The 57,671-nt window shown below is 58.2% G+C and carries 42 protein-coding genes and 1 tRNA gene (1 of these 43 running past the window's edge); 33 read left to right on the top strand and 10 right to left on the bottom strand.

Annotated elements, in window-relative coordinates; translation table 11 throughout:
• The 10 genes from ACZCED_RS12695 to ACZCED_RS12650 all read left to right on the top strand — a co-directional run.
• Positions 1 to 1,523, top strand: partial view of an LPS-assembly protein LptD gene (locus tag ACZCED_RS12695; RefSeq protein ID WP_462967486.1) — the 3' portion only. 796 nt of this gene lie to the left of the window's left edge; 1,523 of the gene's 2,319 nt are visible here — the last part of the coding sequence; its start codon lies off the left edge, out of view; its stop codon occupies positions 1,521 to 1,523.
• 131 nt (positions 1,524 to 1,654) lie between these two features.
• Positions 1,655 to 2,182 carry a transcription termination/antitermination protein NusG gene (nusG, locus tag ACZCED_RS12690; protein WP_462967487.1) on the top strand — a complete coding sequence of 176 codons (528 nt, stop codon included), beginning with the start codon at positions 1,655 to 1,657 and terminating at the stop codon, positions 2,180 to 2,182.
• A gap of 80 nt (positions 2,183 to 2,262) precedes the next feature.
• The gene (locus ACZCED_RS12685) at positions 2,263 to 2,538 is read left to right on the top strand and encodes an HU family DNA-binding protein (protein WP_462967488.1); all 276 of its coding nucleotides are present in this window, start codon (positions 2,263 to 2,265) and stop codon (positions 2,536 to 2,538) included.
• A gap of 99 nt (positions 2,539 to 2,637) precedes the next feature.
• Complete coding sequence (gene holB, locus ACZCED_RS12680) at positions 2,638 to 3,678, top strand: DNA polymerase III subunit delta' (RefSeq protein WP_464860922.1); 1,041 nt, start codon at positions 2,638 to 2,640, stop codon at positions 3,676 to 3,678.
• Positions 3,679 to 3,688: 10 nt separating this feature from the next.
• The gene (locus ACZCED_RS12675) at positions 3,689 to 4,495 is read left to right on the top strand and encodes a PSP1 domain-containing protein (RefSeq protein ID WP_462967490.1); all 807 of its coding nucleotides are present in this window, start codon (positions 3,689 to 3,691) and stop codon (positions 4,493 to 4,495) included.
• 4 nt (positions 4,496 to 4,499) lie between these two features.
• Positions 4,500 to 6,422 carry a methionine--tRNA ligase gene (gene metG / locus ACZCED_RS12670; RefSeq protein ID WP_462967491.1) on the top strand — a complete coding sequence of 641 codons (1,923 nt, stop codon included), beginning with the start codon at positions 4,500 to 4,502 and terminating at the stop codon, positions 6,420 to 6,422.
• A gap of 96 nt (positions 6,423 to 6,518) precedes the next feature.
• Positions 6,519 to 7,841, top strand: a complete 1,323-nt coding sequence (locus ACZCED_RS12665) for a penicillin-binding transpeptidase domain-containing protein (protein ID WP_464860921.1) — start codon at positions 6,519 to 6,521, stop codon at positions 7,839 to 7,841.
• A 139-nt stretch (positions 7,842 to 7,980) separates the two neighbouring features.
• Entirely contained in the window at positions 7,981 to 9,174 is a 1,194-nt protein-coding gene (locus ACZCED_RS12660) for a DegT/DnrJ/EryC1/StrS family aminotransferase (protein ID WP_464860920.1), read from the top strand.
• A gap of 22 nt (positions 9,175 to 9,196) precedes the next feature.
• Positions 9,197 to 10,276, top strand: a complete 1,080-nt coding sequence (locus ACZCED_RS12655; protein ID WP_462967494.1) for an iron-containing alcohol dehydrogenase family protein — start codon at positions 9,197 to 9,199, stop codon at positions 10,274 to 10,276.
• Positions 10,277 to 10,292: 16 nt separating this feature from the next.
• A complete protein-coding gene (locus ACZCED_RS12650) occupies positions 10,293 to 14,060 on the top strand; it encodes an SIS domain-containing protein (protein WP_464860919.1) in 3,768 nt (1,255 codons plus the stop codon).
• A gap of 174 nt (positions 14,061 to 14,234) precedes the next feature.
• Here the strand turns inward: ACZCED_RS12650 and ACZCED_RS12645 are convergent, their stop codons facing one another.
• The 4 genes from ACZCED_RS12645 to aroB all read right to left on the bottom strand — a co-directional run bounded on the left by ACZCED_RS12645 (position 14,235) and on the right by aroB (position 18,810).
• Positions 14,235 to 15,704 (bottom strand): leucyl aminopeptidase, encoded by a 1,470-nt coding sequence (locus tag ACZCED_RS12645; RefSeq protein ID WP_462967496.1) that lies wholly within the window; start codon positions 15,702 to 15,704, stop codon positions 14,235 to 14,237.
• A gap of 231 nt (positions 15,705 to 15,935) precedes the next feature.
• A complete protein-coding gene (locus tag ACZCED_RS12640) occupies positions 15,936 to 16,460 on the bottom strand; it encodes a peptidylprolyl isomerase (protein ID WP_462967497.1) in 525 nt (174 codons plus the stop codon).
• A 189-nt stretch (positions 16,461 to 16,649) separates the two neighbouring features.
• On the bottom strand, positions 16,650 to 17,762 hold the full coding sequence (locus ACZCED_RS12635) for a tRNA-queuosine alpha-mannosyltransferase domain-containing protein (RefSeq protein ID WP_462967498.1): 1,113 nt from the start codon (positions 17,760 to 17,762) through the stop codon (positions 16,650 to 16,652).
• Positions 17,763 to 17,775: 13 nt separating this feature from the next.
• Complete coding sequence (aroB, locus tag ACZCED_RS12630) at positions 17,776 to 18,810, bottom strand: 3-dehydroquinate synthase (protein ID WP_462967499.1); 1,035 nt, start codon at positions 18,808 to 18,810, stop codon at positions 17,776 to 17,778.
• 300 nt (positions 18,811 to 19,110) lie between these two features.
• Between aroB and ACZCED_RS12625 the strand changes: the two genes are divergently transcribed.
• The 4 genes from ACZCED_RS12625 to ACZCED_RS12610 all read left to right on the top strand — a co-directional run bounded on the left by ACZCED_RS12625 (position 19,111) and on the right by ACZCED_RS12610 (position 20,514).
• A complete protein-coding gene (locus ACZCED_RS12625) occupies positions 19,111 to 19,380 on the top strand; it encodes a Smr/MutS family protein (RefSeq protein WP_462967500.1) in 270 nt (89 codons plus the stop codon).
• Position 19,381: 1 nt separating this feature from the next.
• Positions 19,382 to 19,774: a response regulator gene (locus ACZCED_RS12620; RefSeq protein ID WP_462967501.1), complete on the top strand. Its 393-nt coding sequence runs from the start codon at positions 19,382 to 19,384 to the stop codon at positions 19,772 to 19,774.
• A gap of 96 nt (positions 19,775 to 19,870) precedes the next feature.
• On the top strand, positions 19,871 to 20,332 hold the full coding sequence (locus tag ACZCED_RS12615; protein ID WP_462967502.1) for a putative molybdenum carrier protein: 462 nt from the start codon (positions 19,871 to 19,873) through the stop codon (positions 20,330 to 20,332).
• Positions 20,329 to 20,514, top strand: a complete 186-nt coding sequence (locus ACZCED_RS12610; RefSeq protein ID WP_462967503.1) for a hypothetical protein — start codon at positions 20,329 to 20,331, stop codon at positions 20,512 to 20,514. Before ACZCED_RS12615 ends, ACZCED_RS12610 begins: the two co-directional genes overlap by 4 nt.
• Before the next feature lie 58 nt (positions 20,515 to 20,572).
• Here the strand turns inward: ACZCED_RS12610 and ACZCED_RS12605 are convergent.
• Positions 20,573 to 20,648, bottom strand: a tRNA-Ala gene (locus ACZCED_RS12605).
• Positions 20,649 to 21,024: 376 nt separating this feature from the next.
• Here ACZCED_RS12605 and ACZCED_RS12600 point away from each other — a divergent pair.
• The 3 genes from ACZCED_RS12600 (at position 21,025) to ACZCED_RS12590 (ending at position 27,500) form a co-directional block, all read left to right on the top strand.
• Positions 21,025 to 22,917, top strand: a complete 1,893-nt coding sequence (locus ACZCED_RS12600) for a peptidylprolyl isomerase (RefSeq protein WP_462967504.1) — start codon at positions 21,025 to 21,027, stop codon at positions 22,915 to 22,917.
• Between the two features lie 785 nt (positions 22,918 to 23,702).
• Positions 23,703 to 24,173 (top strand): hypothetical protein, encoded by a 471-nt coding sequence (locus tag ACZCED_RS12595; RefSeq protein ID WP_462967505.1) that lies wholly within the window; start codon positions 23,703 to 23,705, stop codon positions 24,171 to 24,173.
• A 381-nt stretch (positions 24,174 to 24,554) separates the two neighbouring features.
• The gene (locus ACZCED_RS12590; RefSeq protein WP_462967506.1) at positions 24,555 to 27,500 is read left to right on the top strand and encodes a M16 family metallopeptidase; all 2,946 of its coding nucleotides are present in this window, start codon (positions 24,555 to 24,557) and stop codon (positions 27,498 to 27,500) included.
• A 238-nt stretch (positions 27,501 to 27,738) separates the two neighbouring features.
• Here the strand turns inward: ACZCED_RS12590 and ACZCED_RS12585 are convergent, their stop codons facing one another.
• The 4 genes from ACZCED_RS12585 to ACZCED_RS12570 all read right to left on the bottom strand — a co-directional run bounded on the left by ACZCED_RS12585 (position 27,739) and on the right by ACZCED_RS12570 (position 32,569).
• On the bottom strand, positions 27,739 to 28,860 hold the full coding sequence (locus tag ACZCED_RS12585; protein WP_462971987.1) for a DUF4340 domain-containing protein: 1,122 nt from the start codon (positions 28,858 to 28,860) through the stop codon (positions 27,739 to 27,741).
• Between the two features lie 3 nt (positions 28,861 to 28,863).
• Positions 28,864 to 30,744, bottom strand: coding sequence for a GldG family protein (locus ACZCED_RS12580; RefSeq protein ID WP_462971988.1), 1,881 nt, complete (start codon positions 30,742 to 30,744; stop codon positions 28,864 to 28,866).
• A 16-nt stretch (positions 30,745 to 30,760) separates the two neighbouring features.
• Complete coding sequence (locus ACZCED_RS12575) at positions 30,761 to 31,513, bottom strand: ABC transporter permease (protein WP_462971989.1); 753 nt, start codon at positions 31,511 to 31,513, stop codon at positions 30,761 to 30,763.
• Between the two features lie 117 nt (positions 31,514 to 31,630).
• Positions 31,631 to 32,569: an ABC transporter ATP-binding protein gene (locus tag ACZCED_RS12570; protein ID WP_462971990.1), complete on the bottom strand. Its 939-nt coding sequence runs from the start codon at positions 32,567 to 32,569 to the stop codon at positions 31,631 to 31,633.
• A 780-nt stretch (positions 32,570 to 33,349) separates the two neighbouring features.
• Here ACZCED_RS12570 and qrcA point away from each other — a divergent pair.
• The 12 genes from qrcA (at position 33,350) to ACZCED_RS12510 (ending at position 47,613) form a co-directional block, all read left to right on the top strand.
• On the top strand, positions 33,350 to 34,039 hold the full coding sequence (qrcA, locus tag ACZCED_RS12565) for a menaquinone reductase multiheme cytochrome c subunit QrcA (protein WP_464860918.1): 690 nt from the start codon (positions 33,350 to 33,352) through the stop codon (positions 34,037 to 34,039).
• Positions 34,040 to 34,099: 60 nt separating this feature from the next.
• Positions 34,100 to 36,268 carry a menaquinone reductase molybdopterin-binding-like subunit QrcB gene (gene qrcB, locus ACZCED_RS12560; protein ID WP_464860917.1) on the top strand — a complete coding sequence of 723 codons (2,169 nt, stop codon included), beginning with the start codon at positions 34,100 to 34,102 and terminating at the stop codon, positions 36,266 to 36,268.
• Between the two features lie 21 nt (positions 36,269 to 36,289).
• Complete coding sequence (gene qrcC, locus ACZCED_RS12555) at positions 36,290 to 37,117, top strand: menaquinone reductase iron-sulfur cluster-binding subunit QrcC (protein WP_462971993.1); 828 nt, start codon at positions 36,290 to 36,292, stop codon at positions 37,115 to 37,117.
• A 68-nt stretch (positions 37,118 to 37,185) separates the two neighbouring features.
• Positions 37,186 to 38,490, top strand: a complete 1,305-nt coding sequence (gene qrcD / locus ACZCED_RS12550) for a menaquinone reductase integral membrane subunit QrcD (RefSeq protein WP_464860916.1) — start codon at positions 37,186 to 37,188, stop codon at positions 38,488 to 38,490.
• Between the two features lie 20 nt (positions 38,491 to 38,510).
• On the top strand, positions 38,511 to 38,672 hold the full coding sequence (locus ACZCED_RS12545; RefSeq protein ID WP_462971994.1) for a hypothetical protein: 162 nt from the start codon (positions 38,511 to 38,513) through the stop codon (positions 38,670 to 38,672).
• A 207-nt stretch (positions 38,673 to 38,879) separates the two neighbouring features.
• Entirely contained in the window at positions 38,880 to 41,228 is a 2,349-nt protein-coding gene (locus tag ACZCED_RS12540) for a GAF domain-containing protein (RefSeq protein WP_464860915.1), read from the top strand.
• Positions 41,229 to 41,516: 288 nt separating this feature from the next.
• The gene (locus ACZCED_RS12535) at positions 41,517 to 41,672 is read left to right on the top strand and encodes a hypothetical protein (RefSeq protein WP_462971996.1); all 156 of its coding nucleotides are present in this window, start codon (positions 41,517 to 41,519) and stop codon (positions 41,670 to 41,672) included.
• Between the two features lie 165 nt (positions 41,673 to 41,837).
• Positions 41,838 to 43,256, top strand: coding sequence for a hypothetical protein (locus ACZCED_RS12530; RefSeq protein WP_464860914.1), 1,419 nt, complete (start codon positions 41,838 to 41,840; stop codon positions 43,254 to 43,256).
• An 84-nt stretch (positions 43,257 to 43,340) separates the two neighbouring features.
• Complete coding sequence (locus tag ACZCED_RS12525; protein WP_464860913.1) at positions 43,341 to 43,823, top strand: hypothetical protein; 483 nt, start codon at positions 43,341 to 43,343, stop codon at positions 43,821 to 43,823.
• 164 nt (positions 43,824 to 43,987) lie between these two features.
• Positions 43,988 to 44,812: a 4Fe-4S binding protein gene (locus ACZCED_RS12520; RefSeq protein WP_462971999.1), complete on the top strand. Its 825-nt coding sequence runs from the start codon at positions 43,988 to 43,990 to the stop codon at positions 44,810 to 44,812.
• Between the two features lie 145 nt (positions 44,813 to 44,957).
• Positions 44,958 to 45,848: an acyltransferase gene (locus ACZCED_RS12515; RefSeq protein ID WP_462972000.1), complete on the top strand. Its 891-nt coding sequence runs from the start codon at positions 44,958 to 44,960 to the stop codon at positions 45,846 to 45,848.
• A gap of 154 nt (positions 45,849 to 46,002) precedes the next feature.
• Positions 46,003 to 47,613, top strand: a complete 1,611-nt coding sequence (locus ACZCED_RS12510) for a fumarate hydratase (RefSeq protein WP_462972001.1) — start codon at positions 46,003 to 46,005, stop codon at positions 47,611 to 47,613.
• A 141-nt stretch (positions 47,614 to 47,754) separates the two neighbouring features.
• Here ACZCED_RS12510 and ACZCED_RS12505 read toward each other — a convergent pair whose 3' ends face one another.
• Positions 47,755 to 48,465: a FadR/GntR family transcriptional regulator gene (locus tag ACZCED_RS12505; protein ID WP_462972002.1), complete on the bottom strand. Its 711-nt coding sequence runs from the start codon at positions 48,463 to 48,465 to the stop codon at positions 47,755 to 47,757.
• Positions 48,466 to 49,052: 587 nt separating this feature from the next.
• On the opposite strand from ACZCED_RS12505, the gene ACZCED_RS12500 reads away from it, so the two are divergent.
• The 4 genes from ACZCED_RS12500 to nifJ form a co-directional block, all read left to right on the top strand.
• A complete protein-coding gene (locus tag ACZCED_RS12500; RefSeq protein WP_464860912.1) occupies positions 49,053 to 51,203 on the top strand; it encodes an acetate--CoA ligase family protein in 2,151 nt (716 codons plus the stop codon).
• Between the two features lie 118 nt (positions 51,204 to 51,321).
• On the top strand, positions 51,322 to 53,208 hold the full coding sequence (locus ACZCED_RS12495) for a GNAT family N-acetyltransferase (protein ID WP_464860911.1): 1,887 nt from the start codon (positions 51,322 to 51,324) through the stop codon (positions 53,206 to 53,208).
• A gap of 16 nt (positions 53,209 to 53,224) precedes the next feature.
• Positions 53,225 to 54,436 (top strand): MFS transporter, encoded by a 1,212-nt coding sequence (locus ACZCED_RS12490; protein WP_464860910.1) that lies wholly within the window; start codon positions 53,225 to 53,227, stop codon positions 54,434 to 54,436.
• A gap of 190 nt (positions 54,437 to 54,626) precedes the next feature.
• Positions 54,627 to 57,671, top strand: a 3,045-nt coding sequence (gene nifJ, locus ACZCED_RS12485; RefSeq protein WP_464860909.1) for a pyruvate:ferredoxin (flavodoxin) oxidoreductase, incomplete at its 3' end; no start/stop codon positions are given.

Genomic DNA, 57,671 nt, shown 5'->3' with positions numbered 1-57,671 from the left:
TGGAATACCGCTATGCCCTGGCCGACGATTCATATGGAACCATCAAGGCTGACGGCCTGAAGGACCGGCAGATCGATGATGGCACCCCCGAAGCAACCCAAAGATGGGGCTACGCCGGCGATGCCTATGATCGACCCAACACGGACCGCTATTGGCTGCGGGGCAAAGTGGATCAGGAACTGCCCTGGGATGCCAAGGCCAAGCTGGATCTGGATATCGTCAGCGATCAGGATTACCTCACCGAGTTCAAGGATGGCCGCAGCGGGTATGATGAAACTCGGGATTATTTCTTGGAGGCCTTCGGCAGGGATCTGGACACCTACGATGAAACCACGCGCACCAACCGACTGAACGTTAACCGGACCTGGGCGCGCTACACCCTCAACGGCGACCTGCGGTGGAACGACAATGTGACCAACCGACGCTGGGAAGCGTCCGACGAGACCCTTCAACAGCTCCCGGTCATCGAATTCAACAGCACCAAACAGCAGGCTTTCGATACCGGCGTCTACTGGAACCTGGATTCCGAATATACCTATTTTTACAGCGAGGACGGCGAAAGGGGCCATCGGTCCGACATCTATCCCAGGGCCTATCTGCCGCTCAGGTGGAAAAATTACCTGTCGGTGGAGCCGTCGGCCGGCTGGCGACAGACCGCCTGGGTAATGGACCGCCAGGAGGACGACAGCTTGGACCGCTCCACCTATCGGCAGATCTACGATGCGCGGCTGGACCTATCTACGGAATTTTCACGAATCATGGGATCTCCGGTGGCGGCGATTGACCGCATCCGCCACAGCATCAAACCGCGCGTTGTCTATGAATACATCCCGGATCAGGACCAGTCGGACCTGCCGGATTTCGACACGGAAATAGACCGCATCGACGAGGCCAACGCGGTCACCTACTCCCTCACCAACACCTTTACGGCAAGAACGACTCGGGCGGCCCGTTCCGGCGCAACGGCCGGCAAGGGTTCCGTCCCCAAGACAGGTACCGTGCCGACGGAGCGGATGCCGGCGGATCCGCCGGCGCCGGCGCCTTTCGACTACCATCGCTTTTGCCGCTTCTATCTGGAGCAGACCTATGACATCGCCGCGGCCAGGGACGATCAGGCCGAACCCTTTTCAGACATCTATGGTGAACTGGAACTCAATCTCGGCCGGTATCTGTCGGTCGACTCCGACGCCAGCTACAACACCTACGACACCCATTTTTCATCCCACAATGTGGGCGCCGCCATCGTCGACCACCGGGGGGACCGACTGTGGCTGGAGCACCGGTACGACAAAAGCGTCAATGAATCCATCCGTGGAACCCTGGCGGTCAGACTGACCAACCGCCTCACCGCCAGGGGCGAATACGAGCGCAATCTGCTCGACGAAACGGACATCATCAAGGGCGCCGGTTTCCTCTACACCGCCCAGTGCTGGTCCTTCGACTTTTTCTATGCCGTGGAGGGCGAGGACCATAAATTTTCATTCTTCATCAATCTGATGGGCATCGGCGGATTCGGGGAATGACCCGTGTGAATGCCATTTGCCTTTTGGCAATAGGGATGATACACGAATCCCCTTTCGATGGACTTGCGGACGAACCGGCGGCGTGCCGCCGATCGATTCAATCATTTGAATAACCAACGGAACCGCTCCCCATGGCTGGAGACAAACTGACGCGCGCCTGGTATGCGCTTCACACGAAAAGCCGCTTCGAGAACGTGGTCAACGACGGTCTGGCCAAGAAGACACTGGATGTCTTCCTGCCCAAGATTACCGTAAAAAGCCGGCGGCGGGACCGGCACAAGATGATCCGCGTGCCCCTGTTCCCCGGCTATCTCTTTGTCAAGACCGATCTGAACCCGCATGAGCACATCGAAATATTGAAGACAACGGGGGCGGTGCAGCTTATCGGCAGCACCCGCGGGCCGGTGCCGATTGCCGATGCAACGATCGAATCACTCAAGATCATGGTTTCGACCGAAGGAGAAGTGATCACCGGAACGCGGTTCAAGAAAGGGGATCGGGTAATGGTGGTCAACGGGCCCTTTGCCGGTGTGACGGGGATTTTTTCAAGCTACCGCGGAGACGGCCGTGTCATCGTCAACATCGAGGCCCTGGGCCAGTTCGCCGCCGTCAACGTCGATGCCGCCGATGTGGAGAAACTGCCGGACATATTATCATAACTACTTGACTTTCTATTAAGTTCTATTTTATAGAGTCACTTTCAATCCCGTATACACTACCGATCGTTGAAGGAGGGTACATGAACAAACTGGAACTCATCTCCGCTTTGAAGACCAAGGCCGACATATCCAAATCCGAAGCGGCAAAAGTGGTCCAGATCTTTTTTGACAGCATGGCCGACGCCATGGCCGATGGAGAACGCGTCGAAATTCGCGGGTTGTGCAGCTTCTTCGTGAAAGAGTACAAGAGCTATACGGGAAGAAACCCTAAAACCGGTGAGAAAGTCACCATCAAACCCAAGAAGCTTCCTTTTTTCAAAGCCGGAAAAGAGCTCAAGGAACGGGTGGATCGTTAGACAGCATGCCAACCCTGCGCCTGACGGCCGTAGTCCTCGTCAGCGATTCCAGGCCGAATCAGGTGCCGGTCCGATTCAACCTCCCGGGATCCGAAAAAAATGACGACGGCACCCGTATTTAACGCCATCGTTGGCCAAAAGCACGCCACCCGGTTGCTAAAAACGTTCATTCGCAACGGGACACTGCCTCATGCGCTGCTCTTTACCGGGGATGAGGGGGTTGGAAAAAAAACTACGGCCACGGCATTTGCCATGGCCTGCAACTGCCTGAAGCTAAAATCGGCGATTCGCCACCACCGCTCCCCCCTGGATGTCATTGATGCCTGCGGTGATTGCGGCCCCTGCAGAAAGATTGCCGGGAACCACCATCCAGATATCATCCGCGTCGCCCCCCAGTCGTCGGTTATCAGAATCGCCCAGATCAGGACGCTGCTTCAAACCCTGACACTGAAGCCCAATGAGGCTGACCGGCGGGTGGTCATCCTGTCCGACGCGCAGGCCATGAATCCGGAAGCGGGAAACGCGCTGCTGAAGGTTCTGGAAGAGCCCCCGGACCGGACCTTGCTGGTGCTGACGGCACGCCAGACATCCGACCTGCTGCCCACGATCGTCTCACGATGCCAGCACATCCGGTTTGCCCCCCTTGGCGCAGCAGACATAAAACGGCTGCTCGCAGCGACTGGAGGCATGAAACCGGAAACGGCAGAGGCGGTCGCCGCCCTCTGCGGCGGCAGCTACACCCGCGCTGTTCAATTGATCGACAGCCGATGGCTCAACCGCCGGGACTGGATCATTCAGGTCATGGGAAGCCAAATGGCCGATAACGGGACATTGGGTATTCGGGCCTGGCTGGCATGGTCCGAGATGCTGGCCAAAAAAAAGGATCGTATTGAAGAATCGCTGGAAATCATTACAATGTGGCTGCGGGATATGCTGGTCTTTTCGACCGACCCGCAACGGGTATTGAACCAGGATCGGCTGGAAGCGCTTTCAACGGCCGCTAAACAGGCCCGCCAGACGCAGTTGCTCCAGCAGATCGATGCGGTGGATCGCGCGTTGACGGCACTGCGGTCCAACACGAACGCAAGATTGACGCTGGACGCCATGGTCCTGCAGATGGCAGGCGCCTGTATCAGATAAAAGAGACACCATGAAAAAAAAAGTGGGAATCCGGTTCAAAACCGGTGGCAAGATTTACGATTTCAATTGCGGGGCCTTTGTCCTCAAGGTGGGCGATCAGGTGATCGTGGAATCGGAAAAAGGCCTGGGCCTGGGAACGGTGGAGACGCCGCCCGAACTGGTGGACGAGACCGGCAAACCCGGCAAACCGCTGAAAAATGTATTTCGCAAAGCCAATGAGAAGGACTTGAGCCAGGTCGAACAAAACATGGCCTTGGAGCGGGAAGCCCATGCGTTCTGCATGAAAAGCATCAAAGAACTTGGGCTGAAGATGAACCTGTTTTCCGTGGAGAGCACTTTCGACGCCAGCCGGCTCACCTTCTTTTTCACGGCCGATGCGCGGGTGGATTTCAGGCAGCTGGTCAAAATACTGGTCAACCAGTTCAAGGTCCGCATCGAGATGCGGCAGGTGGGCATACGCAACCAGGCCAAGATGTGCGGCGGCCTTGGACGCTGCGGGCGGGCCTTCTGCTGCTCGTCGTTCATGGAAAAGTTCGAACCGGTATCCATCCGCATGGCCAAACAGCAGGGGCTCTCCCTGAATCCCACCAAAATTTCGGGTCAGTGCGGCAGGCTCATGTGCTGTCTGACCTTTGAAAATGAGACATACCGGAAGCTCAAACAAGGCTTCCCCAAAATTGGGAAGGTCGTGACCACCAAAAACGGCCAGGGGAAAGTAACCCGCCACAACGTGATCTGCAACCGCCTGACGGTGCGGCTGGAAGAGGGCGGTGATGTAGAAATCAGCCTTGATGACATTGTCAACGACAGGAGATGAACCCATGGCATCGCCGTTTTATATCACCACGCCCATTTACTATGTGAACGCCCGGCCCCACCTGGGCCATGCCTACACCACCATTGCAGCGGATGTGGTCAGGCGCTTTCACGCCATGTCCAGCGACCAGACCTATTTTCTCACCGGCACGGATGAACATGGTGACAAAATCGTCCGCGCCGCCAAGAAAGAAAAGCGGACCCCGCGGGAATATGTGGATCAGATCAGCGGCCTTTTCAGAAAACTGTGGCCCGAGCTCAACATTTCCAACGATTACTTTATCCGCACCACGGACCCGGCCCACATGGCCGTCGTGGAAACCATCCTCCAGCGCATCTACGATGGCGGCGATATCTATTTCAGTGAATACGAGGGACTTTACTGCTTTGGGTGCGAGCGGTTCTACACCGAGCGGGAGCTCGTCGACGGCCGTTGCCCGGACCACCAGACAACCCCGGAAACCATCAAGGAATCCAACTATTTTTTCAAGATGAGCCGGTACCAGCAATGGTTGATCGACCACATCAATCAGCATCCCGACTTTATCCGTCCCGAACGGTACCGTAACGAAGTGCTGGCCTTTTTACGCGAACCCCTGGAAGACTTGTGCATCTCGCGGCCCAAATCGCGCATCAAGTGGGGCATCAACCTGCCGTTCGACGCCGACTACGTCACCTACGTGTGGTTTGACGCCCTGCTCAACTACGTATCGGCGCTGGGCTACCCGGATGGCGACCTGTACAAAACCTATTGGCCCGTGGCGCAGCACATCGTGGCCAAAGACATCCTCAAACCCCACGGTATCTATTGGCCGATCATGCTCAAAGCGGCCGGAATACCCGTTTACCAGCATCTGAATGTTCACGGCTACTGGAACGTGGACCAGAGCAAGATGTCCAAAAGCATCGGCAATGTGGTGGAACCGCTCGAGATGAAAGATGTCTATGGTCTGGACGCCTTCCGTTTCTTTCTCATGCGGGACATGGCGTTCGGCCTGGATTCCAACTTCAGCGAAGAGGCGCTGGTCCAACGAATCAACGCCGATCTTGCCAATGACCTGGGCAATCTCTTTTCCCGGGTGCTCTCCATGGCCCATAAGTATTTCGGCGGGGTGGTCCCCGAACCGGACCCGGATGTGGAAAAGGAAATGGACCTCGGGTTGGAAAGCAATTCCCGGGTGGCCATCGATGCCTATACGGCCAGCATGGATGAGTTTGCCTTTCACAAGGGTCTGGCAGCCGTATGGGAGTTCATCACCCACATGAATAAGTATGTGGACGTCACCGCACCGTGGGTGCTGGCCAAGAACAAGGCCACCCGGAAAGAGCTGGAGACGGTCATCTACAACCTGCTGGAAGGGCTTCGCATCATCTCCGGCCTGATCTATCCGGTGATGCCCGACACTGCCGCCAGCATGCAAAAGCACTTGGGACTCAGCGGCGATGACGACTTTTACAAGCTGGACCGGCTCACCACATGGAAAGGGTTGAAACCCGGCGTGAAACTGAGAAAATCCATCTCCCTGTTCCCCCGCATCGACCTGGAGAAAAAGCAACTGCAACCCGTGGAAAAGACCGCAACCCTGATTAAGGACAAACCCATCAAACCTGAAATCACCATCGAAGATTTTGCCAAGATCGACCTGCGTGTGGCCACCGTCGTGTCTGCCCAGGCGGTTCCCCGGGCCAAAAAGCTGCTTCAACTGGAAGTGGACCTGGGCGAAACGCGAACCATCGTCTCCGGCATCGCCGGCAGTTACTCTCCCGATGAGCTGGTGGGCAAACAGGTTATCGTCGTGGCCAACCTCAAACCAGCCAAACTCATGGGCGTGTTGTCCAAAGGCATGCTCATTGCTGCAACGGACGAAAACGGGGTCACCGTGGCGACACTGGATCATCCGGTCACGCCCGGAACGCCGTTAAGCTGACCGTTTCCGGGAGATTGAGTTTCGCAAATGAGCCGTTTCTTCAAACGTGAATCACATTCGTCGCCCCAGCCCAGCTGGAGAGCCTATCAGGAAAGCATGAGGCGCCAGTACTTTCCCACCAGGCGCTCCCGGCCGGACCGCAGCAGGCCGTGGCTGGCCGTGGGGCTGTTGGTTCTGTCACTTGCAGGGATCGGCTGGGTGTTCACCGCCGGTGTCAACACCCAGACGGATGCGGCTGTTGCCGATCCACCCCCTCCCCGGAAGACGGAAAACGCCCCGGACCTGATCGAAAAAGCAGATGTCCATATCCTGCTGGGCAAGACCCGTCTGATCAACCTGGAGGTCGATCCGATAAAGGTGGATTTTGACGGCCGTCCCTACCAGGTCAGCACCAGCCTGGATCTGGGACTTCAGCAGTATCTGCTCGAGCGCATGGATCGGGTCAATTCCCGATATATCGGCATCGTGGCCATGCAACCGGACACGGGCCGAATTTTGGCCATGGCGGGATTCAACAAGATCAACCCCGACCAGGACCCATGCCGCATGGCCGAATACCCGGCGGCCAGCCTCTTCAAGATCGTGACGGCGGCGGCAGCAGTTGAAGAAAAGGGCTACACGGCCGGTTCCCGGTTCAAATTCAACGGCTACAAGCACACCCTTTACAAGCGTCAGCTGACGGATAAGACCAACCGTTACACCAATTCCATCTCCCTGCGGGATTCCTTCGCCCAGTCCGTCAATCCGGTGTTCGGGAAGATCGGCGCCCTGGTCCTTAACCGGGAAATCCTTGAAGCTTACGGGGATGCATTTGCTTTCAACCGGCAGGTGGATTTCGAGCTCAACCTGCCCACCAGCCGGCTGGCGGTAACGGACGAGTCCTACCACCGGGCGGAAATTGCCAGCGGGTTCAACCGCCAGACCACACTCTCGCCCCTGCATGCGGCAGTGATCGTATCGGCGGTGGTCAACGGCGGCAATCCGGTCGAACCCACCCTGGTCGACCGGATCACCAGCGATGACGGCAAGCCCGTTTATCGCTCCGCGCCTCAATTTCTGACGGCAGCGGTATCCCCGCAAACTGCCGATGTGCTGGACCAGCTCATGACCGCCACCGTGACCTCGGGCACCGCCAGAAAAATATTTCGCGGATACAAGCGCAATAAGGTCTTGTCGCGCCTGAAGCTGGGCGGCAAAACCGGTTCCATCTACAACCGGGCCCACGATGCCCGCTTCGACTGGTTCGTGGGATTCGCCACGGAAAAGAAGGGGCCCGAAAAAATGGTAGTTGCGGTGATGGTGGCCCATGAAGAATATATCGGCATTCGGGCCGGACAATATGCCCGCATGGCCATCGAACACTATTTCAAGGACTATTTTGCCAAAAAAGTGCAGGCGGAAAAGGATTCCAGCGGCTAGCATCCAAACCGGACAAACCACAAAATAAATCTCAAACAAGATACAAACCAACCGTGGTTTGTTATTTTGATTTTTAGTTATTGTGATTGATTTGTCGTTTGGCTTCTGGTTGTTGGTGATCCGCTAAAAGGAGGCATGTATGCCCGGTTTTGAGATATTCGGCGACGAAGAGCGCAAACAGGTCAACGATGTGCTGGAAACAGGGGTCCTGTTCCGCTACGGATTCGATGGGGCCCGCAAGGGTCACTGGAAAGCCCGAACCTTCGAAGCGGAACTGGCCCGACGGGTAGGCGTGGAATACGCCCATTTGTGCGCCAGCGGCACGGCGGCGCTCTCCACGGCCATGGCCGCCTGCGGCGTTGGCGCCGGTGACGAGGTGATCGTCCCCCCGTTCACCTTCGTGGCCACCATCGAGGCGGTACTCATGGCCGGGGCGGTGCCGGTTTTTGCCGATATCGACGAGACGCTGTGTCTCTCGCCGGAAGGGCTGGCGGCGGTCCTGACACCGGCCACCAGAGCCGTCGTTCCCGTACACATGTGCGGGGCCATGGCTCGCATCGACGAAATCAAATCGATCTGCGACCAAAAGGGGCTGACGCTCCTGGAAGACGCCTGCCAGAGTTTGGGAGCCTCCTATAAGGGCAAAGCCCTGGGCAGCTTCGGCAGGGCCGGTTGTTTTTCCTTCGATCCGGTGAAGACGATCACCTGCGGGGAAGGCGGCGCAATGGTCACCAACGACAGGGAGGTCTATGTCGCCGCCGATGCCTATGGGGACCACGGCCATGACCATATCGGCAACGACCGGGGAGCCGAAGACCACCTGATCATCGGCGCCAACTATCGGATCAGTGAACTCAACGCCGCTGTCGGGGTGGCCCAACTCGCCAAACTGGACTGGATCCTGGACGTCCAGCGGCGCAACAAAGCCGCCATCAAATCGGCCATGGAAGCCATCCCCGGGATCGGCTTCCGACAGCTGCCGGACCCTGACGGGGACTCGGCAACCTTTCTCTCTTTTTTCATGCCCGACCTGAACGGCGCCCGGCAGGCGGTCAAGGCACTGGCCGAAGCTGGCGTGGATGGCTGTTTTCACTGGTATGACAACAACTGGCACTACATCCGGAAATGGGATCATTTCCAGAAAATGAGGGTCGCGGCCCGTCTGCCTGTCCAGACGCTGGCCAATTGCCCGGACTACAGCACCCTTGCCATGCCCGGGTCCGACGCCATCATGCAGCGGGCCATTTCCATGCAGATCAAGCTGGGATGGACGCCGGAACAGCTGGACCAGCGCATCCAGGCTACAGTGACGGCGTTGAAGACAATTCTATAGCACCCAACAAAAGGAAAATATCATGTTTCGCAACTTTAAAATGGTTTCCAAGGTGGTCTTTGGCCGGGGCTGCGCATCACAGCTGGGGGATATCCTGAACGCACAGCGCCGGAGCAGCAAGGCGGTGATGGTCTTTCTGGTGGACGACGTCTTTAAAGGCGGCACGCTGGAGAGCCGCCTTCCCCTTCATGCCGACGATCTGATGGTCTGGGTCAACGTGGACGATGAACCCAAAACCAGCTACGTGGACCAGCTCACCACGCAGGTTAAAAAGCATATGGTCGGCAAACAGGATCGCCACCCCTCGGGGGTGATCGGCATCGGTGGCGGCAGCACCATGGATCTGGCCAAGGCGGTGTCCCTCATGCTCACCAACGCGGGCTCGTCTGCCGACTACCAGGGATGGGACCTGATAAAAAATCCGGCCGTCTACCACGCCGCCGTGCCGACCCTTTCCGGCACGGGCGCCGAAGTCTCCCGCACCACGGTGCTCACCGGCCCCAAGAAAAAGCTGGGCATCAACTCCGATCACACCGTCTTCGACCAGATCGTTCTGGACCCCGAATTAATCGCCGGCGCCCCCAACCCGCAGCGATTCTATACCGGAATGGATTGCTACATCCACTGCGTGGAGTCCCTGGAGGGCACCTATCTGAACAGTTTCTCCCAGGCCTATGGAGAAAAGGCCATGGATCTATGCCGCGAGGTGTTCCTTGCCGACCCCGAAGATGCGGACGACAAACTGATGATGGCCTCGTTCTGCGGCGGCATGAGCATCGCCTATTCTCAGGTGGGCGTCTGTCATGCCCTCTCCTACGGCCTGTCCTTCGTCTTTGGGCTGCACCACGGCATCGGCAACTCGGTGGTCTTTGACTACCTTGAAGACTTTTACCCCCAAGGGGTCCGGGAATTCCGGCAGATGATGGACCGCTTGGGAATCGATCTGCCGCGCAACCTGACGGCCGGGATCACCGATGCCCAGATGAATTCCATGGTCGACGTGGCCCTGGTGCTTGAACCCTTGTGGGAAAATGCATTGGGCAAAGATTGGAAAACCATCATGACCCGCGAGAAAATCCAGGAACTCTACCTGAAAATGTAAGCGACCGAGGAGGATCATGAATCGAAACCGTATCGCCGCTGTGTCCATGCGAACCATCCGGTACGTATTGGCTCTGGAACGAAAAATCCGCGGTCAGGTGTCACGATTGCCTGCCGTCCATTGGGGGCGCCACCCATCGGCATTGGCCGGACCGGCGGTGATTCTGTTCCCCTGTTCGCCCAACCGGCTGTGCTGCGGCTTGGCCGGCATCATCGCGGTCAAGGGACGCACCGGTCGGTCAGCGGTGATGGATCTGTCTGCATTGACCCGACTCATAGACAGCGCCGATGCCGCCGGATTGGACACCCAACCCCAACAGGCAGAATCAATCTCCGACGGTTATCTGGGCGGCCAGGAAACCCTGGACACGCTGCTGTCGGAAATCCGCTCGCTCAAGCGAGAGGCCCCGTTCCTGGAACTGTTCAAGGATCCGAAGGCGCAGAAGGCGTTGAACGATCTATCCGCCCGGCTGTCAGCGCTTCTGAAACGGGAACAGTCTCTTCTATCCACGCAGGTGGGCAGCCTGGAACCCGGTGCGGTGGAAATCATCTCCACGCGTATCGAAGCCCTCAAGGACATGCGCTGGTGCCTGGACGTGGAACTGGCCGGCAACATCGCGCGCATCCGGTCCCTGATGCCCGGCACCGCCGAGCCCGGGCCCGACAGCCGCATCGCCGTCCTGCGACAGATCAACGCCGTGCTCAACAGCATCGACCGGCTCGAAGTCCGGGGAAGGGATTCGGCGGGAATTTCGCTGTTGTTCATCATGCCGGCCGAGGCGTATGAAGCCCTGGCTGCCGCATTGGATCAAAAGGGCCTCACCGCGGAATTCGAACGCCGCATGGATCGCGACGTGCTGAAAAACACCAGCATCAGCCTGAACCGCTCAGCCGCCCACGACGGCCAGCCGATCGTTGCCCTGACGGCAGTCTACAAAATCGCCGCCGAAATCGGCAGCCTGGGAGACAATATCCGCTTCCTGCGCCAGCAGATTCAGCAGGATGAGATCCTGCAGCTGATCGCCGCCGCACCCCACCGCTTTCACACGGTATCGTCCCACACACGCTGGGCATCGGTGGGCGCGATCACCGAACCCAACTGCCACCCGGTGGACAACACCGTGACCGGCGCCACCTTGAAGGACCGTCCCATCATCCACGCCTGCCTCAACGGCGATATCGACAACTATCTGGAGCTCAAAGCGTCGATGGAGGCATCCGGACGCACCATTCCCGAGCCGATCACCACGGATACCAAGATCATTCCCCTGCAGATCGAGCATTACCTGCAAACCGGCGTCGACGTGGCCGAGGCATTCCGCCTGGCGGTGAGCGACTTCCAGGGATCCCACGCCATATCCATGCACACCGACCTGGCCCCGGGAAAATTCTTCCTGGCCCAAAAGGGCAGCGGCCAGGCTGTTTTTGTCGGTCTGGCCGAGGACCACTACATGCCGGCATCCGAGGTGTACGGCTTCATCGAGGAGACATCCAACTTCTTGAAAATGAACGGCGAGCAGGTGGTGGACGGCAAGAAGGGCAAAACCCAGGGTCAGATCTTCATCCTGGATCAGCGATCCCCCGGCGGGGTGGCCGGCATCACGGCCATGTACTACGACGGCACGCCCATCCGGCTCACCGGCGAGGACGTCAAGCACACCGAAATCACCTCGCGGGATATCGACCGGCAGGACTTTCCCCACTACTTCTTGAAGGAGATCTCCGAAGCGCCTCAATCGGTGGAACGCACCCTGCTCAATCGCTGGAAGATTGCCGACGACGGCAACGGCCGCCATTACGTCATCCATCTCGACCAGCGGTCCTTTCCCCGTTCGCTGGAAGCGGCCCTGGCAGAAGATCGGATCCGGCGGATCTTTTTCGTGGGACAGGGCACTGCGGGTGTGGCCGCCCAGGCCTGTGCCGACATCCTGAAATCCTATCTGGCCGATCCCGCCATCCAGCTGCGCGCCCTCAAGGCCTCGGAACTCAGCGGCTTCGAATTGAACGAAGCGGACGGCGCCGCCAGCATGGCCGACGCCCTGGTGGTGGCCATCAGCCAGTCGGGAACCACCACCGACACCAACCGCACCGTGGACATGGTCAAGGCCCGGGGGGCCCATACCCTGGCCATCGTGAACCGCCGCGATTCGGACATCACGTTCAAGGTGGACGGGGTATTGTATACATCCAGCGGCCGGGATATCGAAATGAGCGTGGCCTCCACCAAGGCCTTTTACTCCCAGATCGTCGCCGGAGCCCTGCTGGGCCTGAAAATTGCCGGCATCAAGGCACGCCGGTCCACCGAGTTTCTCTCGGACCAGATCGCCGAATTGCTGCGAATCCCCGATCACATGCGCACGGTTCTGGCCATGGGAGAAGCGATCCAGGCATCGGCCCGGCGCCTGGCGGCCACTAAGACATACTGGGCCGCCGTGGGCAGCGGCCCCAACAAATCATCGGCGGACGAGATCCGCATCAAGCTCAGCGAACTGTGCTACAAGACGATCTCCTCGGATTTCGTGGAGGACAAGAAGCATATCGACCTCTCCTCCGAGCCGCTGATCATCGTCTGCGCCGCCGGATCCAAGGGCACCGTCATCGGAGACATCATCAAAGACACGGCCATCTTCAAGGCCCACAAGGCCGCCCCGGTGGTTATCGCCGACGAGGGGGAGGAGCGTTTCGGGCCCTATGCCGAGGATGTCTTTCATGTTCCCCAGGTAAGCCCCCAGCTTGCACCCATTCTCAACACCCTGGTGGGTCACATTTGGGGCTACCACGCCGCCCTGGCCATCCACGAGGGCTCTCGGTTTCTCCACGAGATCCGTGAATCCATCTACCAGACCCTCGACGATCTTGCCGAACAGGGCCTGGACATCTACGAGGTGGTCCTGGAAAAATCCTTTCGTGAGAAAATCGCCGGCTTCTATCAGGCCTTCCGCAGCCGGCGCAAGGCCAGCCAGTTTCCCACGGCCATCACGCATGCATCGGATTTGACACTGCTGTTCAAATACCTGTCGGGCCGGCTGCCGCTGTCCGATTTCGAGATGGATTTCGGCCTCAAGGGCACCGCCAAAAATGTATTCGACACGCTGTTCCGCGTGCTGGGCGAGTCGATCAACCTCATGTCCCGCCCGGTGGACGCGATCAAGCATCAGGCCAAAACCGTCACCGTGGGCACCAGCCGCATCAGCGAGCGGGTGGAGGGCATCCTGTTCGACACTCTGGCCGACCACGATCTGGACATCTCACAGGTCGTCAACCGCAACGTCATTGTCATGAAAAACATCCAGGGCGTTATCGACCACGTCAAGGGCAGCATCCTCTACCGCATCGATGGGTTAGGCCTGCTGGGCGACCCCACAGATCAGACCACCATTGCCATTCTGAACAAGACGGGCATCCTCGCCCGGCTGCCCTCCCGGGTGGAGAAAGATCCTGTACTGAAAGGCACCAAGCGCATCATTGTGGGTCAGGGCAACGTCTATATCGGCAAGGGAAGAAAAGACGGGCGCAGCATCGTGGTGATTCCGGCCACGTCCAACGATCCCGCAGACGGCAGCCGCATCCATTATCTGTTGCTGTTGAACATCGGGTTCAAAGAATCGATACCGCTGGAGAAGAAGATCAAGGCGCTGGGCGGGAAATACGATCACATCAAGAACATCGTCCAGGAAAACAGCGTTCCCTGGGCCGACGACTATCTGGACGAGGTGGCCGTGGACGATCTTTTCGGCCAGTCGGCGGAAAAGCTGGCCGAAGCCATGGTGGCCAGGCACCACTGATACCTGAGCCCGGATTGGGAATTGAGGAATGCTGGAATTAGGGGATTAGAGAAAGAAATAGCTCTGAACATAACTACGGCCGGGAGGGTTTCCCGGCCGTTGGCTTTTTATATATCGTTCGCGGCTGCAGGCCGCGCCTTCAGTTCCTCAATCCCAGCATCCTGAATCCGGTTATTAGAGTTTACCGATCAAATCGCACAACAGCCGCACACCGAACCCCGTGCCGCCGGCCCCGCAGTAATCCGACGCCTTTTTGGCCCAGGCCGGCCCGGCAATGTCGATGTGGGCCCAGCGGGTGTCTCCGATAAACTCGGAGAGAAACAGCGCCGCGGTAATGGCACCGCCCCAGCGGCCGCTGCTGACGTTGTTCAAGTCGGCAAAATCGTTCTTCAGCAGTTCCTTGTAGTCCTCGGGCAGAGGCAGCTGCCAGCAACGCTCATGGGTTCTATCACCAGCTGCGACGATGGCATCGGCCAGTTGCCGATCCGCGGAGAATACGCCGGCAATCTTCTCACCCAAGGCCACGACGCAGGCACCGGTAAGGGTAGCCAGGTCGATCAGGGTGTCCGGCTGGTATTGTTTTACCGCCCATGCCATGGCATCGACAAGGATCAATCGCCCTTCGGCGTCGGTGTTGCCGATTTCGATGGTCTTGCCCGCAAAGGAACGGATGATGTCACCTGGCCGGATAGCCGTCCCCGACGGCATGTTCTCGACGATCGGCATGACGCCAACCACCTTGAGCGCCGGTTTGAGGTGGGCCACGGCCAGCATGGTGCCGGCGACGGCGGCGGCACCGGACATGTCCATTTTCATGGTTTCGATGCTGCCTGAAGGCTTGAGATTGATCCCGCCCGAATCAAAGGTGACCCCCTTGCCGACGAGGACAACCGTCTTTTTTGACCCCTTGGGCGAATATTCCATGGAAACCAGGCGGGGTTTGGCGCTGCTGCCCTGGCCCACCGCCAGCATGGCGCCGAATTGCTGTTTTTCCAACCAGCGCTCGTCCATGATGCGGGTCTTCAACCCCGCCGCCCGGGCGGCCTTTTGGATCATTTCGGCAAAGGCTTCCGGCCGCTTGTCGTTGGACGGCGTCGTCACCCACTCCCTGGCCATCACACTGGCGCCGCATACGGCGGCCACGGATTTGGCCAAACCGGAATACGCCTTTTTCTGCGCGGCTGTGGCCATGAACGTCACTTTCTTGACCGGCGTTTTCTCTTTTTCCTTCTTGTAGCGGTCGAAGATGTGATTGCCCAGACAGGCCCCTTCCATCAACGCACCCAAAAGGGTTTCGGCTTCGATTGTCAGCCCGGCGGCAGAGGGCGTAGCAAGCGTCATGGCGGGCAGACCGGCATTGACGCAGAACTTCACTGCCTTTCCGGCAAAAGCTCTGAACGATTCTCCGCTTAACGATCCGGCCTTTCCAAGCCCGAAAAAGACAGCCCGGGCAATGCCGGTTTCAGCAGGCTGGAATAAGGTGATGACATCGCCCTTTTTGCCCTTGAACTCCGGGAAGGCTTTTGCAGCATCGACAAGTGAGGACAGCAGCTTGTCGGTGTGAATGTCACGATCTTCACACACGGGCACCACCAGGGTGTCCACCTTGACGCGTTTTAAATTGACGGATTTGACTTCAAGCATGCATGGCCTCTTTGCGGCCTGCCCTGCCTGGACGGCGGGCAGGCGTTGAACCGCGATTGCGAGCGCACGCCTCGCCGCTTGCGGCGGGGTTGGCGAGCGAAATTAAAATAGACGGTCATCCTTACGGTGCCGAGAAGCACTGCCGCTGCCGGCAGAACATTCCTCTTGGCTTGCCACGGGGAGGGGTCAATTGCCCTGATGGGGCCGGCGGCAACTCCTTAACCGGCGACACTATCGCCGTATGGTGACCTTTTTCATGACGACGGGCTCTTTGGGCTTGTCCATCGGCCCCGTGGCCACGGCGCCGATCTTCATCACCACGTCAAGCCCTTGGGTCACTTTGCCGAATACCGAGTGGCGGTCGTCCAGATGGGGCGTGGGAGCCAGCGTCACGAAAAACTGGCTGCCGTTGGTGCCCGGCCCGGCATTGGCCATGGAGAGCACGCCTGCGCCATCGTGCCTGAGGTTGCGGTCAAATTCATCTTTGAACTGGTAACCCGGACCGCCGGTGCCGTTGCCGAAGGGACAACCACCCTGGATAACGAATCCCTCGATCACCCGATGGAAGCCCAGGCCGTCGTAATAGTTCCCCCCTCTGGCCGTTTCTTGCCGGCCTTCGGCCAGATTAATGAAATTCCACACGGTCTCGGGACACTCCTTGGCGTAAAGCTCGGCCTCGAAGGTGCCCATGTTGGTCTCGAATACTGCCGTGGCCCGATCGATTTTTTCTTTGTAGCTCTCCTTCTGGTTCGACATCGATTTCTCCTTGTGCATGAAATGAAAAAACACGCCTCGATGGGCGTGGGTCAGACGCGTCCGCAATGGGGACAATATAGGAGCATCCACCTATGGTGTCAATGACCGACGGAAGACAGAGGTCTGAGGGCAGAAGTCCGCTATTGGTTGGCTGAAGCCTGAGGTTGCCGGGTGGCTATCGGTTCTCTGTCATCGGACCTCTGGCTTCCGTCTGCCGGCCTCCGTCAGTAATTCAAGTTCCCGGTCGTAGCGGTCGATGACCGACGGCCAGGCATGCCGCGCCATCATATCCGCCAGCACCGGCCGGTGAACGCTGTAGCGTTCGGGATTGCTCAACATGTCGGCCAGCTTGACCACCAGGTCCTCATCGTCACGATACATGAAGGCGGCGTGAAATTCCCTTGGAAGGATTTCCGGGTAAGAAAGCCGGTGAGGCAGCAGCGGCAGGCACCCGTGCCGCATGGCTTCGACCATGGCAATGCCGAAGTTCTCCTGGATGGCCGTGCTCACGGCGACGAATCCCTTCCTCAGCCAACCGGCATAGTCGTCCTTCGACGGCACAAAACCGTATTGGAGGATCTTGCCGCCAAAACGGGATCGTGCCTCTGCAAACGCCTTGGGTTCCGCCTGATAATTCTCACCCAAAAGGGCCAGTCTGAAATCAATTCCCAGCCGGTCCACCCGGTCAAGCGCATCAAAAAACGCCTCCGGATTCTTGTCAAACTCCCAGCGGTGGTTCCAAACGACCAGCGGCGGCCCTGGCGGCAGGGGGGTCGGTTCAAGTGGCACTGAACCAAAACGGCATCCCGGGTGGAGGACGCGGGCCTTTTTGCGGATGGCGTCAGCGGCCCATTGGGGTTTGAACTCCGGCATCCGGCCGATAAACCCGGGAAGGATGGAGAAGAATCGATCGAAATGAAATTGTGAGTTGAACAGAACCCGATCCGCACAGAGGGCCGTCGTGATGTCCGTGAAGCCGAACTGCAGGTCCATTTGCTCACCGGGGGCCAGCGGATAGGTGAGCTGGTTTTCGTGAAAATATACCATCGCCGGGGGGCTGCATCGACCGCAAAGCGCCGTGAAATCCGCCAGGCTCATCAGCCCGCTGGTGATGATTCCGTCAAACGCCCTCAGGTCACCGACGGTTCGGGCAAAATGAAGGGCCGCCCCGCGCATGCGCCATTTCCAGAACCGCGCCGGCAAGGTCGCCAGATGGATGTCATGGCGGGAATGGGCCACCAGGCCTTTTGCAAAGTCCCGATGGGAGCCGCCGTAAAAGGGTTCCAGAAAGAGAAAACGCATCCGACTGTACCGATTACCCCATCTTCACCGCGGCGACCAGACGGTGAAGTTCATCGAAAGGGATCTCTTCCACGCTGGCACTGCCCAACGCATCGAGGAATACAAAATGAATTCGCCCCCCTTCCCGTTTCTTGTCCTTGCGCATCGCCGCGAGCAGGGATTGGGCGTCAACCGGTGGCCGAACGGGCAATCCGTAGCTCTCGACGATACGTTCAAGCCGACTGGCATCCGTAGGAGGCAGCAACCCCTTTTGCACGGACAAGGTGGCGGCCATCACCATACCGATGCCCACGGCCTCGCCGTGGGGGATGCCCGTGAGTTTTTCTATGGCGTGACCAAAGGTGTGCCCGAAGTTCAGCTTGCGCCGCTCCCCTCGCTCCCGTTCATCACGGGTGACCACACCGGCCTTGATCTCGACCGACCGATAGACCAGATGTTCGATGATGGCGTTGTCCAGATCCAGGGCGGCGTCCCGGTGGTGTTCGAGGAAATCCAGCATGCGGCCATCCGCAATGGCCCCGTGCTTGATGATCTCCGCAAAGCCGCACTGGATCTCCCGGAAGGGAAGGGTTTTGAGCAGCTTCATGTCGCAGATGACAAACTGAGGCTGGTTGAACACCCCCACCATATTCTTGTACCCGCCGAAGTTCACGCCGTTTTTGCCTCCGACGCTGGCATCGACCTGCGACAGCAGCGTGGTGGAGACAAAGCCAAAGGGTATGCCCCGCATGTAGGTAGAGGCCACGAATCCGGCGATATCACAGACGATGCCGCCCCCGATGCCCAGAATGACGGAGGATCGGTCCGCCTCCATCTCCACCAATTGACTGAAAATCGTCGCGACCGTCTCCAGGGTTTTGATCGGCTCCCCTGAGTCGATGGAAATGACCGGACAGGTCGGAAACTGTTTTTGGTAAAGCCCGGCGACCGTTTTGTCGGTAATGATCACCGTACGCCGCGCATCCACATAGCGCTTCAGGTTGTCGATCGACTCCCCGACCAGAATCTGGGAAGAACCGGAGGCCGCTCGAACCAATAACTTTTTCATGACTTCACCACCGTTGATGTCTTTGGGGTCGCGGAAGAACCGGGCACGGGCACTGCGCCCGGATGGGTAGCATGTCTCATACCACAGTCAAATCAGATGGAAAAGCCAAACCGTCAAAACCATTGACGAACCCATAAACGCTATTCCGACAGACGGGAAACCGAAAGCAAACCGCTGCGAAACGGTCCGATCCCGGTTCGATGTCGCGGCTTGCCCCCCGCCCCGCTTTGGGTTATGCTTGTGTCAAATGGCTGGGTGGCAGCGACCCTGACGCATTCAATCAAAACCTGCGAGGCCATCATGGATCCGGTAGTCGTTCCCATCGACGGCGTCCTTGACCTTCACACCTTCGCCCCCGGTGAACTCGACAGGCTGTTGCAGGACTATATCGGGGCCTGCCTTGAATCCAAGATCTACGACCTGCGCATCATTCACGGCAAGGGCAGCGGAATGATGCGTTCACGCGTACGCACCTGGCTGGAGAAGGATCGGCGTGTTCATGGGTTTGAAGACGCTCCGGCCGATGCCGGGGGGTGGGGGGCGACGCTGGTGACACTGAAAAGGACGTGACATGGCCGGAAAAGAAACCATCCTGGTGGTGGACAACGAGTCCGATCAGCTGGAAATGATGAAGGAGGTCCTCGGGCGGATCGGCTTTGACGCGACAACCACCGACAATCCGAAAGAAGCGCTGCAAATGGTGATGAACCGCGCATTCAGCCTGATTTTCATCGATCTCATTATGTCTGAGGTCGATGGAACGGACCTTTGCGAGCAGATCAAGCGGGTTCGGCCGGAGGCCTGCATCTACGCCTTTTCCGGCCACGCCCATCTTTATGGTCCCGAGCGACTGGAGCGGGCCGGGTTCGACGGCGCCATCGGCAAACCCGCCACCATGGAGGAGATCAAAGCGGCCCTGGACCATGCCCTGAGCATTAGAAAAGACACCCATCCGGCCTCCTGACTGCACGTGGCATGATGGATGACGATCAGGATGCACGGCGCCCCCTCCTCCGCCGCCCGTCATCCGTTAACCGACAAGGAAAAGGATACCGCAACCATGCTGAAAAAAATTATTTCCGGTGGACAGACCGGCGTGGACCGGGCGGCCCTGGATGTGGCCATGCGGCTGGGCATCGCCCACGGCGGGTGGGTCCCCAAGGGACGCCTGGCCGAAGACGGCACCTTACCCGCCCACTACCAACTGCAGGAAACCGACTCGGGAGACTATGAAATCCGCACGGAAAAGAATGTGCTCGATTCAGACGGAACCCTGATCATCTCCCGCGGCAGCCCCACGGGTGGCACCGACTATACCCGGAAAATGGCATTGAAGCACGGCAAGCAGCTGCTGCACATCGACCTGTCGTTAGGACAGCGGCCGGCGGATGCGGGCTCGCTGGTCGCCTCGTGGATTGAAATGAACCGGGTCGAGACCCTCAACGTGGCCGGCCCCCGGGCCAGCCATGATCCGGGCATCTACATGGACACTATCAACATCATGACCCACGCCCTGCAATGAGAGACACACCCGACCCTGCCGGAGCGATCGAGGGGGTGGTGGTCGCCCGGCCCTGCGGCTGCTGTGGTCACCATGAAATCGGCATTGTCACCGGTTCCGGGGAATATATTCCACTCAGGCCCGGTATGCGGGTGAAAATCATCGATCGACCGGATCAACTGGGTGATGACTGCGTTCGTTGAGGCCGCTCAGAACCAAAAAGGGACCCCTCGATAAAGCGGCCCCTTTTCGTTTTTTGATTGGTGGAGCTGAGGGGGATCGAACCCCTGACCTCATGACTGCCAGTCATGCGCTCTCCCAGCTGAGCTACAGCCCCGAAAACAAAAACGCAAACTAACAAAATCAGTTTCCCATGTCAATGCCATTTTTTAGTTTAAAAGGCCTTATCCGGTTTGTCCGCCGCCGGGCTGACCGGACATCGCCAGTATGCGCAGACACCGCCGCTGATTTGGCAAATGGGCGGCCGCAAGTGGTAAACTATTGACAAAATGTGCGGCAACACATAATGTCAATCGTTTGAAAAGATGAGACATTTTAGTCTCCTGTGCGATCACCGCGGCAGCGGTCGGCAACACCTGCCACACACAGCGTCTTTTCGACGGTTTCGGCAGATGATTGAATAAAATCGGGACAACAATATAATTCCAGGATCGGTATGGATCCCGGCAAAGGGTACGAAGAAGAGGTTGTGAATGCTCAATGTGATGCGCAAACAAGCTGGCAGCTGGATGATCAAGGTAATCCTGTTCGCTATCGTGATCGTGTTCGTATTCTGGGGCGTGGGCAGTTTCCGCACCCAGGAGGCAACCAAAGTTGCCGTCGTCAACGATGAAATCATCTCCGTGGCTGAGTACCGGCGCACTTACAACAACCTGATCGATCAGTATCGTCAGCGATTCGGGTCCAGCCTGAATGACGGCATGATCGAAATGCTCAACATCAAGAAACAGGCCCTTGACCAGTTGATCGACCGCACCATTCTCCTGCAGGAGGCAAGAAAGCTTGACCTGCGGGTTTCCGATGCCGAGGTTGCCGAATCGATCATGAGAACCGAAATCTTTCAGAATAACGGGACCTTCGACAATCGCCGCTATCAAAGCATCCTTGCCCAGGTCCACCTCACCCCGGAAGAATTTGAAGCGGACCAGAAAAACGCTTTACTGGGTGAGAAGCTCACCCGGATCGTCATGGGTGCCGCAAAGGTCTCCGAAGCGGAGGTACGCCAATGGTATGACTGGCAGAACACCGCGGTCAACATCGACTACGTCGTGTTCGAACCGGCCCGCTACACCGATATCCATCCTTCGGCGGAAGCGATTGCCGCCTATTTTGCAGACCGGAAAGAAAGTTACAAGACCGACCCCATGGTAAAAGTCCGATACGTCGTGTTCGACCCGGATGCCTATAAGGATCAGGTCAAGGTTGATGAAGAAGAGATCATGGACTACTATGATTCCAATATCGACGAATTCAAAACCGAAAAAAGTGTGGAAGCCCGCCATGTTCTGATCAAGCTGGATCCGCAGGCCGACGCAGAAGCGGACCTGGCGGCCAAGGCCAGGGCGGAAGAGATCTCAACAATGGCCAAAGACGGCCAGGACTTTGCCGAACTGGCAAAAACGTATTCCGAAGGCCCCACCAAAGATCGGGGCGGCTATCTGGGCAAGTTTCAGCAATCTCAGATGGTCAAGCCTTTTGCCGACAAGGCATTTTCCATGGCTGCCGGTGAGATCAGCGAACCGGTAAAAACCCAATTCGGGTGGCATGTCATCAAGGTCGAATCCGTGGAGGAAGCCTCCACGCAAACGATCGAACAAAGCAGAGAAAAGATCATCGACACCCTTACCACCAGGAAAGCACGCAATCTGGCTTACGACAAGGCCGAGCAGTTCTACGAGAGGTGCTATGAAAAGGACGACCTGGTCAACAATGCCAAGATCCTTGACTTGGCCGTGAAGGAAACCGGTCCCTTCAGCCGCCGGGGGCCGGACGAACTGGGCAGCGACAAGGGAACATTCGCAACCGCCGCCTTTGCCCTCCAGACCGATGAAATCAGCGACATTCAGGATATCGGGGGCCGGTACTACCTTATTCAGCCCACCGAATCCATCGAAGCCGCCGTTCCTGAAATGGAAGCGGTCAAAGCCAGAGTGGAAGCTGACCTGACCAAGAAGATGCAGGCTGACAAGGCCCGTGAGGGTGCCGAGGCCATGTCAGCGGATTTGCGTGCGGGAAAACCGTTTGCAGAAAGTGCTGCCGCTCACGGTGTGGATGTGAAGCAAACCGGATTGTTTACCCGCAGCGCAGCCATTCCTGAGATAGGCTCGGACCAGGCCTTCACCCAGGCGGCCTTTGGGCTGTCTTCAGCCGGCAGCACAAGCGATGGGCCGATTCAGGGGAGCGCCGGTTTTTATCTGCTGCGGCTGTCGGAGCGGAAAGCGCCCGCTGCCGATGGTTTTGAACCCGAGAGAGACGGCATCCGCAGTATGCTCCTTCGGCAGAAGCAACGAGCGGTAATCCAGGATTGGATCGAAGCACGCCGATCCGACAGCCAGGTTGCCATCGAGAAAGAGTATCTGGAATAGCAGGCCTCCAAAAGCACTCTCCTGCGATAGTGAAGCTTCCCCGCGGCAAGTCGCGGGGAATGTTCTGCCTGTAACGGCAGTGCTTCGCGGCATCGCAAGAAAAAAAACGATTTCCAGTTCGCTCGCTAACCCCGCGCCGCAAGCAGCAGGGAAGGCGCTCGCTATCGCGGTTCAAGACAGGATGAGGTCGACATGAATACACCACGCGCCTCGATTGACCCCAGCAACCCCGGCGGGCATGTTTCCAAAAAATGCCCGGAATGCATGGAGTATATGCCCCTTCACGTGGACGTCTGTCCGTCGTGCAAACTTCCCGTCGGGAAGATAAACAAACATGGCATGGCTGCGCGGAAAACGGATTGGAAAGCATATTCGACAGCCGTGGCAGCGTGGATAATATTCTTCCTCTATATCTGGTGGGCGTTCATCAGGGAGCCTTGAGAGCGAACCGGACCGGCGCATTCCTGCCGGCAGGTTCGCTTCTCCGCCAGTATTCTCAAATTTGTCGCACCACTTTTCCCCGACCTGTATCAACCCCGGCGTTTCCCCTGCCGTTGTCATGTCGCAGCCGCAAAAAAAACTTACACTCGGGCCGCCTTCATACTGCTGGTAAATATAGTGTTTTTGGGAGGCCGGCCAATTGGCCATCTTCACCTTCTGAGGGTGAAGAAGAATTACTTAAAACAAGGCAAAACGGGGTTGACAATAAATGAGAAATATATTAGGGCTCAGAATAACTAGCTAAATTATTAGCCAAAACCGCTTTAACAAGGAGGCTCGAGCTGATGAAAGATGTTCAAAAGGAACTAATGGCCATTTCCACTACGCTGTCTTCTCTGGTCCAACAGATAGAGAAAATGGCTGAGGCCATTGAATCGGAAAGTGGAAAGGCGGCACCGGCGAAAAAAGCGCAAGCAGCCAAGAAAGCAAAAGCACCTGCCAAAAAGGCCAAAGCGGCGGCTAAGAAGGTCAAAGCGGCACCCAAGAAGAAAGCAGCAAAAAAAAAGGCCGCAAAAAAAGCAGTACCGGCAGCAGCGAAAGCTAAGGCAAAAGCACCTGTTGCCGCGGGCGGGCAAACCATGCTCGACAGCATCTTCGGGATGATCAGCAGAAGCCGGAGTGGAATCACTGTTGAGCGGCTGAAGAAAAGAGCTGGCCTTGAAGCCCGCCAGGTGAGCAATGCATTGTATAAACTGACCCAAAAAGGCAAAATCGAGACCCTATCACGCGGCCTTTACGTCAAAAAGAAAAAATAGACAGCCATCGAAAACGGTTCGAACGACAATTCGCCCGTATCGGTATAGAAAAAGCCTTCCGGTTGTTCCATTTACAGCAATGGACCCAGAAGGCTTTTCTCTTTCCCTGGATCGGTAGGTTAAATATCCAGCGGATAACGCCTGTTTTTTTACCAACACCCACCACATGTGCCGGTGCACGTCTATAAACATGCCGTGAAGGCAATGCAGCAGACAGGAAAAAAGACGAGCTGCGTGCCTGTTTGCGGATCAATACCCGCGGAGCCATCCGCATCCGACCCTGGTTTCACGCATTGCCTTTCTCTTGCGCTGTATTATTATCTGGATGCTGTTTTTGGAGCAGGCTCTTGGCTTTAAGCGAACAACCAATAAGGGAAGCAAATGAATCACGTCCACGATAACGGGATAAAACAAGCAAGTTCACGGCTGACCACGATAGCCATGGCGCTGGCACTGCTGATGATGGGATGGGTCGGTCCGTTCCCCAATATGGGTCTTTCCGCATCGACAGGGTCGACGTGGCCCGCCGTTGCGGAACTGAAGGCAAACCGGGATCAGCCATATCCGGCATGGCCCCATGAAAAAAGCGATCTGGCACCCGACCCCGCTGTCACCTTCGGCAGGCTTGCCAACGGGTTTCAATATGTACTCATGGAAAACCATCGCCCGGAAGACCGGGTCAGCGTTCACCTTTTCATCCGTGCCGGCAGTTTAAATGAAACGGAAGAACAGCGGGGACTCGCCCATTTTCTCGAACACATGCTGTTCAATGGATCGACCCATTTTCCCCCTGGTGAACTGGTCCGTTATTTTCAGAGCATCGGCATGCAGTTCGGCAACGACGCCAACGCGCATACGGGCTTCGACGAAACCGTTTACGACATCATCCTGCCGTCGGGAGATGAGGAAAACCTGAAAAAAGGCCTGCTGGTCATGCACGATTATGCCACGGGCGCACTGTTGCTGGAAGCGGAAGTCAGACGGGAAAGCGGGGTTATTCTCGCAGAAATGCGCTCCCGGGATTCAGCCGATTACCGAACGTTTGAAGCTTCACTGCGTTTTGAGCTCCCTGACCTGCTGGTTTCCAAACGGCTGCCCATCGGCAAACCCGAAGTAATCGAAAATGCGGACCACTCGCAGCTCAAAGACTTTTATGACACATGGTATCGGCCGGACAATATGGTACTGGTCATGGTGGGTGACTTCACCCCCCCCCTGGCTGAGCAGTTGATCGACGCCCAGTTCGGTGAATTGGCACCCCGGGCGGCCGCCTCCGACCCGCCCTCAATCGGCGCGATCAGCCACAAGGGACTGAAGATCTTTCACCATTACGAACCCGAAGTGGGAGCGACGACAGTCAGCATAGAAGTGATTCGCGCCCATGACCAGACTCCGGATTCTCTGGCCCGCAAGCGCCGGCAAATGGTGGAAAGCATGGCCGACCGGATCGTTCAGAACCGCCTGGATGCCCTACAGAAGACACCGGGGGCGCCTTTTACCGCTGCGAGCGTTGGTTCAGGCATCTACCTGAACCGCATCCGATATGCAGAAATCTCCGCAGACAGCGGAACTGAAACCTGGCAGCGCACCCTTGCACTGCTGGAGCAGGAGGTGCGACGGGCCCGGCTGTATGGATTTACCGAAGCCGAACTGGCACGGGTTAAAAAAGACACGCGGAAGATGTTGGATAACGCGGTCAGGGAAGCACCCACCCGCAACAGCACGACATTGGCCAGGGCCATTATGCGAGATCTCGCTGGTGACCGGGTTATCCAGTCCCCTGATCAGGAAAAAACCAATCTGGCCCCCCTGGTGGAATCCGTTACCCTGGCCGATGTTCACCAGGCATTCGAAGAGAATTGGACCGATACCCACCGACTGGTCCTGATCACCGGCAACGTCGATTTGAAACGTTCGTCGCCGAAAAGACCGGAATCGCTGATTCGCGACGTCTACCTGGCATCCGCAGCAACCGTGGTCGATCCGCCCGAGGCACAGGCGGTTGCCTCATTTCCCTATCTTCCGGAACCGCAACCTATCGGCGCGATCGCCTCCCGGGAAGTCGTGGAAGACCTGGGCATCATCCGCATTCGACTCGACAACGGCATCCGGGTCAATGTGAAGCGCACCGATTACAAGACCAACGAGGTGCTGGTCAACCTGATTTTCGGACATGGTGCATCCGCGGAGCCCCAATCGCTTCCGGGTCTTTCGCTGCTGGCCGAAGCGACGGTCAACGAAAGCGGCCTGGGGTCCATGGATACCAACCAACTGGAGCGGGCCCTGGCCGGTAAGAGCACCCGCGTGAACTTCAGGATAACCGAGACGCATTTCAATTTTTTCGGGGAAACTGTCTCTGCTGAAGTACCGCTGCTTTTCCAGTTGATCCACGCCCACCTGGTGGACCCGGGTTTTCGCGATGACGCCCTGACTCTGGCCCGCGAACGGTTGAGTCAGGATTATCAGACCTACACCCGATCCATCGAAGGGATGATGAGAATCGAGGGGCTGCGTTTTCTGGCCGGTGGAGACAGCCGTTTCGGCATGCCGCCGTTTGAGAACATTCAGGCCATTCGGTTGGCGGATATCCGGGATTGGATCGCACCCCAGTTGGCCAGTGCCCCATTGGAACTGTCCGTTGTCGGTGACATCAATGAAAATGAAGTCATCGAACTGGCCCGGCGCTATTTGGGTTCCCTGCCGAAGCGCGGTCCTAACCCCGGCAACCCCAGGGTCGATTTGCCCAATCTGCCGACGGGAACCGTCAAGCGAATCGATGTGGACACCCAGATTCCCAAGGCCATGGTCGTTGCCGCCTGGCAGACAGGAGATTTCTGGGACATCGGCCGGACCCGACGGCTGTCCGTTCTTGCCGATGTTTTCTCCGAGCGACTCAGGCAGCGGATACGGGAAAAATTAGGGGCGTCCTATTCTCCCTATGCCTTTAACCGGGCCAGTCGCGCCTACACGGGCTATGGCGTATTTCAGGCGTATGTCAATGTGGCCCCTGATCAAACCGACACCGTGCTGGCGGAAGTCAAAGCCATTGCCGGCGATCTGGCCCAAAACGGGATTAAGGCCGATGAACTGGCGCGGGCGGTGGACCCGATTCTCACCTCGATCAAAGAGCTGCGGCAGACCAACGGGTATTGGCTCAACAGCGTGATGACCGGATCGGAATGGCACGCGCAGCAATTCGAATGGGCCAGAAGCTTTCAGGAAGATTATGCCTCGGTGACCGCCGGGGAACTGGCCGCGCTGGCCGCCGCCTACCTGACCGACAAGCGGGCATCGGCGATGATCATTCAACCCAGACCGAAGTCATAGAGCTGAAGGTGAAAGTCTGTAGGTGGCAGATTTAATAATTGAGTGATACAGACATGCCGCTGCTGATGATTGGCCGATTCCTCGGAAAGCAAACGGCCGGGTGGCCCACCCGGCCGTTTGCATTGATTACACATGCCCGCGGTTGCAGCCGCGGCTTCAATTCCTCAATGCCCCGATACTAGCTTTCCCAATCCTCTCCATCTTCTGCCCTCGGATCTCGGTCTGCCGGCCTCCTTCATCAAGAGGTCCCGTCAGCATCCTTCTTGACTTCCTCCAGCAGCGACAGCGGCTCGGTGATGAAGCTGTCGAACTGCCACTTCTTGATCGAGAAGGTCCATGGGCTCAACGCCTCGTTGAGTTGCCGGGCTGTTTCCGGAGCTGGCTCGGTGGTCTCCGCTGGTGTTTTTTCATCCGCAGGCTGCGATGCGGGTTCATCGGCAGCCGGCGTATCCGCAATTGAGTCCTCGGCCGTCACCCTGAGGGTGAAGCGCTCCTTGTCGTCGGATTGGGGATAAATGGAAATCTGCCGGCCGTCATAAAGGTGGTAGACCAGGCGGGCCTGCCCAGATTCCACCACCGGCGGCTTTCCGTCGGCGGCCTGTACGTCATCCAGCGTCAGGGGCGCCAGGGCCTCGAGAACCTGGTCAATTTTGGCCTGATCGGCGGTCCTTCCCGGGGGGACGGGCGTCATTCTGGCCGTTTCTCCCCGCTCCGGCCGCAACAGGGTATAAACCGGCGTGCGGGCATCGCCGGCATAGCAGGCGACCGATTTCACCTCCTCGGCGTTGATATTCAGTATCTCTTTTTTCAACCACTCGGCCGGTGCCGTTTTCAGGAACCGGAAACTGCCATCCACGAGAAAAACGGTGTCGGCATCGACCTTTTTCAGGTACTGCCCGCCGCCCTCCCCGCTATCGGTCTGGCGGCTTTCGCCCAGGAGGACATCGGCGAGGATCTCTCCCGATGCGCCTCTCAACGTGATCTGCTTGCCTGTGGACGAGGTGTCCGGGGAGGAGGGGGCCATCAACGACAGGCGGGCCAGGCTTTCCGCCGAAGCGGGAAAACTGCGGCCGATTTTCAAGCGGGAGAGCTTGACCACCAACTCTCTGAGTTCATCGAAATCGGCCGGATAACCGTTGCGCCCTTCGACCTGCCACACCTTGTCGCCCTTGATCAGGACCACCTTATTCTCAGAATCGGCGATGGTCACGGTCGTCACCGCGTTCACCGGCAGGTCGGCAAACAGCTTGTCTCCCATTTTCACCTGGCCGGTGTGCTCGTCCTTCCCGACACGGAAAAACCAGAGGGCCAGCAGAAGGCCTGCGGCCACCAGCAGTATCAGAAATGTCTTGCCCTTCATCAACTATGCCTTTCTTCTTCGGGTGATTGCGTAAATGATCCCACCGATGCCGATGAGCAGCGGAACGAGGAAAATATTGACGAACTTGACCGTGACCCCCAGCTGTTCAATTTCAGCACGCAGGTTGCGCCGGACCGTTTTGAGTTCTTTGCTGATCTTGAGTTTTTCTTCCTGGAAGCGCGCGATCTCCTGCTCCTGCTCCTCGCTGAGGATCGCACGCTGGGCGGCATCTTTTTGCTGCTCGAGCATGCGAAGCTTCTGGTTGGTTTCCTCCACCTGGCGAACCAGGGCCTGCTCCTGGTCCAACCAGCGGTCCTGGGCCTTGCGCTCCAATTCCTGCACCCGTGTAAATGGCCGTTCGAACGTTCCCCGGGAACGGATGCTGATCAGGGCGGGATTGCCGGTCAGCATTTCGCTGGTGTTGAGCATGAAATTCAGGTTGTCGTTGAAGATGTTGGAAATCGTGAAACCCAGCAGGTTCTGTTGACTCAGGTAATAGCCGTCGTACAGCAGATCGCTGTCCGCCACCACGACGATGACCGAGGGTGCCTTGCCTTCCTTCAGCGATTCCGCCTTATCCGTGGCGTCCGACGCCGACGCTGTTTCGCCGGCGTCGGGTCCGGGGTCCGGTCGTCCGTCCGGGAAGGCAGTTTTAAACGTACCCGATATGCGCACGGCCAGATTGCGCACCTTCCCCGACGGCTTGAAATCCCGCCGCAGAGCCTCCACATCCATACTGTGGGCGAAGGCGTCCACCATCTGGTTGTTGGTGGACGTTTGGACTAAAGGCTCGACGGTATAGGGGCTGTCCGCCTGGGGCTCGATGGCACCGGCGACCGGCAGCAGCATGGATTCCAGGTTGGCGGTGATCAGGTTGTCCGCGGGAAATGCGCCGGCTGATGCGGAGAGCCACAGCGGATTGGTCTCCGCCTGGTTGTTGCGGTTCCTCAGTCGCGTGGCGTAGGTGTAGTCGGCAACGGCCTTTCCCGGTTCGATGGTGATCCCCCAGGCTTTGAACAACCTTTCAGGGATGGACCCACCGGGTCCCATGCGCGGATCGTCCATCAGTGAGAGCGGATCGGCAAAAACAATGGCATTGCCGCCGCCCATGATGTATTGGTCCACGGCATATTCCAGCATCTCGGACATGTTTCTGGGATGAAACAGCACCAGCAGTTTGGCAGCCGGATCGATGTGGTCGGCATCGGGCTGCACGGTGACCAGGTCGTAGGTCTTTTCCAGCTCCTGGATGAAAAACCAGGGCTCCGAGCCGGGACGGGGCCCGGCCATTCCCATGTTCATGGAAGCCTGGCCGAATACCGGCAGGCTGCTGAACACGGCGATCTTCATACGATCCGCCGTCTGCACCCGGGCGATGATGCGCGTCAAGTCATATTCCAGGCGCGTTTCCTGGGTGGGATCGATAAAGGCGATGGCCGCCTCCTGGTCCGCGGCAAGGGCAACCAGCCCCAGGTATACCTGCTCACCGGTCGGCAGGCTGATGCCTTTCATGCCGTATTTGATGGCCCACTCTTCTTCTTCGGAATCGGGTTTGGGGTCGTATATTTCAACCGAGATGCGGCCCTTTCCGTATTGTTCGTACTCGGAAAGAAAATCGATCACCCGCTGGGCAAACGTCTTGATATGGTTGGGGATGTTGACCACGTGCTTGCTATAGAACACCTTGACCACCACCTCCTGGTCCAGGTCGGCAAGGATGGTCCGGGTGCCCTGAGACAACGAGTACAGATTGTCCTCGGTGGCATCCCAGCGCAACGTGGTACGGGACAACAGTATGTTCACCAGCACCACGATGACGAGCACCAGCATGGCGCTGCCGGCCGAGAATGCGGTTTTTCCAATGCGTCTTTTTCCATCAATCATGGACTCTTGGCCTCCTTTATGCCGATTCCCTGTTTTGCAGGATAACGCCGTTGACAAAGATCATGAAGACCATCACCGACAGGTAGTAAAGCAGATCCCTCACGTCCAGCACGCCCCTGGCAATGGAGGCAAAGTGGGATAGCACGCTGGTCGAGGAGACCAGGTCCACCAGCCACATCGGCGCCCACCCCGACAGCACGGCTGTCACCGGCGCAAAACCGGCAAGGATGAGAAACAGGCAGGCCACCACAGCCAAAATGAAGCTGACCACCTGGCTGCGAGTGAGGGCCGAAGTCATGCTGCCCACACTCAAAAAGGTGCCGGCCATGAGAAATGAACCCAGGTAGGCACAAAAAATCACTCCCAGATCCGGATTGCCCAGATACATGGTGGTCAGGACCAACGGAAAGGTCAGGGCCAGCGCGATACCGATAAAACACCAGGCGGCCAGGAATTTCCCCAGGACCACGTCGGTAACGGTCACCGGCAGGGTCAGGAGCAGTTCGATCGTTCCCAGCCGGCGCTCCTCGGCCCACAGCCGCATGGCAACGGCCGGCACCAGAAACATGAACAACCAGGGGTGCCACTGGAAGAAGCCTTTCAGGTCGGCCTGCCCCGCTTCGAAAAAATTGCTGATGTAAAAGGTGAAGAAACCAGTCAGGAGAAGAAAGATCACGATGAAGACATAGGCCACCGGGGAACCGAAGTATCCGGCAAACTCGCGCTTCATGATAATCCATATGTTTCTCAAAAAATTACCGCTTTGCATGGCCCACTCCATTCAATTTAAGTGTCTTGCTGCTCAAGGAAGGTCAATCCGTCATGCACGACAGCCAGTGCCCGTTTTCTTCCGGGACGATGCGCGCCGGCAGTGAAGGCATCGGGATCAGTTGCCGGTGGTAATTTCACGAAACACATCGTCCAGCCGTCCCTGCTCGACGAACACGGCGGCGATGCGCCCCCCGTCCTGATTTGCCGTGGCGATCACCCGGTCGGCAACGGGCACATCCGGATCATCAGGAAAAATGCGCAACGTCGTCCGCTCGCCATCGGATTGCACAACCGAAACCGATGCCACCCCGTCCAGTTCCGCAATTCGCTTCTGTATGCCATCCGTGGCCGAGCCCGTGACGGTCAGGACAACGGATCCGTGGGAACGGGATCGTCGCCTGAGGCCGTCGGGCGTGTCGTCGGCGACCACCTTTCCGTCGGCAATGATGATGGCCCGGCTGCAGACCGCATCGACTTCGTCGAGGATATGGGTGGAAAAGATGATGGCCTTGGTGGCGCTCATTTCCCGGATCATGAGGCGCACTTCGTGCTTCTGGTTGGGGTCCAGCCCGTCGGTGGGTTCGTCGAGAATCAGGTATTCGGGGTCATGCAGGATGCTCTGGGCAAAGCAGACCCGCTGCTTGTAGCCCTTGGATAATGTGTTCACCGCCTGGTGACGCACATTGGCAAGGAAACATCGCTCCAGGGTCTCACCCACCCGGCGGGTCTTGGCTGCACCCCCGAATCCACGGATCTCGGCACAGAAATCCAGATACCGGTTGACCGTCATATCCGGATATACCGGTGCGTTCTCAGGCAGGTATCCGATCTTTTTGCGGGCGGCGATGGATTGGGTCAAAATGTCGTGGTCACCGACGATCACCGTTCCGCTGGTCGGCGGAAAAAAACCGGTGATCATCCGCATGGTGGTGGACTTTCCTGCACCGTTGGGGCCTAAGAAGCCCAGGATTTCCCCCTTCCGGGCGGTAAAGGTGATGTCGTTCACCGCCAGATGACTGCCGAACTGCTTGGTCAGATGCCTTACTTCTATCATGGATATGCGGTCTCCTTGGCCTTCGGATTGACGGATTGAACCCTCCCCACGGCAAGCTGTGGGGAATGTTCTGCCGGCAGCGGCAGTGCTGCGCAACACGGTAAAGATGATAATCGTTTTCCTGTTCGCTCGCCAACCCCACGGGCAAGCGGTGGGCAGGGCGCTCGCTATCGCGGTTCAAAAAGGCAACACCCTGTCGCCCCGGTTGCCCCCTCCGGCGTTACCAGACGGTGAAGGCCCAGCGAAGGGGTGACCGGCGCGATGCGCTGCAGGGTTGTGCCAAGCCTGATCAGACCTGACATGCTCACCCGGCTGCCTAAAAAGCGGCCTGCAAAAACTGGGAGAAAATAATATTTGAAGCCCACATGTCAAGTCCGTTCTTAGGGCATCAACCCACCGATGGGCTGCGGCACGGATATGCGCCACGGGGGTTCCCGGACAGGCCGACCAGGCGGTTCACACGCCGGCAAATCGGCACTGCGCCCCTGTTTGCGTCAGGCCGGCGGAGTTCGGTCAACGGCCTGTTTTCAAGGATTTTTTCTTGACAAAACGACCGACTGCCGATAGAAAGTCGCAAGCTCCACCTCCCGTGTTTTTTACACCCGAAGGCGGGATTGCATCCCGCCTGAATTATATGGATATGAAACCATCGGTAACGACGCCGGCGCGTTCGAAACCAGAACCGCTTGGGCTGTCGCTAAATGCGGCGGCCGGCACCGGGGTTTCAGGAACGGTCGGTTTCACAGCAGAAATCATCACACAGCGGTTGACGGAGATTCCATGAGCACCTTAGACGAAAAAGCCAAAGCGGAGATGGATGATCATGCGGCACCTGGCAGCGACGGCAAGGAGGGCGGTGCCGGCGGTTTTATCATCCTGTTCTTCATCATCGGTTTTGCAGCCAGCATGGTGTTGGGGTGGGTCATCTTTCCCAAGCTTCTATATTCCCAGAAACAGCAACCCCTGAACTTCAACCACGCCTTGCACGTCGAAGAGGTCGGTGAGGGATGCGAAGGCTGCCATTACTTCAGAGAAGACGGCAGCTTTTCCGGCATTCCCAAGCTTGCCCAATGCGTGGAATGCCATGAAGAGCCCATGGGCGATACCGAAGACGAAGCCATGTTCGTCGAGCAATACGTGGCCAAGGAGCGCGAAGTGCCCTGGCTCTCCTATTCCCGCCAGCCGGACTGCGTGTTCTTTTCGCATGCCGCCCACGTGATCGGCGCCAAAATGGACTGTGTGGTCTGCCACGGTCATATCGGCGATTCGGAGGTATCCCGCCCCTACGAATACAATCGGCTCACCGGCTACAGCCGGGATATCTGGGGGAAAAACATCGCCGGACTCAAGAAGAACAGCTGGGACCGCATGAAGATGGATGACTGTGCCCAATGCCATAAGGAGGCGGGCATGATTCACACCTCCAGCGTCCAGACCGAACGCGATGCCTGTTTTGTCTGTCACAAATAATGGAACCATGCCCCGGAAAACGATTTCAGCTTCTGATTTGGATAAGGTGAGGGATAATCGATGAAAGTTGACCGAAGAAGTTTCTTGTCGTTCGTGATCGGCGGCGCAGCGGGCACAGCCCTGTCGCCATTGCCGTGGAAACTGATGGATGACTCCTCCATCTGGTCGCAAATGTGGCCCTGGACGCCGGTCCCACCGGACGGAGAGGTGGTCTACGAAGACTCAACCTGTTCCCTGTGCCCGGGCGGGTGCGGCATCTCCGTTCGCAAAGTCGACAACCGCGCCGTTAAAATCGAGGGCCAGGCGGGTCACCCCGTCAACGACGGCAGCATCTGCATCCTGGGGCTTTCCGGGCTCCAGATGCTCTATGGCCCCACCCGAATCAAATCGCCCATGAAACGCATCGGCGAACGGGGCGAAGGCAAATGGCAGAAAATTTCCTGGGATGAAGCCGTCGCCATCCTGGCCGAAAAACTGGCCGGCATCCGCGACAAGGGCGAAGCCCATACCGTTGCCGCCCTCGCCGGATCGGACAGCGGCACGGTGCCGGCATTGATCCAGCGGTTCATGACGGCCTATGGATCCCCCAATTTTATGCGCACCCCGTCCCAGCGCGACGTTGATGAATTGGCCGTAAAGGCCCTTTTCGGCGGTGACGGCAGAACCGGTTTCGATGTGGAGAATGCCGACTATATTCTCAGCTTCGGCAGCGGTTTCGTGGACGGCTGGGGATCTCCGGTGCGCATGTTCAAGGCCGCCAGCCTCTGGAGAGAAAAAAACATCACCGTCGTCCAGGTGGAGCCGCGCCTGTCCAACAGTGCGGCCAAGGCCACCCGATGGATCCCGATCAACCCGGGCACCGAAGCTGACCTGGCGCTTGGAATTGCCGCCATTTTGGTCGAGGGAGACAAGCTGGACACCGGCGCGGTCGCCGGGTTGGGCCGTTGGAAAAGCGACCTGCTGGCCACCTACGCAACGGAAAGCGTGTCGCAGACGACTGGTGTCCCTGCCGGGGTGATCCTCGACCTGGCCAAGGGTTTTGCCGGTGCCGACCGGCCACTGGCCCTGTGCGGACGCGGCAAGGGGCTGGTGGCGGGAAGCCTGCGGGAAACCGCCGCGGTTTACCTGCTCAACGCCCTGACGGGAAACATCAACCGGGAAGGCGGCATGTGGGCTATCCCGGAAGCGGATTACATCCAGTGGCCCGATGTGGCCACCGACAGCCTGGCCGCCGCCGGCCTCGAGCAGCCGCGGATAGACGGGGCTGGTGCAGCTAAATACGCCGACGCACGATACCTGACCAACCGGCTGGCCGACAGCGTCAACGGCGGCGGGCCATATCCCGTGCAGGTCTTGCTGGTGGCCGGCGCCAATCCCTGCCACGACCTGCCCGACTCGCAACGCGTGAAGGCGGCCTTCGCCCGCATCCCGTTCATTGTCAGTTTCTCTTCATTTCAGGATGAGACAGCCGCCATGGCCGATCTGCTGCTGCCCGATCACGTCTACCTGGAGCGTTACGAGGATGTCCCGGTGGGTGCCGGGCTTGCCCAGCAGATGATTGGCTTGAGCAAACCGGTGGTGTCTCCCCAGTTCAACACGCGCCATTTGGGCGAAGTCCTGATCCTGACCGCCAAGGCCATGGGCGGATCCATCGCCGACGCGTTCCTCTGGGATGACTACGAAACCTGCCTGGAGGAGACGCTGGCGGAAAAATGGGACGCCCTGATGGAAACGGGTGTATGGGTGCAGGCCGATACCGACCCCGTTGCCGACAGGATTCAACTGGCCGGGATGGATTCACCGGCCGTTCAGGCCGAAGGCGATGTAAACCGCTTCCCGCTGCTGCTGGTGCCCTATGACTCCATCAAGCTCACCAGCGGATATGTCGGCGAAGCCCCCTTCATGATCAAGGCCGTTGCCGACACCGTCATCAAGGGTACGGATGGGTTCGTCGAAATCAATCCGCAAACCGCCCGTGCGGTCGGCCTCGGCGAGGGTGACCGGGCCACGCTGACCACCCCCCGGGGTGAAGCCCAGGTACGCGTCCACCTCTTCGACGGCCTCCAGCCCGGTGTGTTGGCCATGGCCAGGGGACTGGGACATACCGCCTACGACGGTTACCTGGCAGGCAAGGGAGTCAACGTCAACGAACTCATCGGCCCGGTCGAGGACCCGTCGACCGGTTTCGATGCAGCCTGGGGAATCCGGGCGATGCTGGTTAAAGCCTAACCCACCTGACACGAGGTTCTGATGAAACAAGCGCAGACACACGGCACCCCAATGAAATACGGAATGGCCATCGATCTTGACAAATGCACCGGTTGCGGCGCCTGCATGGTTGCCTGCATGTCCGAGAACAACATACCGTTTAAAGAAGATGAGTCAGATAAACTGGTCAGCATCACCTGGATGCGAATTTTCAAACTGAGCAATGACAAACCATTCCCGGATACGGACGTCTGTTACCTGCCGCGGCCGTGCCAGCATTGTGAAGGCCATGGGGGCCACAGCCCGTGCGTGTCGGTCTGCCCGGCAACCGCTACCGACTACAGCCGGGAGACCGGTATCGTCAGCCAGATCGTTACCCGCTGCTTCGGCTGCAGGTACTGCATGGGTGCCTGCCCCTATCATGCCCGCTACTTTAACTGGTGGGATCCGGTCTGGCCGGACGGCATGGAGAAATACCTGAGCCCCAACGTCTCCCCGCGCATGCGCGGTGTAGTGGAAAAATGCAGTTTCTGCTTCCATCGCTACCAGTTGGCCAAGAACAAAGCCTATCTTGACGGAGAACGTCGCGTGCCCGAAGAAGCCTACCAGACCGCCTGCACCCAGGCGTGCCCGGCCGGTGCCATCGTTTTCGGCGACCTGAACAATCCGGAGCACCGGGTCCACCAGATCGTCCAACCGGACCCCAAGAACGGCAACCGCTCCAGAAACCCCAGGGCATTCCGGCTCCTCGAGCGAACCGGCACCAATACCAAAGTCTACTATCTGTCCGACCGAGAATGGGTCCGGCGGGCAGGAGACAACTACCTCGCCCACGAAAAGACCGGGCAGGTGGCCAAGCTGCACCATTAATACCACCTTGGCGGTAACGGCTTTTAGCAAAGAACGGCAAACCTGACAGATCAAGGAGTACTTACCCTATGGATTCTGCGTTAATACCCAAAGGAGTCAAGCGTTGCCCCATGTGGCAGTTCCTTCTGGGACTGGGCATTGTGGGTGCTGTCCTTGCGTGGGGCGTGTATGCCATGCTGCTATGCTGGTTCAAGGGACTGAACCAGACCAACATGAACGACTATTACGGTTTCGCCCTGTGGATCTGGGCGGACCTGGCCGTCATCGCCCTGGGTGGCGGCGCCTTCTTCAGCGGCCTGCTCAAATACATCATCGGCAAAGATGAGCTCAAAAACATCATCAACTATGCGGTGCTCATCGGTTTCATCTGCTACAGCTCGGCGCTCCTGATCCTGGCCATCGACATTGGCCAACCCCTGCGCGGGTGGTTTATCTTCTGGCATGCCAACGTGCACTCCATGCTCACCGAGGTGGCCTTCTGCCTATCCTGCTATTTCGCGGTGCTGACCATCGAGTACATTCCCCTGATTCTGGAAAACCGCCAGCTGGATAAAGTGCCCTTTTTTCACAACCTGAGCCACAACATGCATGAAACCATGGCGGTCTTCGCCGCCACCGGTGCGTTCCTCTCCTTTTTTCATCAAGGTTCACTGGGCGGCGTGGCCGGCGTGCTTTTCGGGCGGCCCTTTGCCTTTCGTGAAGGCCTGCTCATCTGGCCCTGGACCTTCTTCCTCTTCACCTGGTCAGCCGCCGCCTACGGCCCCTGTTTCACCCTGCTGATCACCTGGATCACCGAAAAGGTGGCCCGCAAAAAGCTGGTCAAAGACAACGTGATCGAACTGCTTGCCAAGATCTCCGGCTGGATGATCTTCACCTATACCATCGCCAAAATCTGCGACACGACCCGCTGGGCCAATATCACGGCGCCGGGACTGGGCCAGAACCTGGCCGACTTCTACACCGGCAACGCTTTTTACGGCTACTGGATCCTCTTTGCCGAGATCATCCTGGGCGGTGTGGTGCCGGCCATCATCCTGATCAGCGCCCCGTTGAGGAAGAACCCCACCTGGCGCGTCACCGCCTTCTTTTTAGGCGTCATGGGCGTTTCCCTGAACCGCTGGGTCATGGTGCTGCAGGTCATGGCCGTACCGATCATGCCCTTTGACACCTGGGCGCTGTATTATCCCAGCTGGCAGGAAGTGGCCACGACCATCCTGCCGGTCGCCTACGGGATCATTTTGATCATGATCTCCTACCGCTACCTGCCGATCTTTCCCCAGGAGGCAGAGTTGAATCCCATCGACGAAGAAACGGCAACGGCGGATGAAGCGCACACGGACGCCGCACCGGATCTGAAACCGGCCAACGCTTAGCCGCTTAAAGAGGAGAAAATATGTTTCCTTTCAGTTTTGAATGGATCTGGGACGCGGGCCACATCGTATTTCACGGCGGCCTCTGGTACGCCCTGAACATCATCGGTATCGGCATGACCTATTGCGTGATCAAAGCCGTGATCGACTCGACCAATGGCAAGGGCGGCCACGGCCACCACTAGCCGTCTGCTCCTCCTGCCAAACCCACAATAAGCGCCTGTCCCGGACTGCGGTCCTCGGAACAGGCGCTTTTCCTTTTTGCGATCCTGCCACTGACCGACATTGGCATTTGGATGATTGGTGATTATTATATTCGAATAACCGCCGGGGAGGCTAACGGGATAGATCCCATCACCTTGACACATAAGGCGGTTGAAAGGAGTGCAGGCATGTCCAATCATTCCACGGCAGACGATTTTCGGACCGTCCTCAGCATCGATCCCCTGCTTGAATTCTGGCGCGAAAAGGTATCGCCAAACTGCCCGCATATGGCCGAAATGTTCGAGGTCTTTGAAAAACGGGTCCAGGAAACACCGGAGTTGAGGGGCGATATCGACCGGCCGGATCTGGCCGCCCGCCACACGGATATCCTTTCGCCGCTGATGAGCGTGGCCTTTCCCTCGTCCACCTGGGAAACGGAGATCAGTGGTGCATTCACCCCCTTTCAACACGACACCATCTATTGCACGCCGGCTTACCGTGCGCTTCTTTTCGACGGCAGGGGCAAGATCGCCGGACGACTCAAAGGGGAAAACAATACTCTTGATTTTCAGCGCTCCATCCGCGCCTACGACCTGATTCTCAGGCGGCTCTACGGAATCGACCAGGGTGTGGACAGTCCCCTCATCCGTATCGTTACCGATGCGGCGACGGGCCTGGAGCGCCATTTCCAGATTACCCCCGACTTCCAATTCGTTCAGGTGGGAACCGTGGGCAAGCCACGCGAATTGACCGAGCAGCAGCGGGAGCAGGTAATCGAGCATATAGCCAACCCTGAGGTGCTGACCGCGTTGCTGCCCCCCGGCGGCTTCATTTTCCGGGGTTTCACTGTTGTACGCGCGGTGGACGTTACCGAATCCGAGATCACATCAGCCCTGGAACGCGACCTGATCGACCAGGAATCCATTTTTTCGGCCGACGGTTTCAAGCGCCTGCAGAGCCGCCTGCGCACCTTGTTCGGCCAGCCGGAACTGAAAGCGAGCCTGGCAGCGGTTCAGGGAGACCAGGTCCTGATCCTAAACGACGGACACACATCCACGGCCAACTGCCTCTTCACCAATTCCAGCCATATCCCCATGAACGATCTGAAGGACTCGGTATGGCTGCGGGCCGTCGACCACCAGGAGATCATGCGCATTCCCGACCTGAGCAAGGAGCCGAACCTGTGTCCGGCCGAACAGGATGCCGTCGACCATGGTGTACGATCCATGCTCATCGCGCCGCTCTATTTCGGCGGGGAAGCGATCGGCACATTCTGGGTCAAATCCAATATACCCAATGGATTAGGCGCCGTGGACATCGAAAAAATGCGCCACATCGTCCCTCTTTTTTCCATGGCCCTGAAACGGGGATTGGAGGACATGAACAATGAGGTTCAGTCGGTGATCAAGGAAAAATGCACCGCCGTGCATCCATCCGTGGAGTGGCGCTTCCGCGATGCCGCCATGGAACACATGGAGCGGTTGCGCCAGGGCCATCCATCCGAAATGGAACCGATCATCTTCAAGGAGGTAATCCCTTTGTTCGGCCAGTCAGACATTCGGGGCTCTTCCGAAGCCCGGGTGAATAGCATCCAGGCGGACCTGACCGAGCAGCTGACCCTGGCAGGGACCATCATGCAGCGCGCCGCCGAAGTCAAATCCTGGCCGCTGATTGACGAATTCAGCTACCGAATCGACAAACGCATCGCCAGAATCAAGGCCGGCCTCTCCACCGAGGAGGAAACCCTGGTCGCATCCTTTCTCCAGCAGGAGATCGAACCCAGCTTCGCCGAACTGCGGGCCATCGGCCCCGGCGTCAGCCATGCCATCGACGGGTATAACCAGGCGGTAGATCCGGTGATGGGCGTCGTCTATCGCCGTCGCAAGGCGTTTGAAGAGAGTGTCTCCAGGCTCAACGAACAGCTCTCGGGCTATGTCGAACGGGAGCAGGCCGAAGTCCAGAAAATCTTCCCCCACTATTTCGAAAAGCACCAGACCGACGGCATCGACTACGTCATCTATCTGGGGGCATCCATGCATCCGGAAGGGAAACACAATCCGTTTTTCCAGAAAAACCTGGCCCTGTGGCAGTTCAAGATCGCTTGCGGGCTGGCCTGGCATACCCGGCAGATCCAGCCCGCGCTCAAAGTCCCCCTGGACGTCTGCCACCTGATTCTGGTGAACCACGCGCCCCTTTCCATTCGCTTCCGCTACGATGAAAAGCGCTTCGATGTAGACGGCGCCTATGACGTGCGACATGAGATCATCAAGTCCCGCCTGGACAAAGCCATGGTCAAGGGCGGCCGGGAACGCCTCACCCAGCCGGGCAAAATCGCCATCGTCTATTCTCACCCCAAGGAGGGCAGGGATATCCGGCGCCACATCGACTACCTGCAAAGCCGTGAGCACCTGTTAGGAGACCTTCAAACCGTTGACCTGGAAGATCTCCCCGGTGTCCAGGGGCTCAAGGCGCTTCGCGTCAGTGTGAACCTGGAAGCCGGTGCCGCGGCCACGGGGATCGAACAGCTGGCCGGGTAGCCGTCACCGGGTCGGGAGAAACACCGGCATTATTAATTTTCAGGCTGGCAGTGAACAAATGCGGATGACCCGGAAAAACCGTGAAACCGATCTTGCAAAATTACCAGGCCCATTGTAGCCTGCCCCTATAGCTTCATTCTGCAGTATATCGTTGCGCATCAGCGATGGCCGTTGTTTATTCGATCATACTCAACCACGCCGTTAGCATGCTTAATGTTAAGGGTTTACCGTTATAGAAGGCGCATTTGCCATCGCTTGCGGCAGTGTTGGCGGGCGACCGGTAATCAAATGATATCCCTACGGTCGAAGCGTGCGCACAACCGACAGGATCAGAAGACCACTGAGAAGACCGACCCGATCCGACCCAGCCACCTGGAACGCCTGATGCCCCAAGTGCCTGCCGGTTTTCTCATGGTTGATGCATGCGGCCGCATCATTTACTAAACCGGCTGATTGAAAAAATAATCGCCTATGCCCCGGAGGAATGGTCGGCCAGTCGGTTGAGGCGCCTGTCCCAAATTGATTTCATAACGTCCATGCGGTATGCTGGACGACTTTCACGAAAAGCCTTCCGACAATTAGAATGGCCAGGGAGAATGGTTTTCTAAGATGAAGCTCATAAATTTCTCTGCAATCCTTTCTCTCTCATTGCTGACCATGGCCGGACTTGAAATCATGTCATCCCAGGTATCCGCTGCCGGGTCAAAACCGCCGGCAGCGGCAGAGGCCTTGAGTGCCGAACAGATGTCACAAGAAGAGCTCCAATCGGCGGTAATCAGCTATGCCAATCGGTTTATCGCCACCATCGGCCAGGCTGCGTTCAATTTCGAAGCAGCCATACCAACGCCCCACGGTCGCTTGATTGCGTCGGCAAGAAAGGTTTATTCGCTGAGCGCCGCCACGGAGATTGCGGCCGGTCCCCATCCGGGACCGGCCTTGCTGGATATCGTGGTCATGGCGACCTTGAACCGGATGGTCTGGGAAGACTACTGGCGCCCCCAGATATTTGGCATGCCGGCTACGATCATGGTGGATGCGTTCAGTAAGATGGAGGCGGACGCGTGGCGTCTGGCAGCCAAAGTGATGACGCCAATTCAGCTGGAAGAATTCCGGGACCTGATTCTCGACTGGTATTCGGACAATCCGGGTCAAGTGGCGGTGGATTATATCCGCTTCAGCGATTTCGGAGATCTCGGCAAGAAACCGAACTTGAGAGAAATCCAGAAACCCGGCGGTCTGTTGGCCCCGGTGAGAGAGGCGACCGCAGCTGTTGACGAGGTCCGCATGACTTCTGAAAGAGCCATGTTTCTCCTGACCAAGATGCAGTTGATCATCGGATTTCAGGCCGAACTGGTCTATAAACAGCTGGTCATGCAGCCCGAAATGGATACGCTCTTCAAGGATATCTCCGGATTCAGGACGACGGCCGATCGATTCGCCGACCTGCTCGAAGGACTTCCCCGGCAGGTGGCAAAGGAGCGCACGGCGGCACTTTCGGACGCCGCCAACCTGATCGCCCGCGAACGCATCGCCGTGATGGAGGCCGTCGATGACAAAGCCGCGATGCTCGGCCAGATCAACAAAGACGTTCAAGGGACGCTCGACCGTGTTGACACCACATTCGACCGTCTTGCAAAGACAACCACCGATGCCGAGCGGTTGATCCGGGAAGCACAGCAGACCGCAATGGCCGCCCAGGCACTGGTTGCCGCTGTGGATCAGCTTGTCTCCCGGTTCGAACCGAAGAATCCGGCAGCGCCGTCCAAACCCTTTGACATCAACGATTATACCACGGCCATCGAGAAGATGCAGGCCGCACTGGAAAGCCTGAACAAGACGGTCTTGACCGTTGAACGAACCAGTTGGCCGTTGTTTACCCATATCGTCGAGCAATTCAATGCGGCTGCCGACCAACGTGTCGATCACATCTTTTACCGTCTTTTTCAACTGCTGGTGGTAACCGGCTTCATCGTGATCGTCATACTCGTGATCGTTCGGACGACCCGGCCAAAAAAACCGATCGGTTGACGGTCGAAGCGGGTGGCGACTGGAAAGGGACAGTGGCTTGCGGCCGGCTCAGTTTTTCACCTCACCCTTTTCAAAGGAGAAAATATGATTGAGGCGAATTGGCGACCTGGTGTATGCATGGCCCTTGCCGTGCTGATCGTCTGGGGATGTTATCCCAAACGCGTGGGCCCTGTCGGCCTCGAGGGCAAACGCCTGACCTGGGCCGAAATGAGTGTGGACCAGCGCAAGGCCCACATGAAAAGCGAGGTGTTGCCCCGCGCGGCTGAACTGTTCAAGACCTGGCGCCCCGAACGATTTGCCAGCGTGGACTGCAGCCTGTGTCACGGCCAGGGGCCCAAAACCGGGAATTTCCAGATGCCGACCCCCCACCTGCCCCGGCTCAGCGGGGAATTGTTGTTGGGGCCTGAATTTGAAAAGCATCCGGACACCACTCGACTGAAACTGGACCGCCTGGTGCCCCTGATGGCCGATGCGCTCGGCAAAAAGCCCTTCAGCATCCTGACCCGCCGGGGGTTCGGCTGCTACTCCTGCCACCTGGGGCCATCCGGTCCCATGTTCGGCAACTGACCGCCCTTTTACCGGTGGCATCTGAAACCAATGGGCTGACACCCGACAGGACAAACGGTCTTCAGGGTCATGCAGCGATGGCAGGGTCACCCGTCTGTCCGCGGGGAATATGGCTGGTCCAAACCCTTTTGTTAACTGAATGCATACACATCCGAGGAGTCATCATGGCCGGTATGACAGCGGCGCGCCTGAGCCGGGAAATCATCCAGCGATCCAAATCTTTCGGAGCAGACCTTGCCGGCGTTGCCAATGTGTCGGATATCAAGCCGTCACCGTCGCACCGGATGAGTGAACGCATGCCTGCGTTCAACGGTGTGGGGACGATGTCCGTAAAAGGACGCAAACGGGGCGTGGTTCGATGGCCGGAAGGCGCGAGGTCTGCCATCGTGATTGCAATCGCCCACCCACCCGAACATCCGGAACTGGACTGGTGGGTCAGCGGCCCTGGCCCCGGCAACACGGCGGGCAACCGATTGCTCATGTCGGTGGTAAAAAAACTGGCCGAATACCTTGAACAGACGCTCAACATCCGAACCTTCAGGCTGCCGTATCACATCGAGCATGGCGCCGTGTACATGAAAGACAGCGCCGTGATCGCCGGACTCGGCTGCATCGGAAAAAACAATCTGCTGGTTACCCCTTCGTACGGACCCCGTCAGCGATTGCGGGTCATGCTGATCGACACCGACCTTCCTTCCGCCGGTCCGATTGATTTCGATCCCTGCCGCAACTGCCCCATGCCCTGCAGAAGCGCCTGTCCCCAGCAAGCTTTTTCCACGGCTGCCTATACGGCCGAGGAATATGGCATGGGTGAACTTCCCGGACGGTCCGGGGTATACGACCGGTTACAATGCAACCGGCAAATGGAAATCGATATCGCCAATGCCGAGGCCGTTGACCTAATAGGGCAGGCGGAAGTGGGAAAAAGAGTCAAGTACTGCCGGGCATGCGAGACGGCTTGTCCGGTTGGGACCGCCGGTCGAGACTGACCGACGGAATCCGTCTGAAACATGGGTGCGATCGATCAATGTAAAACTTTTGTCAAGCCTTTGCGTCCTTCTTGTCACCACCGCTCATTTTAATTAAAAAGAACATCCAGAGATTTTTTTTATGAGCCGGGACTGAAGGATGCTTATGCTTAAATCGTTATTTCACGGGATACGCGGCGTACTTTCGCTTCTGTTCTACACCGTTAATACGGTAGTCTGCTGTATTCCCATTTTTATCGTGGCGTTGTTCAAACTGCTGCTCCCCGTCAAGCCGATCCAGACCGGTTGCCGCAGGATCCTGACCGCCATCGCCAATGGCTGGATCGCGGTGAACAACCTGAACCAGAAGCTGTTTAACGGCATCCGATGGGATGTACGCGGCCTGGACAATCTCAACCCCAAAGGCTGGTACATGGTGGTGGCCAACCACCAGTCCTGGGTGGACATCCTGGTGCTCCAGACTATTTTCTACCGCAAGATCCCCTTCCTGAAGTTTTTCCTGAAAAAAGAGCTGTTCTGGTTCCCGTTTCTGGGACAGGCCTGGTGGGCGCTGGACTTCCCTTTCATGAAGCGCTACTCCAGGCAATTTCTCAAAAAGAACCCCCACCTGATCGGCAAAGACCTGGAGATCACCAAGCGGGCCTGCGATAAATTCAGGAATATTCCCGTGTCGGTAATGAACTTTGTTGAAGGTACGCGGTTCACGCGGGAAAAGCACTCCCGCCAGCGATCGCCCTACACGCACCTGCTGCGCACCAAGGCCGGCGGCATGGCTTTCGTGCTGGCAGCCATGGGCGACAAGCTTCAGCATATCGTGGACGTAACCATCGCCTATCCCCAGGGTGCGGCCACGTTCTGGGATTTTGTCTGCGGGCGCGTCAAGGAGATCAAAGTCAGGGTCAAAACCCTGCCCATCGACGGCGAAATGATGGGGGACTACCTCCAGGACCCGCAATTCAAACGGGGATTCCAGGACTGGCTCAACAGCTTGTGGCAGGAAAAGGATCGTGACCTGGCTCGCATGCTGGCCCGCTGATACCCATTCCACGAAACGCCTTGACAATATCCAACGCCACCCATTAAGTTTACCCCCTTCTATCTTTTCCAGTATGTCAGGGATGCGGGTCCTTGAGTTTACCTCCCTGCCAAATGTCATATCCCATACCCCCAAGCGGATAAGGAGATAAATCATGGTTGAATTCAGGTATGAAGAGCTGCTGCCCCTGGGCGAGGACGACACCCGATACCGGCTGCTGACGGCCGATCACGTCTCCACCGCCCGGTTCGAGGGGCAGAACGTGCTGAAGGTCGCGCCTGAAGGGCTGGAGTTGCTGGCCGAATCGGCCTTCAAGGATGTTTCCCACCTGCTGCGGCCGGCCCACCTGGCCCAGCTTGAGAAAATCGTCAATGATCCGGAGAGCTCGGCCAACGACCGATACGTGGCCCTGGAAATGCTCAAGAATGCCGTGATCGCCGCCGACATGGAATTTCCCATGTGCCAGGACACCGGCACCGCCATCATTATGGGGAAAAAGGGTCAGCAGGTGTGGACGGGCTTCAGCGATGAAAAAGCGCTTTCCAAAGGTGTGTTCAACGCCTACACCCGAACCAATCTGCGCTATTCCCAGAACGCACCGCTGACCATGTATGAAGAGAAGAACACCGGGTGCAACCTGCCTGCCCAGGTTGAGATATACGCAACCGGCGGTGATGCCTATAAATTCCTGTTCATTGCCAAAGGCGGCGGCTCGGCCAACAAAACCTACCTGTTTCAGGAAACCAAGGCGGTGCTCAACCCGGGCACCTTGGTTGATTTTCTGACGGCCAAAATGAAGACACTGGGAACCGCCGCCTGTCCGCCCTACCACCTGGCGTTCGTCGTGGGGGGCACGTCGGCGGAGTTCAACCTGAAAACGGTGAAGCTGGCCTCGGCCGGCTACCTGGACAGTCTGCCCACTGCCGGCAGCCAGACCGGCCATGGTTTCCGGGACCGGGAACTGGAAGAAGCGCTCCTGGTAAGGGCGCAGGAATTGGGCATCGGCGCCCAGTTCGGCGGCAAGTACTTCTGCCACGACATTCGCGTGGTCCGCCTGCCGCGCCACGGGGCCTCCTGCCCCATCGGCATCGGCGTCAGCTGCAGCGCGGACCGCAACATCAAGGCCAAGATCACCGCCGAGGGCATCTTCCTGGAACAGCTGGAAACCGATCCCGCGCGCTTTCTGCCCGAGCCACGAAGCGCCGACGATAATGCCGTGGCCATCGATCTAGACCAGCCCATGGACGACATCCGGGCCATTCTGACCCGATATCCGGTGGCCACCCGCCTCAACCTGTCCGGCAAGATCATCGTGGGCCGGGATATCGCCCATGCCAAGCTCAAGGAACGCCTGGACAGTGGCCAGGGTCTGCCCCAATACCTGAAAGATCACATCATTTACTACGCCGGGCCGGCCAAAACGCCCGCCGGCTATCCGTCCGGTTCATTCGGACCCACCACCGCCGGCCGCATGGATTCCTATGTGCCGATCTTCCAGGCCCAGGGCGCTTCCATGGTTATGCTGGCCAAGGGCAACCGCTCCAAGGGGGTGACGGCGTCCTGTAAAAAATACGGCGGGTTCTACCTGGGCTCCATCGGCGGGCCGGCCGCGCGCCTGGGCAAGGAGTGCATCACGTCGGTGGAGGTGCTTGAATACCCCGAACTGGGCATGGAGGCGGTTTACCTGATCACTGTAAAAAATTTCCCGGCGTTCATTCTGGTGGACGACAAGGGGAATGACTTCTTTGAAAAGCTGCTCGGATAAATATCAATCCTATGTCGGTAAACCAAGTCTAAAAAAGGGGCCGCTGAAAAACGGCCCCTTGGTTGCCAACGACGATTGCCGCTGCCATATTCGCCCGACTGATCGAACGGATTGTAAACGCTGAACCTTGACCCCCTAACCCTAGCTCCCCTGCCCTTCAAAAAAATCATATACAAAATCGATGTGTTGTTTCATGGCTCGGAAGGCCGCGTCCGGATCGCCCCCCCGGATGGCCTGGTAAATCCGGGTGTGCTGTTCCAAAATGGTATCGATGTTGCCCGGTATTTTATACAGGCCCTCCAGGTTGACCTTGATGCCGGTGAACAGAAAATCGTAAAAGTTCTTCATAATGAAGACCTGGAGGGGATTGTTCGTTGCATAGGCGATGGCCATGTGGAAGGAGGCATCGGCTTCCGTGCCCAGTCTCCCGGATTTGACCTCCTTTTGCATCTCCTCGATGCTTTTCTCCATGAACTGAAAATCCTTTTCCACTGCCCTGCTGGCCGCCATGGCTGCGGCATTGCATTCCAGTCCCATGCGGACTTCCAGGAGGTCGGCGATGGAGGCATCCTGACTCTCCACCATCGTGGCCAGAAGACTTTTCTCTTTGGATTCCGGCGATCGGACAAAGGTGCCCTGCCCCTGCTTCTGGTCCAGCAGACCCATGACAACCAGCTTGTTGATGGCATCCCTAACCGAGGTGCGGCTGACACCGAAGGCCTCGGCGAGTTCCCGCTCGGTGAGGATTTTCTCGCCGGCTTTGAATTCACCGCGGAAAATCAGTTCCCGCAACTGGTCGAACACCTGGTCGGAGATGCGCTTGGGCCTGATGGGTTTAAGTTTGGGTGGCATGATCGAAGTTAAACTCCAGTTGGATTGAATGAGGGTATGCGCGTCAAATGAACATCAGCCTGCTGCGGGCCGGGAATCAATGGCCATGAAGAGGTCTGCAACGGGTCAATCTAGTGAGGCAATGGTCTAACCAAATTATCCTTGGCTGGTGGGCATGCCGTCTTCCCGTGAAGCGACAATCTTCATTTTACACACAATAGCATGCAGGGATTGTTAATTCAAGGTCTTCGATGCTTTGTGCTTGACAGTGGACACCTCCCCTCGATATTAATGGTACAACCAATTTAAAACCTGGTACCTGGTCCACCAGAAACCGGTCATTTCCGAACACATGGTCCCTCAGGTGACTGCGACCCCCTAAATAGGTGCGGAATTCCTCATGGCTCAGCACTGATGATCAATGAATGCCAAAAAGGGAGTTGCATCGATCCTGAAAAAGCAGGTAAAGGTAAATTGAAGCGGCTGCCCAGACATGACCGCAGCCGGTTTTAAAAATGATTGCCGATTGAATCGGGATGTGCGTTTGGCCTGTAACCGGCGCGATCCCTTTTTTAATTTCTAACCCGTTTGCAGGCAGGTGTGAATATATGGAAGGTCTTGATGCGCTATTCAATCCGTCATCCGTGGCGGTGGTCGGTGCCTCCAGCAGTCCGGGAAAAGTCGGTCACGATATCTTTGTCAACATTTTGAGAGGAGGCTTTACCGGCACCCTTTACCCGGTAAACCCCACATCCAAATCCATCGCCAGCGTGCGCGCCTATCCGGACATTCAGGATATTCCGGACCCCATCGACCTGGCCATCATCATCTTGCCCCCGGTCCATGCGGAAACGGCCATCGAGCACGCGATCGCCAAGGGGGTCAAGGCCATTGTCATTGTCTCCGCCGGATTCAAGGAAGTCGGCGGCGAAGGTCATGAGATCGAACGACGGATCGTGGCCATGTGCCGCACAGCCGGGATAAGGGTTGTCGGTCCCAACTGCCTGGGGGTGATCAATCCCAACGCCGATATCCGGCTCAATGCCAGCTTTTCGGCCCGTATGCCCACGGCCGGCAATATCTCCTTCATCTCCCAGAGCGGGGCGCTGTGCACGGCGGTGCTGGATTTTGCCGCCGACAAAGATTTCGGGTTCTCCAAATTCGTATCCATCGGCAACAAGGCCGATGTGGATGAACTGGATCTGCTGCGCTATTTTCACGCCGACCCGCAAACCGAGGTGATCATGCTCTATATCGAAGAGCTGCAACGGGGGCCGGAGTTCATCGAGGCGGTCAAAGAGATCACCGGCGGCGACCGGCCCACCCCGGTGCTGGCCATCAAATCCGGCCGAACCCATGCCGGCGCCCAGGCGGCCGCATCCCACACCGGGTCGCTGGCAGGCAGCGAAGCGGTTTACGATGCCATATTTACCCAGAGCGGCATCATCCGCGTCGACTCGATCAACGAATTGTTCGATTTCGGGATTGCTTTTGCCTATAAAAATGAAAGCGCCCTGGGCAAAATGCGGCGCAAAGTGCCTTTAGGCAACCGCGTCGCCATCGTTACCAATGCCGGTGGGCCGGGCATCGTCGCCACGGACATGACCGTCTCTTCGGGTCTGGAGCTGGCCCGATTCAGCCCGGACACCATTGAGGTGCTCAAAAGCCACCTGCCCTTGACCGCCAATGTGAACAACCCGGTGGACGTCATCGGCGACGCGACTCAGGACCGGTACGAAAATGCCCTTTCCGCGGTCATCAAGGACGAAGGCGTGGACGGCGCCCTGGTTATCCTCACCCCCCAGAGCATGACCAACGCCATCGGCACGGCCGAGGCCATCGTACGCATTGCCAGGCGTTCCCACAAACCGATCCTGTGCTGCTTCATGGGTATTATCGACGTGTCCGCCGGCGTGAAACACCTGCAGGAAAGCGGCGTTCCCGTGTATCGATTCCCCGAGAGCGCGGCCAAGACCTTCGGGGCCCTTTACCGCTATTCCCGCTGGCTCAACCGCCAGCAGCTGGCGCCCTTCACCGTCAGGCACGACAAAACGCGTGCCCGTGAAATCATTGCCGACGCCATGAATCAGGGCAACACCCACATGGGGGAAATCGGCGGCACCGAACTGCTGGGCTGCTACGGCTTCAACGTGCTCCCCACGGTGCTGGCCGCCAGCGCGGACGAGGCAGGGGATGCAGCCGACAGGATGGGCTATCCCGTGGTGATGAAAATCGTATCACCCCAGATCATCCACAAGTCCGACGCCGGCGGAGTCATTGTGGGGCCCGACAGCCGCGGGGCGGTGACCGCCGCCTATTCCAGCATTGTGGCCAATGCGAAACAATTCAACCCGGACGCCCAGATCAAAGGGGTGCTGATTCAGCGACTGGCCCCCAAGGGCCACGAGGTGATTCTGGGCATGACGCGCTACCCCATTTTCGGCCCGTTGATCATGTTCGGGATCGGCGGCATTTTCGTGGAAGTGTTCCAGGACGTGGCCTTCCGGCTGGCCCCGCTGACGCGCAATGGCGCGCGGAACATGGTTCGCAGCATCAAGGGACACAAGCTGCTTTCCGGATACCGCGGAGCGCCGAAGGCCGATATCGGAATCATCGAACGAATGCTGGTTGGGCTGTCCGACCTGGTGAAGGACCACCCGGAGATCAAGGAGCTGGACATCAACCCGCTGCTGGTCCACCCCGAGGGCCAAGGCGTCACCGTGGCGGATTGCCGGTTCATTCTCGAAAAGCCGCAATAGGCGGCGATGGGACCGCGACAGCGACCGCGCCCCAATTGCGCTGGAATCCAGATCGGTTTATAAGCGCATGAACGACCGGGCCCGTCCGGACCATCCACCCCAACGAAGGAGGCAGGCAATGACACGGTCATTATACTGGGCTGACAGTTATGTGGAAAGACAGCGAACCGCCGAGGCGGCCATCGCCATGATCCGCCCCGGCACACGGGTATTCATCGGCAGCGCCAGCGGAGAACCCCAGGCGCTGGTCCGCGCCCTGTCGGCTGCCGCCGTCAAGATCAGCGGCCTGGAAGTCATCCGACTGATGAGCCGCGAGACCACCTCTTTGTCCGAAATCGCCGACAAGACCCGTGACCACAGCCTCAACATTCGGACTATCTATCTGGGATCGGCGGACACGGAAGCCATCGCCCGTTACATGCGTTTCATTACGCCCATCAACATGTCCGAGGTGCCCGGTCTGTTCCTCTCACGGAAACTGCCCATTCACGTGGCCCTGATCCAGGTGTCGCCGCCCGACGATTTCGGCTGGATGAGCCTGGGCGTGTCCGTGGACGTAACCTTGGCAGCCGCCCAGAGCGCCGACCTGGTGATCGCCCAGGTGAACCCCAAAATGCCCCGCACCATGGGACAGAGCTTCATTCACGTCAACAACGTCCATGTGCTGGTCGAACACGAAGAACCCATTTTGTCCATCAACCTGCGCAAGCGATCCGGCGCGGCCGAATGGATCGGCAAGCACATCGCCCGCTTCGTGGATGACGGATCCACGCTCCAGATCGGACTGGACGCCGCCTCCCAGGCAACAGTCAAGGCCCTGGCCGACAAGAACGATCTGGGATTTCACTCCCAGTACATTACCGATGACGTGATGCACCTGTATGCCTCGGGAGTGATGACCAACCGCAAGAAAGGGCTCAATGAAGGCAAGCTGGTAGCTTCCTGCGCCATCGGCAGCCAGAACCTGTATGAGTTTCTCCACGACAATCCGGGGGTTGACTTCCGGCCGTCGGACTACGTCAACGACCCCTTTGTCATCGCCCAGCACAACCGCATGATTTCCATGAACGTGGCCCACACCATCGACCTCACCGGCCAGGTGGCGGCCGAGGCCTCCGAGCACACCTTTTTCGCCGGCGTTTCCGGCATCCCCGATTTTGTCAGGGGCGCCAAACGGTCCAAGGGGGGAAAATCCATTCTCATGCTCTACTCCACCTCCCAGAATGGCGAGCGCAGCAATATCGTTCCGGCCTTGAACAGCACTGCCGTGGTCGTTCCCCGGGGAGACGTTCACTACGTCGTCACCGAATACGGCGCAGTAAACCTCTTCGGCAAAAGCCTTCAGGAACGGGTGCTAGCTTTAATCGGTATCGCCCACCCCGACCATCGGGACCAGCTGTTCAGCGCCGCCAAGGAAGCCAAGCTGATCGGCAGCGAACGCCGGCTTGGCGAGGCCACCAAAGGCATCTATCCCATTCACCTGGAAGAGACGATCGTGCGGGACGGCGAGGAGATCACCATCCGGCCGTCAAAACCGGTGGACGAGCGCCGGATTCAGGAGCACTATTACAGCCTGGACAAAAAGGACGTGCAGCTGCGCTTTTTTCATGAGAAACTCAGTTTTGACCGCAGCGATGTGGAAACACGCTCACAGATCGACTACATCAAGGATCTTACCCTGGTGGCCGTGGTGGGCGAATTCGGCTTCGGCAAGGTGGTAGGAGTGGGCGAATACCTGCTGCTTTTGGACAGCAATACTGCCGAGGTGGCATTTTCCATATCCAAGGAATACCAGGGCAAGGGACTGGGAAAGCTGTTCATCCGCAAACTGGCCAGGGCAGCCCGCGAAAACGGTATTTCCGGACTGGTGGCCTATACCTCCCCCCAGAACAAAGCCATGGTCGCCCTCTTCAAGACCCTTCCCTATAAAGTCAAAACTGCCTTTGACGGCGATTCGCTGATTCTCAAATGCCGGTTTGACGAAATGGCGGAAACCTCTCGATAGAAGAAAGGCTCCGGCTGTGAAACGTTATCGGATTCTGGCTGCCGCCGTCGTCATGCAGATGTGCCTGGGCGCCACCTATGCCTGGTCGGTCTTCGTGCTGCCGCTCAAGCAGGTCACCGCCATCCTTCAGGGCACGGCTCAGCTTCCCTTCTCGATGTTCTATTTCGCATTTCCGGCCACGATGATCGTGACCGGCACCCTGCTGCCAAAAATCGGCCCACGTCGCTGCGCGGTGGTCGGCGGTCTGCTCTTCGGCGGCGGCTGGATGCTCGCGTCGATGGGTCGCTTTCATTTTGCATTCACGATTCTGGGGATCGGTCTGATGGCCGGGATCGGTGTGGGGTTTGCCTACATCGTTCCCATTGCCACCTGTGTACGCTGGTTTCCCCGTCAAAAAGGGCTGGTAACCGGCGTGGCGGTGGCCGGTTTCGGCGGCGGCGCCGCCTTGGTCAGCCACGCGGCAGGGACCCTCATGGAAACCATTGGCATGAGCCCCTTTGCCACCTTCGGCCTGCTGGGGATATTGTTCATGCTGCTGGTTGCCCTGGCCGGATCGGTGATGGAAAACCCGCCGGGCTGCGCTGGGGCCGTTCAACGGAAGCTGCCCCTGACCGGCGTACTCAGGGATCGGTCATTCGTTTTTCTTTACCTGGCCATGTTCGCCGGCCTTGCCGCGGGATTTGCCGTCAATGCCAATATGAAGGAGCTCTATGCCGGCACCGGCGTCCAGGCGGGAGTGAAGGCTGTTGCCGCCTTTGCCCTGGCCAACGCAGCCGGCCGCATCACCTGGGGATGGCTTTTCGACCGCGGCCGTTCGACCCTGATCCTTCAATTCAACCTGCTGCTTCAGGCGGCACTGCTGCTCTCACACGGCCTCATCCTGCGTTCCGATGCCGGTCTGTTGGCGTTTGCCAGCCTTGCCGGCTTCAATTACGGCGGTATTCTTGTCCTTTATGCCTCCGCAGCAGCTGAACGGTGGGGCGGCGAGCGGCTTGGTCAGATATACGGCTGGCTGTTTTCGGCCAACATCCCGGCCGCTTTGTCCCCCATCGTGGGCGGGATGGCCTTCGATCGGACGGGAAGCTTCTCCCCGGTCTTGTGGGGAATCGGTGGCCTGTTGGCCTGCGGTGCCATCGCCCTTGGCATGGGCGTCTCCCTGGCAAACTGCGACGAATCAAATTACAAATTAAATCAAATTGTTGCCAACAACCCAGCCCAGGCCAATTAATTCTTGTCAAGTCGGATTCAATGTGATTTAAATAATTTCTTTGGCAATAGAAAAGACAACGTTACCGATGCGAAAGCAATTTTCGCAGATCCCTTCTCGGCTATGAAACACTGGTTTTCTGCGGCAGTTCCCCTGAGACCGGTCGCCGCAGAGTCGATTTCCCATCTTTAACCCGTTACAAGGAGCAGTTATGGCAAAGCAAATGAAAACCATCGACGGGAACACCGCAGCCGCGCACGTGGCCTATGCCATGAGCGAGGTGGCCGCCATCTATCCCATCACCCCTTCCTCCCCCATCGGCGAAATCTGCGATGAGTGGGCGGCCAACGGCCGCAAGAACGTCTTCGGCCAGACCTTGCTGGTGCGCCAGCTGCAAAGCGAAGCCGGAGCCGCGGCCGCCGTCCACGGCTCCCTGGCCGCCGGCGCATTGACCTCGAGCTACACCGCCAGCCAGGGCCTGCTGCTGATGATCCCGAACATGTACAAGATGTCCGGTGAACTGCTTCCCGGTGTCCTGCATGTCACCGCCCGGGCCATCGCCGCCCATGCGCTGTCCATCTTCGGCGACCACCAGGACGTCATGGCCGTCCGCCAAACCGGTTTTGCCATGCTGGCCTCCGCCTCGGTCCAGGAAGTCATGGATTTGGGGCTGGTCGCCCACCTGGCCGCCATCGATTCCAGCGTGCCGTTCCTGCACTTCTTCGACGGTTTCCGGACCTCCCACGAGATTCAGAAGATCGAAACCATCGACTACGCGGACATGAAAAAACTGATCAACATGGAAGCATTGGAGAACTTCCGCGCCCGTGCAGTCAATCCGGAATCCCCCGAACTGCGCGGCACCGCCCAGAACCCGGACATCTACTTCCAGGGGCGCGAAGCGGCCAACGTCTACTACCAGGAAGTGCCGGACACCGTTGCCGACTACATGAGAAAAGTCTCCGCACTTACCGGCCGCAAATACAACCTGTTCGATTACGTGGGTGACCCCAATGCCGATCGCGTCATCGTCTCCATGGGATCTTCCTGTGAGACCATCGAGGAGGTGGTCGATCACCTCAACGCTCGCGGCGAGTCCGTCGGCCTGGTCAAGGTGCGCCTGTTCCGCCCCTTTTCCGCCAAGCACCTGTTGTCGGTCCTTCCGGCCACGGCCGCCCGGATCACCGTTCTCGACCGCACCAAGGAACCCGGCGCCCTGGGTGACCCGCTTTACCAGGACGTGTGCACGGCCTTCATGGAGCAGGGAGAAATGCCCTCTATCGTCAACGGCCGCTATGGGCTGGGCTCCAAGGAGTTCACCCCCTCTATGGTCAAGGCCGTGTTCGACAACATGAATGGCATGGCGCCCAGGAACCACTTCACCGTCGGCATCACCGACGACGTCACCCACACCAGCCTGGATGTGGAGACCGGTCTGGACGTGGCGCCGGAAGGCACGGTCCAGTGCAAGTTCTGGGGTTTGGGGGCCGACGGCACCGTCGGCGCCAACAAGAGTGCCATCAAAATCATCGGCGACAACACCGACATGTACGCCCAGGCGTATTTCGCCTACGACTCGAAAAAATCGGGCGGCGTGACCATCTCCCATCTGCGTTTCGGCAAGACGCCGATCAAGTCCACCTACCTGATCGACAGTGCCGACTACATCGCCTGCCACAACCCGGCCTACGTCAACATTTACGACGTACTCGAAGGCATCAAGGTCGGCGGGACCTTCATGCTCAACAGTCCCTGGAGCATCGAGGAGATGGAAGCGCGGCTGCCGGTGGCCATGCGCCGGACCATCGCCCGCAAAAAGCTCAAGTTCTTCAACATCGACGCCGTCAAAATTGCCGGTGAGGTGGGCCTGGGCGGACGCATCAACATGATCATGCAGACCGCCTTCTTCAAGGCGGCCAACGTGATCCCCGTGGACGACGCCATCGCCTACCTCAAGGACCAGATCAAAAAGATGTTCGGCATGAAGGGCGACAAGATCGTCAACATGAACAACCAGGCGGTGGACAAGAGCCTGGATCACCTGGTGGAGGTAAAATACCCGACGGCCTGGGCCGATGCCGGTCTGGCGGCGGCCGTCGCCAGCGACGAACCCGAGTGGGTCACCGAGGTGATGAAGCCCATGCTGGCCCAGCAGGGCGACAAGCTGCCGGTGAGCGCCTTTTCGCCGGACGGTATTTTCCCGGTGGGCACCACCCAGTATGAAAAGCGCGGTGTGGCCATCAACGTGCCGGAATGGGTCATGGACAACTGCATCCAGTGCAACCAGTGCGCCATGGTCTGTCCCCACGCGGCCATCCGTCCGGTGCTGGTCACCGATGACGAGTTGAAAGCCGCCCCCGGGAGTTTCGAGGCCAAGAAGGCCCTGGGCAAGGAGCTCAAGGAATATAAGTTCCGCATCCAGGTCTTCACCGAAGACTGCATGGGCTGCGGCAACTGTGCGGACATCTGCCCGGCCAAGAAACCGGCCCTGGTCATGAAGCCTTTAGACACCCAGACCCAAATGCAGGTGCCCAACCAGCGCTACGCCTCCAGCCTGCCGGTCCGCGAAGGGTTGGTGGCCCGCAACACGGTCAAGGGCAGCCAGTTCTACCAGCCCCTGCTGGAGTTCTCCGGCGCCTGTTCCGGTTGCGGTGAGACGCCCTACGCCAAACTGCTCACCCAGATGTTCGGCGAGCGCATGGTCATCGGCAACGCCACCGGTTGCTCCTCCATCTGGGGCGGCAGCGCACCCTCGATTCCCTACTGCGTCAACGAAGACGGCTGCGGCCCCACCTGGGGCAACTCCCTGTTCGAAGACCCGGCGGAATTCACCTACGGCATGTTTCTCGGTCAGTTGCAGCAGCGCCAGTTGCTGGCCGACCTGGTCGCCGAGGCCGTGGAGACGGATCTCGACGACAACCTGAAAGCGGCCATGAAGGGCTGGCTGGACAACATGAAGGACGCCGACGGCTCCAAACGCTACGGAGACCAGATCCGGGAGATGCTCTTCGCCTATTCGGGCAATTCCCTGCTGGATCGGATCGACCGGCTGGGTTCATATTTCACCAAGCGCTCCTACTGGATTTTCGTGGGTGACGGGTCGGCCTACGACATCTCTTTCGGCGGCATCGACCATGTCCTGGCCACCGGGGAAGACATCAACGTCATCGTTTACGACACCGAGGTATACTCGAACACCGGCGGTCAGAGCTCCAAGGCCACGCCCACCGGCTCCATCGCCAAGTTTGCCGCATCC

The sequence above is a fragment of the Desulfosarcina sp. genome (assembly GCF_055467485.1).
Note: the sequence above shows the minus strand (reverse complement) of the source record. Positions and strands in the feature narration are given on the sequence as shown.

Coding starts and splice junctions, on each gene's coding strand:
- ACZCED_RS12510 (WP_462972001.1), top strand. CDS start 46,003: ATGGTTGAATTCAGGTATGAAGAGCTGCTGCCCCTGGGCGAGGACGAC.
- nusG (WP_462967487.1), top strand. CDS start 1,655: ATGGCTGGAGACAAACTGACGCGCGCCTGGTATGCGCTTCACACGAAA.
- ACZCED_RS12575 (WP_462971989.1), bottom strand. CDS start 31,513: ATGCAAAGCGGTAATTTTTTGAGAAACATATGGATTATCATGAAGCGC.
- ACZCED_RS12610 (WP_462967503.1), top strand. CDS start 20,329: ATGAGAGACACACCCGACCCTGCCGGAGCGATCGAGGGGGTGGTGGTC.
- qrcA (WP_464860918.1), top strand. CDS start 33,350: ATGAGCACCTTAGACGAAAAAGCCAAAGCGGAGATGGATGATCATGCG.
- ACZCED_RS12525 (WP_464860913.1), top strand. CDS start 43,341: ATGATTGAGGCGAATTGGCGACCTGGTGTATGCATGGCCCTTGCCGTG.
- ACZCED_RS12500 (WP_464860912.1), top strand. CDS start 49,053: ATGGAAGGTCTTGATGCGCTATTCAATCCGTCATCCGTGGCGGTGGTC.
- ACZCED_RS12585 (WP_462971987.1), bottom strand. CDS start 28,860: ATGAAGGGCAAGACATTTCTGATACTGCTGGTGGCCGCAGGCCTTCTG.
- ACZCED_RS12665 (WP_464860921.1), top strand. CDS start 6,519: ATGAGGCGCCAGTACTTTCCCACCAGGCGCTCCCGGCCGGACCGCAGC.
- qrcC (WP_462971993.1), top strand. CDS start 36,290: ATGAAACAAGCGCAGACACACGGCACCCCAATGAAATACGGAATGGCC.
- ACZCED_RS12505 (WP_462972002.1), bottom strand. CDS start 48,465: ATGCCACCCAAACTTAAACCCATCAGGCCCAAGCGCATCTCCGACCAG.
- ACZCED_RS12620 (WP_462967501.1), top strand. CDS start 19,382: ATGGCCGGAAAAGAAACCATCCTGGTGGTGGACAACGAGTCCGATCAG.
- metG (WP_462967491.1), top strand. CDS start 4,500: ATGGCATCGCCGTTTTATATCACCACGCCCATTTACTATGTGAACGCC.
- ACZCED_RS12590 (WP_462967506.1), top strand. CDS start 24,555: ATGAATCACGTCCACGATAACGGGATAAAACAAGCAAGTTCACGGCTG.
- ACZCED_RS12660 (WP_464860920.1), top strand. CDS start 7,981: ATGCCCGGTTTTGAGATATTCGGCGACGAAGAGCGCAAACAGGTCAAC.
- ACZCED_RS12655 (WP_462967494.1), top strand. CDS start 9,197: ATGTTTCGCAACTTTAAAATGGTTTCCAAGGTGGTCTTTGGCCGGGGC.
- ACZCED_RS12640 (WP_462967497.1), bottom strand. CDS start 16,460: ATGTCGAACCAGAAGGAGAGCTACAAAGAAAAAATCGATCGGGCCACG.
- ACZCED_RS12495 (WP_464860911.1), top strand. CDS start 51,322: ATGACACGGTCATTATACTGGGCTGACAGTTATGTGGAAAGACAGCGA.
- ACZCED_RS12625 (WP_462967500.1), top strand. CDS start 19,111: ATGGATCCGGTAGTCGTTCCCATCGACGGCGTCCTTGACCTTCACACC.
- ACZCED_RS12520 (WP_462971999.1), top strand. CDS start 43,988: ATGGCCGGTATGACAGCGGCGCGCCTGAGCCGGGAAATCATCCAGCGA.
- holB (WP_464860922.1), top strand. CDS start 2,638: ATGACGACGGCACCCGTATTTAACGCCATCGTTGGCCAAAAGCACGCC.
- ACZCED_RS12600 (WP_462967504.1), top strand. CDS start 21,025: ATGCTCAATGTGATGCGCAAACAAGCTGGCAGCTGGATGATCAAGGTA.
- ACZCED_RS12650 (WP_464860919.1), top strand. CDS start 10,293: ATGAATCGAAACCGTATCGCCGCTGTGTCCATGCGAACCATCCGGTAC.
- qrcD (WP_464860916.1), top strand. CDS start 37,186: ATGGATTCTGCGTTAATACCCAAAGGAGTCAAGCGTTGCCCCATGTGG.
- ACZCED_RS12540 (WP_464860915.1), top strand. CDS start 38,880: ATGTCCAATCATTCCACGGCAGACGATTTTCGGACCGTCCTCAGCATC.
- ACZCED_RS12580 (WP_462971988.1), bottom strand. CDS start 30,744: ATGATTGATGGAAAAAGACGCATTGGAAAAACCGCATTCTCGGCCGGC.
- ACZCED_RS12635 (WP_462967498.1), bottom strand. CDS start 17,762: ATGCGTTTTCTCTTTCTGGAACCCTTTTACGGCGGCTCCCATCGGGAC.
- ACZCED_RS12515 (WP_462972000.1), top strand. CDS start 44,958: ATGCTTAAATCGTTATTTCACGGGATACGCGGCGTACTTTCGCTTCTG.
- ACZCED_RS12595 (WP_462967505.1), top strand. CDS start 23,703: ATGAAAGATGTTCAAAAGGAACTAATGGCCATTTCCACTACGCTGTCT.
- aroB (WP_462967499.1), bottom strand. CDS start 18,810: ATGAAAAAGTTATTGGTTCGAGCGGCCTCCGGTTCTTCCCAGATTCTG.
- ACZCED_RS12570 (WP_462971990.1), bottom strand. CDS start 32,569: ATGATAGAAGTAAGGCATCTGACCAAGCAGTTCGGCAGTCATCTGGCG.
- qrcB (WP_464860917.1), top strand. CDS start 34,100: ATGAAAGTTGACCGAAGAAGTTTCTTGTCGTTCGTGATCGGCGGCGCA.
- ACZCED_RS12645 (WP_462967496.1), bottom strand. CDS start 15,704: ATGCTTGAAGTCAAATCCGTCAATTTAAAACGCGTCAAGGTGGACACC.
- ACZCED_RS12615 (WP_462967502.1), top strand. CDS start 19,871: ATGCTGAAAAAAATTATTTCCGGTGGACAGACCGGCGTGGACCGGGCG.
- ACZCED_RS12545 (WP_462971994.1), top strand. CDS start 38,511: ATGTTTCCTTTCAGTTTTGAATGGATCTGGGACGCGGGCCACATCGTA.
- ACZCED_RS12675 (WP_462967490.1), top strand. CDS start 3,689: ATGAAAAAAAAAGTGGGAATCCGGTTCAAAACCGGTGGCAAGATTTAC.
- ACZCED_RS12685 (WP_462967488.1), top strand. CDS start 2,263: ATGAACAAACTGGAACTCATCTCCGCTTTGAAGACCAAGGCCGACATA.
- ACZCED_RS12530 (WP_464860914.1), top strand. CDS start 41,838: ATGAAGCTCATAAATTTCTCTGCAATCCTTTCTCTCTCATTGCTGACC.
- ACZCED_RS12535 (WP_462971996.1), top strand. CDS start 41,517: ATGATATCCCTACGGTCGAAGCGTGCGCACAACCGACAGGATCAGAAG.